At 25.9% G+C, this 57,671-nt stretch carries 62 protein-coding genes (2 of these 62 cut by a window edge); 25 read left to right on the top strand and 37 right to left on the bottom strand.

What is annotated here, in order from left to right; translation table 11 throughout:
- Together pdxR and argC are read left to right on the top strand one after the other, a co-directional pair.
- Positions 1-1,075 carry the 3' portion of a MocR-like pyridoxine biosynthesis transcription factor PdxR gene (gene pdxR / locus AELL_RS05630; RefSeq protein WP_118917007.1) on the top strand. The gene continues 332 nt to the left of window position 1, outside the view, so only the last 1,075 of its 1,407 coding nucleotides appear in the window; its start codon lies beyond the left edge, outside the window; it ends in the stop codon at positions 1,073-1,075.
- 7 nt (positions 1,076-1,082) lie between these two features.
- Positions 1,083-2,036, top strand: coding sequence for an N-acetyl-gamma-glutamyl-phosphate reductase (gene argC / locus AELL_RS05625; RefSeq protein ID WP_118917006.1), 954 nt, complete (start codon positions 1,083-1,085; stop codon positions 2,034-2,036).
- Positions 2,037-2,064: 28 nt separating this feature from the next.
- On the opposite strand, the gene AELL_RS05620 is transcribed toward argC, so the two are convergent.
- The 14 genes from AELL_RS05620 to AELL_RS05555 all read right to left on the bottom strand — a co-directional run bounded on the left by AELL_RS05620 (position 2,065) and on the right by AELL_RS05555 (position 11,677).
- The gene (locus AELL_RS05620; protein ID WP_118917005.1) at positions 2,065-2,526 is read right to left on the bottom strand and encodes an N-acetyltransferase; all 462 of its coding nucleotides are present in this window, start codon (positions 2,524-2,526) and stop codon (positions 2,065-2,067) included.
- Positions 2,516-3,118: a ribosome biogenesis GTP-binding protein YihA/YsxC gene (yihA, locus tag AELL_RS05615; RefSeq protein WP_118917004.1), complete on the bottom strand. Its 603-nt coding sequence runs from the start codon at positions 3,116-3,118 to the stop codon at positions 2,516-2,518. Before yihA ends, AELL_RS05620 begins: the two co-directional genes overlap by 11 nt.
- Positions 3,115-3,609 (bottom strand): lipopolysaccharide transport periplasmic protein LptA, encoded by a 495-nt coding sequence (lptA, locus tag AELL_RS05610; protein WP_118917003.1) that lies wholly within the window; start codon positions 3,607-3,609, stop codon positions 3,115-3,117. Before lptA ends, yihA begins: the two co-directional genes overlap by 4 nt.
- Positions 3,606-4,151, bottom strand: a complete 546-nt coding sequence (gene lptC / locus AELL_RS05605; protein WP_118917002.1) for an LPS export ABC transporter periplasmic protein LptC — start codon at positions 4,149-4,151, stop codon at positions 3,606-3,608. The genes lptA and lptC overlap by 4 nt, the downstream gene beginning before the upstream one ends.
- Positions 4,142-4,639: a KdsC family phosphatase gene (locus AELL_RS05600; RefSeq protein WP_118917001.1), complete on the bottom strand. Its 498-nt coding sequence runs from the start codon at positions 4,637-4,639 to the stop codon at positions 4,142-4,144. The genes lptC and AELL_RS05600 overlap by 10 nt, the downstream gene beginning before the upstream one ends.
- Complete coding sequence (gene hisB, locus AELL_RS05595; RefSeq protein WP_118917000.1) at positions 4,636-5,208, bottom strand: imidazoleglycerol-phosphate dehydratase HisB; 573 nt, start codon at positions 5,206-5,208, stop codon at positions 4,636-4,638. The genes AELL_RS05600 and hisB overlap by 4 nt, the downstream gene beginning before the upstream one ends.
- A 9-nt stretch (positions 5,209-5,217) precedes the next feature.
- Positions 5,218-6,204, bottom strand: coding sequence for a septal ring lytic transglycosylase RlpA family protein (locus AELL_RS05590; protein WP_118916999.1), 987 nt, complete (start codon positions 6,202-6,204; stop codon positions 5,218-5,220).
- Positions 6,188-7,459: a lytic transglycosylase domain-containing protein gene (locus tag AELL_RS05585; protein WP_118916998.1), complete on the bottom strand. Its 1,272-nt coding sequence runs from the start codon at positions 7,457-7,459 to the stop codon at positions 6,188-6,190. Before AELL_RS05585 ends, AELL_RS05590 begins: the two co-directional genes overlap by 17 nt.
- A gap of 35 nt (positions 7,460-7,494) precedes the next feature.
- Positions 7,495-8,283 carry a TatD family hydrolase gene (locus AELL_RS05580; RefSeq protein ID WP_118916997.1) on the bottom strand — a complete coding sequence of 263 codons (789 nt, stop codon included), beginning with the start codon at positions 8,281-8,283 and terminating at the stop codon, positions 7,495-7,497.
- Between the two features lie 13 nt (positions 8,284-8,296).
- Positions 8,297-8,602 carry a hypothetical protein gene (locus tag AELL_RS05575; protein ID WP_118916996.1) on the bottom strand — a complete coding sequence of 102 codons (306 nt, stop codon included), beginning with the start codon at positions 8,600-8,602 and terminating at the stop codon, positions 8,297-8,299.
- 50 nt (positions 8,603-8,652) lie between these two features.
- Complete coding sequence (gene hslU / locus AELL_RS05570; protein ID WP_118916995.1) at positions 8,653-9,981, bottom strand: ATP-dependent protease ATPase subunit HslU; 1,329 nt, start codon at positions 9,979-9,981, stop codon at positions 8,653-8,655.
- A 6-nt stretch (positions 9,982-9,987) separates the two neighbouring features.
- Complete coding sequence (gene hslV, locus AELL_RS05565; RefSeq protein WP_118916994.1) at positions 9,988-10,524, bottom strand: ATP-dependent protease subunit HslV; 537 nt, start codon at positions 10,522-10,524, stop codon at positions 9,988-9,990.
- Between the two features lie 3 nt (positions 10,525-10,527).
- Complete coding sequence (gene rplI, locus AELL_RS05560) at positions 10,528-10,974, bottom strand: 50S ribosomal protein L9 (protein WP_118916993.1); 447 nt, start codon at positions 10,972-10,974, stop codon at positions 10,528-10,530.
- Positions 10,975-11,044: 70 nt separating this feature from the next.
- Positions 11,045-11,677, bottom strand: a complete 633-nt coding sequence (locus tag AELL_RS05555) for a recombinase family protein (protein WP_118916992.1) — start codon at positions 11,675-11,677, stop codon at positions 11,045-11,047.
- 211 nt (positions 11,678-11,888) lie between these two features.
- On the opposite strand from AELL_RS05555, the gene AELL_RS05550 reads away from it, so the two are divergent.
- Genes AELL_RS05550 through AELL_RS05520 form a run of 7 tightly spaced genes read left to right on the top strand, consistent with a single transcriptional unit; the run spans position 11,889 to position 18,022 of the window.
- Positions 11,889-12,443 carry a UbiX family flavin prenyltransferase gene (locus tag AELL_RS05550; protein ID WP_118916991.1) on the top strand — a complete coding sequence of 185 codons (555 nt, stop codon included), beginning with the start codon at positions 11,889-11,891 and terminating at the stop codon, positions 12,441-12,443.
- A gap of 3 nt (positions 12,444-12,446) precedes the next feature.
- Complete coding sequence (gene coaD / locus AELL_RS05545; protein WP_118916990.1) at positions 12,447-12,947, top strand: pantetheine-phosphate adenylyltransferase; 501 nt, start codon at positions 12,447-12,449, stop codon at positions 12,945-12,947.
- Positions 12,932-13,501: a dTMP kinase gene (tmk, locus tag AELL_RS05540; protein ID WP_118916989.1), complete on the top strand. Its 570-nt coding sequence runs from the start codon at positions 12,932-12,934 to the stop codon at positions 13,499-13,501. Before coaD ends, tmk begins: the two co-directional genes overlap by 16 nt.
- Positions 13,491-14,732: a histidine--tRNA ligase gene (hisS, locus tag AELL_RS05535; RefSeq protein WP_118916988.1), complete on the top strand. Its 1,242-nt coding sequence runs from the start codon at positions 13,491-13,493 to the stop codon at positions 14,730-14,732. The genes tmk and hisS overlap by 11 nt, the downstream gene beginning before the upstream one ends.
- Positions 14,733-14,734: 2 nt before the next feature.
- Complete coding sequence (speA, locus tag AELL_RS05530; protein ID WP_118916987.1) at positions 14,735-16,546, top strand: biosynthetic arginine decarboxylase; 1,812 nt, start codon at positions 14,735-14,737, stop codon at positions 16,544-16,546.
- Positions 16,536-17,285, top strand: a complete 750-nt coding sequence (gene cysE / locus AELL_RS05525) for a serine O-acetyltransferase (RefSeq protein ID WP_118918621.1) — start codon at positions 16,536-16,538, stop codon at positions 17,283-17,285. The genes speA and cysE overlap by 11 nt, the downstream gene beginning before the upstream one ends.
- A 2-nt stretch (positions 17,286-17,287) precedes the next feature.
- Positions 17,288-18,022 carry a sulfite exporter TauE/SafE family protein gene (locus AELL_RS05520; RefSeq protein ID WP_118916986.1) on the top strand — a complete coding sequence of 245 codons (735 nt, stop codon included), beginning with the start codon at positions 17,288-17,290 and terminating at the stop codon, positions 18,020-18,022.
- 2 nt (positions 18,023-18,024) lie between these two features.
- Here AELL_RS05520 and AELL_RS05515 read toward each other — a convergent pair whose 3' ends face one another.
- The 3 genes from AELL_RS05515 to AELL_RS05500 all read right to left on the bottom strand — a co-directional run bounded on the left by AELL_RS05515 (position 18,025) and on the right by AELL_RS05500 (position 22,823).
- Complete coding sequence (locus AELL_RS05515; RefSeq protein ID WP_118918620.1) at positions 18,025-19,251, bottom strand: DEAD/DEAH box helicase; 1,227 nt, start codon at positions 19,249-19,251, stop codon at positions 18,025-18,027.
- Between the two features lie 624 nt (positions 19,252-19,875).
- Positions 19,876-20,439, bottom strand: coding sequence for a GNAT family acetyltransferase (locus AELL_RS05505; protein WP_118916985.1), 564 nt, complete (start codon positions 20,437-20,439; stop codon positions 19,876-19,878).
- The gene (locus tag AELL_RS05500) at positions 20,436-22,823 is read right to left on the bottom strand and encodes an aconitase family protein (RefSeq protein ID WP_118916984.1); all 2,388 of its coding nucleotides are present in this window, start codon (positions 22,821-22,823) and stop codon (positions 20,436-20,438) included. Before AELL_RS05500 ends, AELL_RS05505 begins: the two co-directional genes overlap by 4 nt.
- A 150-nt stretch (positions 22,824-22,973) precedes the next feature.
- Between AELL_RS05500 and AELL_RS05495 the strand changes: the two genes are divergently transcribed.
- The 3 genes from AELL_RS05495 to AELL_RS05485 all read left to right on the top strand — a co-directional run bounded on the left by AELL_RS05495 (position 22,974) and on the right by AELL_RS05485 (position 28,475).
- Positions 22,974-25,229: a bifunctional diguanylate cyclase/phosphodiesterase gene (locus AELL_RS05495; RefSeq protein WP_118916983.1), complete on the top strand. Its 2,256-nt coding sequence runs from the start codon at positions 22,974-22,976 to the stop codon at positions 25,227-25,229.
- Between the two features lie 91 nt (positions 25,230-25,320).
- Positions 25,321-28,137 carry an excinuclease ABC subunit UvrA gene (gene uvrA / locus AELL_RS05490; RefSeq protein WP_118916982.1) on the top strand — a complete coding sequence of 939 codons (2,817 nt, stop codon included), beginning with the start codon at positions 25,321-25,323 and terminating at the stop codon, positions 28,135-28,137.
- Positions 28,134-28,475: a DUF309 domain-containing protein gene (locus AELL_RS05485; RefSeq protein WP_118916981.1), complete on the top strand. Its 342-nt coding sequence runs from the start codon at positions 28,134-28,136 to the stop codon at positions 28,473-28,475. Before uvrA ends, AELL_RS05485 begins: the two co-directional genes overlap by 4 nt.
- A gap of 24 nt (positions 28,476-28,499) precedes the next feature.
- Here the strand turns inward: AELL_RS05485 and AELL_RS05480 are convergent, their stop codons facing one another.
- Positions 28,500-28,868, bottom strand: a complete 369-nt coding sequence (locus AELL_RS05480) for a hypothetical protein (protein ID WP_118916980.1) — start codon at positions 28,866-28,868, stop codon at positions 28,500-28,502.
- Between the two features lie 183 nt (positions 28,869-29,051).
- Here AELL_RS05480 and AELL_RS05475 point away from each other — a divergent pair, with 183 nt between their 5' ends.
- From AELL_RS05475 to AELL_RS05465, 3 genes are all read left to right on the top strand, one after another.
- A complete protein-coding gene (locus tag AELL_RS05475; RefSeq protein WP_118916979.1) occupies positions 29,052-30,107 on the top strand; it encodes a CNNM domain-containing protein in 1,056 nt (351 codons plus the stop codon).
- Between the two features lie 93 nt (positions 30,108-30,200).
- A complete protein-coding gene (locus AELL_RS05470) occupies positions 30,201-32,564 on the top strand; it encodes a helicase HerA domain-containing protein (protein WP_118916978.1) in 2,364 nt (787 codons plus the stop codon).
- Entirely contained in the window at positions 32,561-33,058 is a 498-nt protein-coding gene (locus AELL_RS05465; RefSeq protein WP_192941215.1) for a HugZ family pyridoxamine 5'-phosphate oxidase, read from the top strand. The genes AELL_RS05470 and AELL_RS05465 overlap by 4 nt, the downstream gene beginning before the upstream one ends.
- Before the next feature lie 16 nt (positions 33,059-33,074).
- On the opposite strand, the gene AELL_RS05460 is transcribed toward AELL_RS05465, so the two are convergent.
- The gene (locus AELL_RS05460) at positions 33,075-34,136 is read right to left on the bottom strand and encodes an AI-2E family transporter (protein ID WP_118916976.1); all 1,062 of its coding nucleotides are present in this window, start codon (positions 34,134-34,136) and stop codon (positions 33,075-33,077) included.
- A 71-nt stretch (positions 34,137-34,207) separates the two neighbouring features.
- On the opposite strand from AELL_RS05460, the gene AELL_RS05455 reads away from it, so the two are divergent.
- Together AELL_RS05455 and AELL_RS05450 are read left to right on the top strand one after the other, a co-directional pair.
- Complete coding sequence (locus AELL_RS05455; protein ID WP_118916975.1) at positions 34,208-34,873, top strand: tRNA-uridine aminocarboxypropyltransferase; 666 nt, start codon at positions 34,208-34,210, stop codon at positions 34,871-34,873.
- Positions 34,874-34,960: 87 nt separating this feature from the next.
- Entirely contained in the window at positions 34,961-36,736 is a 1,776-nt protein-coding gene (locus AELL_RS05450) for a L,D-transpeptidase family protein (RefSeq protein ID WP_118916974.1), read from the top strand.
- Between the two features lie 9 nt (positions 36,737-36,745).
- Here AELL_RS05450 and AELL_RS05445 read toward each other — a convergent pair whose 3' ends face one another.
- The 3 genes from AELL_RS05445 to AELL_RS05435 form a co-directional block, all read right to left on the bottom strand.
- Entirely contained in the window at positions 36,746-37,834 is a 1,089-nt protein-coding gene (locus tag AELL_RS05445) for a CNNM domain-containing protein (protein ID WP_118916973.1), read from the bottom strand.
- 107 nt (positions 37,835-37,941) lie between these two features.
- Positions 37,942-39,072: a hypothetical protein gene (locus AELL_RS05440; RefSeq protein WP_118916972.1), complete on the bottom strand. Its 1,131-nt coding sequence runs from the start codon at positions 39,070-39,072 to the stop codon at positions 37,942-37,944.
- Between the two features lie 57 nt (positions 39,073-39,129).
- Positions 39,130-39,609, bottom strand: a complete 480-nt coding sequence (locus AELL_RS05435) for an HD domain-containing protein (protein ID WP_118916971.1) — start codon at positions 39,607-39,609, stop codon at positions 39,130-39,132.
- A gap of 105 nt (positions 39,610-39,714) precedes the next feature.
- Here AELL_RS05435 and AELL_RS05430 point away from each other — a divergent pair, with 105 nt between their 5' ends.
- Positions 39,715-40,929: a hypothetical protein gene (locus AELL_RS05430; protein WP_118916970.1), complete on the top strand. Its 1,215-nt coding sequence runs from the start codon at positions 39,715-39,717 to the stop codon at positions 40,927-40,929.
- Positions 40,930-41,068: 139 nt separating this feature from the next.
- Positions 41,069-41,929 (top strand): virulence RhuM family protein, encoded by an 861-nt coding sequence (locus AELL_RS05425; protein ID WP_118916969.1) that lies wholly within the window; start codon positions 41,069-41,071, stop codon positions 41,927-41,929.
- 6 nt (positions 41,930-41,935) lie between these two features.
- Here AELL_RS05425 and AELL_RS14240 read toward each other — a convergent pair whose 3' ends face one another.
- A complete protein-coding gene (locus AELL_RS14240; protein ID WP_164967229.1) occupies positions 41,936-42,091 on the bottom strand; it encodes a hypothetical protein in 156 nt (51 codons plus the stop codon).
- A 68-nt stretch (positions 42,092-42,159) separates the two neighbouring features.
- Here AELL_RS14240 and AELL_RS05420 point away from each other — a divergent pair, with 68 nt between their 5' ends.
- Positions 42,160-42,981, top strand: a complete 822-nt coding sequence (locus AELL_RS05420) for a hypothetical protein (protein WP_118916968.1) — start codon at positions 42,160-42,162, stop codon at positions 42,979-42,981.
- Here AELL_RS05420 and AELL_RS05415 read toward each other — a convergent pair.
- Positions 42,976-43,677: a glutamine amidotransferase gene (locus tag AELL_RS05415; protein WP_118916967.1), complete on the bottom strand. Its 702-nt coding sequence runs from the start codon at positions 43,675-43,677 to the stop codon at positions 42,976-42,978. The genes AELL_RS05420 and AELL_RS05415 overlap by 6 nt on opposite strands.
- A 123-nt stretch (positions 43,678-43,800) precedes the next feature.
- Between AELL_RS05415 and AELL_RS05410 the strand changes: the two genes are divergently transcribed.
- Complete coding sequence (locus AELL_RS05410; RefSeq protein WP_118916966.1) at positions 43,801-44,490, top strand: SDR family NAD(P)-dependent oxidoreductase; 690 nt, start codon at positions 43,801-43,803, stop codon at positions 44,488-44,490.
- A gap of 25 nt (positions 44,491-44,515) precedes the next feature.
- Here the strand turns inward: AELL_RS05410 and AELL_RS05405 are convergent, their stop codons facing one another.
- From AELL_RS05405 to AELL_RS05370, 8 genes are read right to left on the bottom strand one after another with little or no spacing between them, the layout of a single operon-like run.
- Positions 44,516-45,766 carry an L-lactate MFS transporter gene (locus tag AELL_RS05405; RefSeq protein ID WP_118916965.1) on the bottom strand — a complete coding sequence of 417 codons (1,251 nt, stop codon included), beginning with the start codon at positions 45,764-45,766 and terminating at the stop codon, positions 44,516-44,518.
- Between the two features lie 59 nt (positions 45,767-45,825).
- The gene (locus AELL_RS05400) at positions 45,826-46,728 is read right to left on the bottom strand and encodes a class I SAM-dependent methyltransferase (protein ID WP_118918618.1); all 903 of its coding nucleotides are present in this window, start codon (positions 46,726-46,728) and stop codon (positions 45,826-45,828) included.
- A 1-nt stretch (position 46,729) separates the two neighbouring features.
- Entirely contained in the window at positions 46,730-47,209 is a 480-nt protein-coding gene (locus AELL_RS05395) for a GreA/GreB family elongation factor (RefSeq protein ID WP_118916964.1), read from the bottom strand.
- Between the two features lie 12 nt (positions 47,210-47,221).
- Positions 47,222-47,521, bottom strand: coding sequence for a hypothetical protein (locus AELL_RS05390; protein WP_118916963.1), 300 nt, complete (start codon positions 47,519-47,521; stop codon positions 47,222-47,224).
- Positions 47,506-47,931: an ArsC/Spx/MgsR family protein gene (locus AELL_RS05385; RefSeq protein WP_118916962.1), complete on the bottom strand. Its 426-nt coding sequence runs from the start codon at positions 47,929-47,931 to the stop codon at positions 47,506-47,508. Before AELL_RS05385 ends, AELL_RS05390 begins: the two co-directional genes overlap by 16 nt.
- A gap of 43 nt (positions 47,932-47,974) precedes the next feature.
- Entirely contained in the window at positions 47,975-48,676 is a 702-nt protein-coding gene (locus AELL_RS05380; protein ID WP_118916961.1) for a hypothetical protein, read from the bottom strand.
- A complete protein-coding gene (locus AELL_RS05375; RefSeq protein WP_118916960.1) occupies positions 48,648-49,853 on the bottom strand; it encodes a vWA domain-containing protein in 1,206 nt (401 codons plus the stop codon). The genes AELL_RS05380 and AELL_RS05375 overlap by 29 nt, the downstream gene beginning before the upstream one ends.
- Positions 49,816-50,823 (bottom strand): ATP-binding protein, encoded by a 1,008-nt coding sequence (locus AELL_RS05370; RefSeq protein WP_118916959.1) that lies wholly within the window; start codon positions 50,821-50,823, stop codon positions 49,816-49,818. The genes AELL_RS05375 and AELL_RS05370 overlap by 38 nt, the downstream gene beginning before the upstream one ends.
- 97 nt (positions 50,824-50,920) lie before the next feature.
- Between AELL_RS05370 and AELL_RS05365 the strand changes: the two genes are divergently transcribed.
- Complete coding sequence (locus AELL_RS05365) at positions 50,921-51,799, top strand: RluA family pseudouridine synthase (protein WP_118916958.1); 879 nt, start codon at positions 50,921-50,923, stop codon at positions 51,797-51,799.
- A 26-nt stretch (positions 51,800-51,825) separates the two neighbouring features.
- On the opposite strand, the gene AELL_RS05360 is transcribed toward AELL_RS05365, so the two are convergent.
- Together AELL_RS05360 and AELL_RS05355 are read right to left on the bottom strand one after the other, a co-directional pair.
- Entirely contained in the window at positions 51,826-52,983 is a 1,158-nt protein-coding gene (locus AELL_RS05360) for an acyltransferase family protein (RefSeq protein ID WP_226806020.1), read from the bottom strand.
- 162 nt (positions 52,984-53,145) lie between these two features.
- Positions 53,146-53,577 carry a bacteriohemerythrin gene (locus AELL_RS05355; RefSeq protein WP_118916957.1) on the bottom strand — a complete coding sequence of 144 codons (432 nt, stop codon included), beginning with the start codon at positions 53,575-53,577 and terminating at the stop codon, positions 53,146-53,148.
- 166 nt (positions 53,578-53,743) lie between these two features.
- Between AELL_RS05355 and sfsA the strand changes: the two genes are divergently transcribed.
- Together sfsA and AELL_RS05345 are read left to right on the top strand one after the other, a co-directional pair.
- Entirely contained in the window at positions 53,744-54,439 is a 696-nt protein-coding gene (gene sfsA / locus AELL_RS05350; RefSeq protein WP_118916956.1) for a DNA/RNA nuclease SfsA, read from the top strand.
- A gap of 31 nt (positions 54,440-54,470) precedes the next feature.
- Positions 54,471-55,154 carry a lysophospholipid acyltransferase family protein gene (locus AELL_RS05345; protein WP_118916955.1) on the top strand — a complete coding sequence of 228 codons (684 nt, stop codon included), beginning with the start codon at positions 54,471-54,473 and terminating at the stop codon, positions 55,152-55,154.
- A gap of 13 nt (positions 55,155-55,167) precedes the next feature.
- Here the strand turns inward: AELL_RS05345 and AELL_RS05340 are convergent, their stop codons facing one another.
- On the bottom strand, positions 55,168-55,869 hold the full coding sequence (locus AELL_RS05340; RefSeq protein WP_118916954.1) for an alpha/beta fold hydrolase: 702 nt from the start codon (positions 55,867-55,869) through the stop codon (positions 55,168-55,170).
- Positions 55,870-56,034: 165 nt separating this feature from the next.
- On the opposite strand from AELL_RS05340, the gene AELL_RS05335 reads away from it, so the two are divergent.
- Complete coding sequence (locus AELL_RS05335; RefSeq protein WP_118916953.1) at positions 56,035-56,229, top strand: YgaP family membrane protein; 195 nt, start codon at positions 56,035-56,037, stop codon at positions 56,227-56,229.
- A 50-nt stretch (positions 56,230-56,279) separates the two neighbouring features.
- On the opposite strand, the gene AELL_RS05330 is transcribed toward AELL_RS05335, so the two are convergent.
- Entirely contained in the window at positions 56,280-57,578 is a 1,299-nt protein-coding gene (locus AELL_RS05330) for a M99 family carboxypeptidase catalytic domain-containing protein (protein ID WP_118916952.1), read from the bottom strand.
- Between the two features lie 85 nt (positions 57,579-57,663).
- A protein-coding gene (locus AELL_RS05325) for a pentapeptide repeat-containing protein (RefSeq protein ID WP_118916951.1) crosses the window boundary here: on the bottom strand, positions 57,664-57,671 show its final stretch. The gene runs 559 nt beyond the window's last position; the window shows 8 of its 567 coding nt (coding positions 560-567); the start codon falls outside the window, past its right edge; the stop codon is at positions 57,664-57,666.

The raw sequence follows: 57,671 nt of genomic DNA, 5'->3' as shown, positions 1-57,671 counted from the left end.
CCCTAAAAAAATTTGGCTAAAACTTTATAATAAAGTGGTAAAAGAAGATATTAATTATGGAGTATATTTTGAAAAACAAGGGATTATTCAATTAAGAGAAGAGTTACAAAAATATCTATCTTCTTCAAGAGCTGTTTTATGTAACCAAGAACAAATCATTATTACAAGTGGATTTAGTGATAGTCTATTTTTAGTATCAACTATTTTAAAAAAACTTTCAAATAAAATAGCAATAGAAGCTCCTTGTTATAATGTTGCAAAAGAGATTTTTGAACTTTTTTCTTTTGAAATAGAAAGAATTCCAGTAAATACAAATGGTTTAGATTTATCCTTTTTAGAAAAAAGTTCTTCAAAAGCCATATATATAACACCTTCCCATCAATTTCCAACAGGTGTTACAATGCCTATTTCAAATAGATTAAAACTTTTAAATTGGGCAAAAAAGAGTAATGCTTTTATTATAGAAGATGATTATGATAGTGAACTAAGTTATTATAATCGCCCTATTCCATCTTTACAAGGATTGGAAAACAATAATGTAATTTATCTTGGTACTTTTTCAAAGGCTTTGTCTCCTGCTTTAAGAATATCATATATTGTTTTACCAAAACAATTATTAGAGATTTATCATCAAAACTTTAATTTCAGATTTTCACAAGTTCCTATTGATATTCAAAAAACTTTAACACTATTTTTAAAAGAGGGATATTGGGAAAAACACTTAAGAAAAATAAGAAATTCAAATAGAAAAAAACATAATCAAATGAAAGAGTATTTAAAAGAGTATTTAAAAGATGAAATAGAAATTTTAAGAGAAGGAAGTGGATTAAATCTTCTGATAAAACCACTTATAACTCTTGATTTAGAAATACTTGAAAAAATTGCCAAACAAAAAGGAGTAAAAATATATTTTAAAGAATTTTTTAATTTAGAAAAAGTAATAGCTTTAGGATTTGGTGGTTTTGAAGAGTTTGAGATAAAAAATGCAATAAAAACTTTTAGTGAAATTTGGTTTGAAACTAAAAAAAAGAACCTTTTAGATAAACTATCGAAAAATAATTCTAATAAATTTTGAGGGAAGAATGAAATATAAAATATTTGTAGATGGACAACACGGAACTACTGGATTAAAAATCCATGAGATGTTAGAAGGAAGAGAAGAAATAGAACTATTAAGTATAAAAGAGGAAGAAAAAAAAGATTTAAACAAAAGAAAAGAGCTTTTAAATAATGCTGATTTAGTTTTTTTATGTCTTCCTGATGCTGCTTCTATTGAATCAGTTAGTTTAATCACAAATGATAATGTAAAAGTAATAGATGCAAGTACAGCTTTTAGAACTAATCCTGCTTGGACTTATGGAATTCCTGAAATAACACCAACTCAAAGAGAAAAAATCAAAAATTCAAAAAGAGTTTGTGTTCCTGGATGTCATGCAAGTGGATTAATTATTGCTATGAAACCTCTAATCGTAAATGGTATTTTAGCAAACTCTCATAAACTAATTTGCCACTCAATTACAGGTTTTAGTGGTGGAGGGAAAGCTATGATTGATGATTATGAAAATGGAAAATTTGAAGATATTGGAGGTCAAAGACCTTATGGACTTGCTCTTAATCATAAACATCTTCCTGAAATGAAATATGTTTTAGAATTAGAAGAAGCTCCACTATTTACTCCAAGTGTTGGAAACTTCAAACAAGGTATGCTTGTAATGAGTTATTTAGTTAAAAAAGAGTTCAAAAAAGCTGTTTCAAAAAAAGAGATTTTAGATTTATATAAAGATTATTATAAAGATGAAACTTTTGTAAAGATAATTGAAGATAATGATTCATATCTTGATGCAGGACTTTTAAATCCAATGAAATGTAACAATACAAACAGTTTAGAGATTTCTGTTTATGAAAACGCTACTGATATGGTAGTTATTTCAAGACTTGATAATCTTGGTAAAGGTGCAAGTGGAGCTGCTGTTCAATGTATGAACATTATGTTAGGACTTGAAGAATCTAAAGGTTTAAACTCAAGAAAAAACTAGAAGTTAAAACTTCTAGTTTTTATCTAATTTATAAATCAATTACCATCGCGATTTCATCACAAATTGGGAAATGTTTACATCTAATACAATCTGCCCAGATTTTATGCTCAGGTATCTCTTCTTTTGAAATTTCTCTAAAACCACAACTTTCAAAAAAACCTTTTTCATAAGTTAAAGATAAAAGTTGTTTTATTCCATACTCTTTTGCTTCATTTATACAGGCTTCTACAAGTTTTTTCCCAAGTTTTAAACCTCGAAACTCTTTTCCAACAACTAAACTTCTTACTTCTGCTAGTCTTGGAGAATGAATATGAGTTGCTGTAAAACCTGCTAATTTTCCATCAACTTCAACAACCGTATAAGAACGAATTGTTGTTGCCATTTCATCTTCAGTTCTAAGTAAAATTTTTCCTTTTTCAACCTCTTCTTTTACTAATGCTTGCATTAGAGGTATATCAGCTACAGTTGGTTTATAAAATCTAATTTCCAAATAAATATCCTGTAATTTTATTTTGAAGGTCCATTATACCTCTTTTTTTAAGGTTTGATATAAAAATACCCTCTGGATAAACTCTTTTTAATTGAGCTAAATCATTTTGTTTTAATTTATCTGTTTTTGTAAAAGCATGAACAATTATTTGGTCACCTCTTTTAATCTCATTTAAAAATTCATCAACATTTTTATCAATCTCAAGTTCTGGATGTCTTGCATCTATTAAATGTACAAAAATCTGTAAATTTGGTCTTAACTGTAAATATTCAGTTAAATTTCTATTCCATTGAGCTTTTAAACTTTTTGCAACTTTTGCATAACCAAATCCTGGTAAATCTACAAATCTTGAATAAATATAAGGCATCTCTTCATTATCTGTTTTAAATTTAATCTCAAAATAGTTTATTAACTGTGTTTTTCCTGGTGTAGAAGAAGATTTAGCTAAACCACTTCTATTTGTTAATGTATTTAAAAGTGAAGATTTCCCCACATTTGAACGCCCTAAAAATGCAACTTCTGCTACATTTGGAGCTGGAGAATCATTTACACTTTGTGCAGATTGCAAAAACTTTGCATCAACTATTTTCATTGATTTGTTCCTTTATCTTCGCCACGGTCAACATTTATTATAAATCTAACTGGTTTGTTTTCACTACCTTTTACTTTAGCTTCACCACTTATTTGATTTACATAAATTGTATCACCGTAAACTTTTCTATCATCATTTTTTTCTTGTAAAAATCCATTTCCAATAATTGTATATTCTTGTTTTTGAGGAGAATAAATTATTTTGTCACCATTACCAATATAGTGTTTATCTTTAGTAACAATCTCAAAATCAGCTTTACCTGTAGCTTCATATTTTAATGGTACTTTTTTATTATCTTTATCTGTAGTAAAATATACATCAACTTTATTTGCATTTAATTTATCTTGTCCCATTTTTATTTTTACATTTCCTGTAAAAATTGAGATTCCTTTTTTATCATCTGCTTGAAAATCTTGCGCATCAATTACTAAAGTTTCAGTTTGTGCAAATAAAAGTGTAGAACATAATAGAGTTCCAATTAAATATTTCATTTTTTTCCTTTTAAATTTTTATCAACATCTATTTCAAAATGTGCATTTTTTGCAGTAATATAATCATTATTTATATCTAAATATAAATTTGTACCTTTAAAAAAATGTGTATTATATATACTTTCAAAAGGTTTACTATTTTTTGCAATTTTCTTTATATCGTCATAAATTAACTCATTTGTATCAACTTTTATAAAATTATCTCTTTTATATTTTACATTGTTTGTTAAAGTATAAACATCGCCTTTTTTTACAATTAAATCAGCTTTTAAATTTTCACTGTTAAAATCTTTTGTAGGGTCTTGATTTTTTAAAGTAATATTAGCATTAAACATTTCATCTCTTTTTTCATATTTAACTGCTTGGTCTGCAATAATAATTCTATGTACACTTTTATCATCTAATGTATACATTATTGGTTTTTCAAAAACAACTAAAGGTAAATCCTTTTCAGCTGTATTCTTTTTTAAATTATTAACTGGAATAAAATATGAAACCGTTGCTATAAATAAAAGAGCAATTACAAAAGATTTTATACCCATGCGTTTAAAAAGTCCTCTTCTAATCCATCTTCTTTAAAAATGTATTCAAGCATTTCTCTTACTGCTCCATTTCCACCACTATTTTTACAAACTACATGTACAAAATCTTTTAAATAGTGTGTTCCATTTGCAGGCGTAAATGAAAGTCCCACTTTTTTTAGCATATTATAATCATTTAAGTCATCACCAATAGCAGCAACTTGATTCCAAGTTAAGCCCTCTTTTTCAAGGATTTTTTCTAAAACTTCTTGTTTATTTTTAACACCTTGATGTAAATGAGTTATATTTAACTCTTTTGCTCTTTTTTCTACAATAGAAGAGTTTCTTCCTGTGATTATTGCAGCCTTTTTACCAAAGTTTTTTGTCCAAACAGCTATTGCTAAACCATCAGCAACATCAAATGATTTTGTCTCTTCACCTGTTGAAGTATAAGAGATTTTACCATCTGTTAAAGTTCCATCAACATCTAAAACAATTAATTCAATCATAAAACACCTTTTGTACTTGGAATTCCTAGTTTTTCATTTTTTACTAATGCTCGTCGTAATGCAACAGCAAAAGCTTTAAAAGAAGCTTCTAAAATATGGTGTTTATTTCTTCCTCTATCTTGTATAATATGTGCTGTAATTCCTGCATTTCCTACAAGTGCATGAAAAAATTCTTCAACAAGTTCAACATCAAACTCCCCTACTTTTCCACTTACATTTACTTCATAAACTAAATATGGTCTATTTGATAAATCTAAAGCACAAGTTGTAGCTGCTTCATCCATAACAACTGTTGCATTTCCATATCTTTCAACGGCAGTAATTGGAAAAATTGCTTTTTTTAAAGCTTGACCTAAAACTATTCCACAATCTTCAACAGTGTGGTGAGCATCTATGTGTAAATCACCTTCACAGCTTAGTTCAATATCAATTCCACTATGTTTTGATAAAGCTTCTAACATATGATCAAAAAATCCAACACCTGTTTTGATATTAGATTTACCACAACCGTCTATTTGTATTTTACATTTAATATCTGTTTCTTTTGTTTTTCTATTAATTTCTACCATTTTAATTTCCTATTTAATAACCATTGCATTAGTTAAACCATTAGAATTTTTAAATCTTTGAGCTTCATCATAACTTTTGAAACCTTTTATAAATACTTTATATAAAGTTTTCCCATTTACAAATACTTTTTCACTCTCAACTTTGTTTGAACTAAACTTCCTTTGGTAATCACTTACTGTTTTTTGAGCACCTTCTATTTTACTAAATGCTCCAACTTGAAGACTGTAAATTCCAGTTGAAAGAGGAGTGGTTTTAGGTTTATTGTTTACAACAGGTGCTTTATTTACAATTGGTGTTTTTACTGTTGTTTTTGCAACAACAGGTGTTCCTACTGTTGGAATTGTAACATTTGTTGTTGTAATTTTATCCTCTTTTATATCTAAAGGTTCAAGTACATCTATTTTTTCTACTTGGTTTGAAGGTTTTACTTCATTTTGGGCAAGTTCTGTATAAGGTGCATTTTTATTTTCAATTTCACCATTATATCCAAGAACTGTGATTCTTACATTTGCAGTTCCCTTTCTTACCATATCAATTTCATTTGCTGCTTTATTTGATAAATCAATAATTCTTCCTTTAACAAAAGGTCCTCTATCATTTACTCTTACAATAATTGATTTTCCATTATCTAAGTTTTCAACTCTTAAAACTGTATTCATAGGTAAAGTTTTATGAGCTGCTGTCATATCATACATATTATAAACTTCTCCATTTGAAGTTTTTTTAGAATGAAAATCAGGTCCATACCAAGATGCAATCCCTTCAAATCTATCTCCAATATTTGCAATAAATGGATAATATTTTATACCAAATACACTATATGGTCTCATTGTATATTTATGCATCTCTTTTGAATTATTTATTTTTGAATTTTTCGTATCTTTATAAAATTTCATATAATCATCACTATAATTTTTTTGCGAACAACCCGTAAACAAAAATAGAGTTGAGAATCCAAAAAACAAACTATATTTCACACTACTTATAAATTTCAATTTTCTCTCCTACTTTTATCAAATTACTCTTTTTATTATTGTCAGCTTTTAACTTTTTAGCATCAATATTATATTTTTTTGCTATTGATAAAAAAGAGTCTCCTTTTTTAACAGAATAAATTATTGGTTCTTTTTTTGTTGTAACTTTTTTTGTTTGTTGCTCTTTTTTTTGCTTCTCTTTTGTAGTTACATTTGTTTTAACTTCTTTTTTTACTTCATTTACAACTGGTGCTTTAACCATCATTATTTTTTGATTATAAATTTCTACTTTATCATGTGGTATATAAATATTATAAAGTTTTGAATCAGTTGGCAAAGCCTCTTTTTTTATATGTTTATTAATACTTCTAAATTCATTATAATTCATTCCAATGATATTTGCCAATGATTTTAATTGTAAACCTTTATGAGCTTTTACTTTTTCTAATTGATATTTACTTTTTTTATCTATACTTTTAAATAAATCTCTATTTGCTATCATTGAAAATGCAATTATTTTTTGAATATATACTAAACTAGAATCAGGAATATAATCGTTAGCTTTATTATTTTTAACTATATAAGAGAAACCCAAATTACCATTTCTTTTTCCTAATTGATTATATATTTCATATAAATCACTTAAACCACTTTTATTTTTTTTATATTCTGCTAGATAATTTTTATAGATTCTTATTGTTGAATCTTCCGATTTGCTTGGATTTTCTTCTAAATATTTATCTAAAGATGCTTTTGCCATTCCATAGATAACTCTTCCTTCTCCACAGTTATATGCCAAAAGTGCTAAATACCATTTATCTAATTTTTTATAATATCTTTTTAAATAACTACTTGCAGCAGTTGTTGATTTTACTAAATCTAATCTTTCATCAATAAACTCATCATTTCTTAGTTTAAGATTAGTTGCTGTTTGTGGCATTATTTGCCAAATTCCAGCAGGATTTTTTTTACCATTGATTTGATTTGAAAAACTTGATTCAAGCATTGGTATAAAAAAAACTGATTGAGGTAAGTTTTCATTTTCAATCTCTTCACGTACAATTTGAGCATTTAAAGATGATTTTTTTAAGATATTATTGTAATAAGTTATATTTTGGTTTGATGAATACTCTTTTAATATTGATTGAAAAGATGGTTCATTTATAAAAGAAGTTTCTATATCTAAATCTTTTAAAACTTTTAAATCTGTTTCTTCTGTAAAATTTGCTAAGAGATTATTTATTAAAATAAGTATTATAAAAAAAATTTTATTCAAAAAGTCCTCTTTTCTTAATATAAGCTAGATTATATCTAAGAAAGACTAGAAAACTCTTTAAATAATTTTTTAGCATTATTTGTAGTTAAATTTTGAATCTCTTCATCACTAATTTCTAATAATTCAGAGATCTTTTTTGATACAAAAACTGTATAAAAAGGCTCATTTCTTTCACCTCTGTGAGGATGTGGAGTAAGATATGGAGCATCAGTTTCAATCAATAATTTATCTTTTGGAATTTTAGGCAAAATTTCTACTAATTTTTTTGCATTTTTAAAAGTAAGAACTCCACCTATTCCAAAATAAAAGTTATGTTCAGCTAAAGGTAATAAATGTTCACTTGCATTAAAACAGTGTAAAACACCACCTACTTCTTTTGCATTATAATCCATCAAAATTTGTCTTGAATCATTTGAAGCATCACGAATATGAATAATTAAAGGTTTTTTTACTTTTTTTGCAAACTCTATTTGAGCTATAAAAACCTCTTTTTGTTTTTTTATGTTTGCAAGTTTTTTTTCTTCGTCTTCAGGCAGTCTAAAATAATCTAATCCACATTCACCAATAGCGATACATTTTGGATGAGTTACATATTTTTCCATCATCTCTTCATTGTACATATCTATATCATAAGGATGAATTCCAACAGCAAAAAAAACTTCATCATATTTTTCAGCTAATTCAACTGCTTTTGGTAAGTCATTAAAATCAGCTCCAGGGATTAAAAATCCCTTTACACCGTGGTTTAATGCATTTAAAATTACACTATCTATATCTTCATAATATTGTTTGTTGTCTAAATGACAATGAGTATCTATAATTATTTTTAATCCTTAATTACGATAAAAATCTTTTATTTACTAAGTTAATAATATTATTTATTTGTGAAATATCACTTGATTTAATCCAAGCATCAATTCCAAAATTTTTAAATGCATCATAATCACTCTCATCTTCAATAACAGCAATTGATACAAATTTTTCTTTACAAATTTTTGACTTATTCTCTTCAAATTCAAATATTGAGTCTATATTTAAAATTACAATATCAGCTTCACCACTTGTACCTGTATGAAAATACTCAACAGTAAATTCAGGATTAAACAAAGATTCATCAACTTCACAGAATGTCACAATTTTCATATTACCACCTTCGTATTTTAATTAATTATTCTATCTAAAAGATTATTAAATTATAAGATATACCTTGCTGTATCAACATTATCAACTATATCATCTAATTTATTTGAAACTAACTCTTTAGTAACAATTACTTTTGTACCTTTTTTTTCATCAGCTTCAAAAGAGATATCTTCAATAACTTTTTCAATAACTGTATGTAATCTTCTAGCACCTATATCTTCAGTTTTTTCATTTGCTGTAACTGAATATTTAGCAAATGCTCTTATTGCTTCATCATCAAATTCTAACTCTACACCTTCAACTTCTAAAAGAGCTTGATACTGTCTTAGAAGTGAATTTTTAGTATTTGTTAATATTTTATATAAAGCATCTTCATCTAAAGATTCTAATTCCACTCTTAAAGGAAATCTTCCTTGAAGTTCAGGAATTAAATCACTTGGTTTTGAAACATGAAAAGCCCCAGCAGCAATAAATAAAATATGGTCTGTTTTTATTTGTCCAAATTTTGTTTGAACGCTACTTCCTTCAACTATTGGAAGTAAATCTCTTTGAACTCCCTCTTTTGATGGATCTTGACCATTATTTTTTTTACCTGAAGCAATTTTATCTATTTCATCTAAGAAAATAATTCCACCATTTTCACATCTTTTTAAAGCTTCAACTTTTATAGCTTCTGTATCAAGTAAACTTTCACTTGCTACGCTTCTTAATAAAACTTTTGCATCTTTAATTAAAACTTCTTTTTTAACTGTATCTTTATTTAATCCACCAAGCATTTTATTAAGGCTTTCTTGCATAGAACTCATATCAAAAGGCATTGATGAATCTAAAATTTCAATATGTGCTTTTTTAGGAATTTCAATTTCAATTTTTTTATCATCTAAAGAACCATCAAGAAGTTTCTTTTCCATTGTGTTATAAGTTTTAATAAATGACTCTTTTGCACTTTCACTTGCAGTTTCAGGAAGTGGAGGAACTAATTTTTCAATTATTTTTCTATTTACTTCCTCATCAATTTTATCTTTGATTTTTTCTTCAAATTCTCTTGTAACTAAATTGATTCCTTCATATACTAAATCTCTAATCATAGATTCAACATCTCGACCTACAAACCCAACTTCAGTATATTTACTAGCTTCCACTTTAACAAAAGGTAATCCCATCATTTTTGCAAGTCTTCTTGCTATTTCAGTTTTACCAACTCCAGTACTTCCAATCATTAAAATATTTTTAGGCATTATCTCTTCTTGAAGTTTTGGTTCAACCATCATTCTTCTATATCTATTTCTAAGAGCCAATGCTATTGTTTTTTTTGCATTTTTTTGCCCAATGATATAATCATCTAAATAAGCAACTATCTGCTTTGGTGTCATATCCATATTTTATTAATCCTCTAATTTCAATATTTTTATATTTTGATTTGTATAAATACAAAGTTCACCAGCAATCATTAAAGACTCTCTTACAAGTTCTTCTTCATCTAAAGTAGAATGTTTTGCTAAAGCACGAGCTGCACTAATTGCAAAATTTCCACCACTTCCAATTGAAGCTATGCTACCATCTTCTGGTTCAACAACATCACCATTTCCACTTAAGATAAATATTTTTTCTTTATTTAAAACTATCATCATAGCTTCAAGACGTCTAAGAACTTTGTCTTTTCTCCACTCTTTTGAAAAAGCAATTACAGATTTTAGTAAATCTCCTTTGCAAGCTTCTAAATGTCCTTCAAACATATCAAAAAGATTAAAAGCATCAGCTGTACTTCCTGCAAATCCTGCAAGAATTTGGTCTTTATATAAAGTTCTAATTTTTGTGGCATTACCTTTTAAAACTGTATTTCCAAAAGTAACTTGACCATCTCCACCAATTACTGCTTTATTTTTACCTTTGTATGCAAGTATCGTTGTAGCATCAAACATTAATTATTCTCCAATTATGTCAACTTTTAAAGTTGCATGAATTGCGTGTCCTAATTTACAATCTATTTCATAAATTCCAATAGTTTTAATTTTTTTATCTAAAGAGATATTTTTTTTATCTAATATGATAGAAAATTGTTTTTCTAACTCTTCACTAACTTCTTTGTTTGTAACTGAACCAATTAAATTTCCATTTGCTCCAAGTTTATGTTTAATAGTTAATTTAGTTGCATTTAATTTTTCAGCTAACTCTTTTGCGTTTGCTATTTCTTGTTCTTCTTTTAAAGCTAATTTTTTTTGTTCTGATTTCCATCTATTTAGTACTTCTGTAGTTGCATGTAAAGCTAAGCCTTTTCCAATTAAAAAATTTTTTCCATATCCATCAGCTACTTCTTTAATCTCTCCAGCTTTTCCTAAACTTTTTACATCTTTTGTTAATAATACTTTCACAATAACTCCATTCTATTTTAATTAATTTTATTTTACTATATTTTTTTTAAATGCTTCTAAAGAACAATTTTTACAGCTCTTTAGCTTTTAAATTTGTTTTTATTTTTCTTTTTTTAACATAATTATTCAATCCTATATGATTGTTATAACCTAATAATTTTGAAATTTTACGTACACTTAATCCAACACTTAAAAGCTCTTCAATTTTATCTCTTTGTAAATCAAATTTAGATTTTTGGATTGTTCCTTTTGGTTTTCCTAAAGCCATTCCATCAAGTTTTTTTGCAGTTAATGCTTCTTTGGTTCTTAAACTCATCAACTCTTTTTCTAAACTTACTGTCATTGAAATAACTCCTAAAATCATTTGAGTTAACATATCTTTATCATCTAATAAATCAAGATTCTGTTCAACTATAATAATTCTGATTTTATTTGTTAATAAAAATTTTACAATTTCTAATATTGTTTCAATTGTTCTTCCAAAAACATTTAGATTTGAAACAATTATTGTTGAATTTTTTTCACAATTTTTAAGAAGTTCTAAAATATTTTTTTCTTCACTTGGAGTACTGATAGTTATTTCAATATTCTTAAAAACTTGTAGATTTTGTTTAGTTACATATTTTTCTATCAACTCAATTTGTTCTTGAGTATATTTTTCATTATTTTCATTTTTTCTTACATAAGTAAAAATTTTTGACATAAAAAATCCTTTTACATAAAGTAAATTAAAAATATTTTATATTAAACAATCTGTTTAATTTTTATATATTATATTTATACAAAATGTTATCACTTGTAAGATTAATTTCAACTTATAAATAACTATAAAAATCAACTATTAAAAGTACGATTGAATTAAAAGTTTTTTTTTGCTATTATCAATCCTCATATATTAAAATTAAAGGTTTTTCTTGAGAATAACTGTAGCTATTTCTGGGGCTAGTGGTACTAATCTTGGTTTAAATTTCATCAAATATTTACCCAAAGAGATTGAGGTGTTTGTTGTATTCTCAAAAAGTGCAAAAAGAGCTTTAAAACTTGAAAATAATATCTCAATAAATGAATTATTTAAAGAGAATGAAAATATTACAGTCTTTAAAGATTCAAATATTGGTGCAAGTATTGCATCAGGCTCATTCAGAGTTGATAAAATGATCATTCTTCCTTGTTCTATGAATACATTAGCAAAATGTGCTGTAGGAATTTCTGATTCACTAATTACAAGAGCTTTTACAGTTATGTTAAAAGAAAAAAGAGATATTGTCATTGCACCAAGAGAGATGCCATTAAGCACTATTGCATTAAAAAATATGTTAACACTTTCTAAACTAGGAGTTACTATTGCACCTCCAATTTTGGGTTACTATAGTAGTCAACAAAGTTTAGAAGATATGGAAAAATTTTTAATTGGAAAATGGTTTGATTTATTAAAAATTGAAAATAATTTATATAAAAGATGGAAATAAGAAATGTCAAAAGAGGTTAATACTACTATGAATTCATATAAAAAAGCCATATACAGTGGTACTTTCGATCCTATTACAAATGGGCATTTAGACATCATAAAAAGGGCAGCAAATATCTTTGATGAAGTGATTATTGCTGTTGCAAAAAGTGAGCTAAAAAAACCTATGTTTTCCCATGAACAAAGAGTTCAATTTGTAAAAGCTGCAACTGAAAATATTCAAGGTGTTAGTGTTTTAGGTTTTGATACTTTACTTGTAGATTTAGCGATAGATTTAAAAGTAAATACTATTATTAGAGGATTAAGAGCTGTTTCAGATTTTGAATTTGAATTACAAATGGGTTATGCAAATTCATCAATAAATAAAAAAATTGAAACTTTATATCTTATGCCAACTTTAGAAAATGCTTTTGTTAGTTCAACAATTGTAAGAGAAATTATAAGATTTAATGGAAAATTTGAACATTTAGTTCCACCAAGAGTTGTAGAATGTATGTCGTTATAGAAGGTATTGATACAGCTGGAAAATCTACACAACTTGAATTATTAAAAAAGAAATTTCCAAAAGCAACATTTACAAAAGAACCAGGTGGAACTCCAATTGGAATAAAACTAAGAGAAATGGCACTTGGTGGTGAAGCAAAATCAAAAATTGCAGAGATGTTTTTATTTTTAGCAGATCGTGCAGAGCATATTGAAGAAGTTATAAAAAATAATGAAAATAAAATAGTAATTTCTGATAGATCAATGATTTCAGGAATTGCTTATGCAAATCAACTTGATATTGATAAATTAGTAGAATTAAATTTAATAGCAACAGATAATACACTACCTACTCATGTTATTTTACTTGAATTAACTCCAAAAGAACTAAAATATAGATTATCTTTAAAAGATAATGATTCAATAGAATTAAGAGGAATTGATTATTTGATAAACATTCAAAATAGAATGAAAGAAACAATAAAAAAACTAAATATAAATCATATTTTTATAGATGCAAGTTTAAAAATTGAAGAAATAGAGAAAAAGATAGAGGATTTTATAAATGCCAACTAATGAAACAAAAAATATAAAAACTATTCAAAGTCTAAGAGGTATGAAAGATATAGTAAATGAAGAGAGTTCTTTATTTACATATTTTGTAGAAAATGCTTCAAGAATTGCAAAAAATTATGGATTTTCGTATATCGAAACTCCCCTTTTAGAGGAAACAGCTTTATTTAAAAGAAGTGTTGGAGAAAGCTCTGATATTGTAAATAAAGAGATGTATCAATTCATCGATAAAGGTGAAAATGACGTTTGTTTAAGACCAGAAGGAACAGCAGGAGTTGTAAGACACTTTGTTGAGAAAAAACTTGACCGTGCAGGTGGAAACTATAAATGGTATTATTATGGTCCAATGTTTAGATATGAAAGACCTCAAAAAGGAAGACTTAGAGAATTTCACCAATTTGGTTGTGAAGTATTTGGTATAGATTCAGTTTATGAAGATGCAAATATTATTATTATGATAAAAGAAATCCTTGAATTTTTCGGAATTGGATTTACTTTAAAACTTAATTCTCTTGGTTGTAAAGAGTGTATGCCTCCGTATAAAGAAAATCTAGTTAAACATTTAACAACTTTTAAAGATGAACTTTGTGAAGACTGTAATAGAAGGATTTTAACTAATCCAATTAGAGTTTTAGATTGTAAAAATGAAAAATGCCAATTATTATTACACAATGCTCCAAAAATTACAACTAGCTTATGTAACTCTTGTGACAGTGATTTTGAAAAATTAAAAGAGATTTTAGATTTTAACAATATCTCTTATGAAGTTGATTCAAATCTAGTTAGAGGATTAGATTATTATAACAAAACTGCATTTGAATTTGTAAGTAATGAAATCGGAGCTCAAAGTGCAATAGCTGGTGGTGGAAGATACGATAGATTAGTTGAGTTTTTAGGTGGAAAATCAACTGCTGGAATTGGATTTGCTATAGGAATTGAAAGATTATTAGAACTTGTAAAAATGCCAGAATGTAACCAAGATGTGATATACATTGGTGCGCTAGATGAAAATTCTTTAAATACTGTGCTAAAAGTTGCAAATCAAAAGAGAAAAACAACAAAAACTTTAGTAGAATACGCGCCACGAAGTTTTGGAAAACATTTTGGAATAGCTGAAAAATTAGGAGCAAATATTGTTGCTTTAATTGGTGAAAATGAGCTAAAAAATGGAACAATTTATATAAAAAACTTAAAAACAAAAGAAGAATCAAATTTAAAATTAGAGGAATTTTAACAGTGAAAAACAATTATGGTATAGATATTTGGAGTGATGGTAATTTTATTATTGAAAATGGTGTAGCAAAAGTTAATTTTGATTGTAAACCTTCATTAATCTCTATTGTAAAAGATATAAGAAAACAAGATTTTAAAGGACCTTTACTATTAAGATTTCCTCATATCACAAAAAAACAAATTAAAACACTATTTAATACATTTAATGCGAGTATTAAAGAGTACGACTATAAAGGAAAATTCAATGCAGTTTTTCCTTTAAAAGTTAATCAATTACCAAACTTTATTCATCCCTTAGTAAGTGCAGGAAAAAAATATAATTATGGATTAGAAGCTGGAAGTAAAGCTGAACTTATTATTGCTATGACATATAATAATATGGGAAGTCCTATTACAATTAATGGATTTAAAGATAAAGAGATGATTCATTTATGTTTCATTGCAAAAAGCATGGGACATAATATTACGATTATTATTGAAGGTTTAAATGAACTTGAAATGATTATTGAAGTTGCAAAAGAGACAAAATTAGAATCACCAAATATTGGATTAAGAGTAAGACTTCATAGTGGTGGAAGTGGATTATGGGCAAAAAGTGGAGGAATTAACTCTAAGTTTGGTCTAACATCTACTGAAATTTTAGAAGCTTATGAATTAATGGAAGAACATGATTTAGTAAAATATTTAACAATGATTCACTTCCATATTGGTTCAGCTATGAATTCAATCAAACCTCTAAAAAAAGCTTTAAGAGAATCTGGACATATTTATGCAGAGTTAAAAAATCTTGGAGCAATGAATTTAACATCAATTAATATTGGTGGAGGATTAGCTGTTGAATATAGTGCTTATGAAAGAACAAGATTCTACTCACTTTCAGAGTTTGCAAATGATGTTGTGTTTACATTAAAAGAGATTGCAAAACAAAAAGGTGTTGATGAACCAAATATTTTCACTGAATCAGGAAGATTTATTAGTGCTGCTTCAACTGTTTTAATTACTCCTGTTCTTGAGTTATTCTCTGCTGAATATGAACTTGACCATTTAAAATTAAAAGAGAAAAATCCACCTTTAATTCAAGAGTTATTTGATTTATTTAGAGATATGACTAAAAAAACAGCTTATGAGTTCATGCATGATAGTATTGACCATATGGAATCTCTTTTAACTCTATTTGATTTAGGTTATATTGATTTACAAGATAGATCAAATGCTGAGATTTTAACACATCAGATTATCAAAAAAGCAATTTCATTACTTCAAATTGATGATTATGAAGAGTTAAAAAAACTTGATGAAAATATTCAAGAAAAATATCTATTAAACTTCTCTTTATTCCAATCACTTCCTGATTATTGGGGAATTGACCAAGAGTTTCCAATAATGCCAATAACTCATCTTGATAGAAATCCTACAAGAAGTGCTTCTTTATGGGATATTACTTGTGATAGTGATGGTGAATTACCATTTGATATCAAAAAACCTTTATATTTGCATGATGTAAATCTAAATAAAGAAGATTATTTTATTGGATTCTTTAATGTTGGAGCTTATCAAGACACTTTAGGAATGAAACATAACCTTTTCTCTCATCCAACAGAAGTAAATGTTGTATTTAAAGATGATGAAGTAATTTTAGAAAAAGTACTTGAGTCTCAAAAAATCATAGATATATTAGAAGATATAGATTATGATACAGATGAAATAAGAAAAATTTTAAGTAAAAACTTATCAAAAGATATTTATCAAGTATTAGAAAAATATCTAAATGAAAATAGTTATCTTAAAACTATATGGAGTTATTATGACGAATGATGAAACAAATAATAAAGAAATTATCTCTTTATGGCAACAGATAAAAGAGGATTTTTCTGTTCCAAAATTAAATGACCCTGCACTAGATTCAAATGTAGAATTATTTTTTAATTATCCTGGTGTTTGGGCTATTGTAAATCATAGAATTGCAAATAGATTATATAATAGTGGTTGGAAAAGATTAGCAAGAGCTCTTGTAGGAATTGGTTCAATTTTTACAAAAACAGATATTCATCCAGCTGCAACTATTGGAAGAAGAGTATTTATAGACCATGCAATTGGAGTTGTTATTGGAGCAACTGCTATTGTTGAAGATGATGTTTTAATTTATCAAGGAGTAACTCTTGGTGGAGTTAGTTTAAATAAAGGTAAACGTCATCCAACTATTAAATCAAATGTTGTAATTGGAAGTGGAGCAAAAGTTTTAGGAAATATTACTATTGGTCAAAACTCAAAAATTGGAGCAAATTCAGTTGTAGTTTGTGATGTTCCTGAAAATTCAACTGCTGTTGGAGTTCCTGCAAAAATTATAAAAAGAGATAATAAAAATTGTAAATTAGCCCATGGAGATTTACCTGATATCAATAAAGAGATGTTCAAATATCTACTTGAAAGAATCCATGTTCTTGAAGTTGCTTTAAAAGAAGAAGATGGAATTGATGTTAGTGAAAAAGATGAAAAATTAGAATCAGATTATAACAATTTTATTGAAGCTATGAATTCAATTAAAAAGAACTAATTTTGACTTTAGAATTATTTGCTTTTGGTGTTATTACTGGATTTTCTTCTGGTTTTTTTGGAATTGGTGGTGGAACAATATTAGTTCCAATGCTTTTAATGGTTGGTTTTGTTATGAAAGAAGCTGTTGCTATTTCAATTATGCAAATGGTTTTCTCTTCTATTTATGGCTCTTTTTTAAATATAAAAAAAGCTGCATATGTTATAAAAGATGGGGCTATTTTAGGAATTGGTGGTTCAATTGGAGGAATGATAAGTGGATATATTGTTCCTAATTTATCAAATGAATCACTTCAATACCTTTTTATTGCGATTTTAATATTTTCGATTATTAGAATTTTTTATTCACCAGCTACTCAAATAAACCAAAAACAAGAAGCTAATAAATTTGTATTATTATTAATTGGTGCAGGTATAGGTATTCTTGCTATGAGTATTGGAGTTGGTGGTTCTATTTTATTAACACCTATTTTAGTTGGTTTTTTAAAATATGATTTAAAAGCAGCAACTGCTCTTGGCTTATTTTTTGTAATTTTTTCTTCAGTTGCAGGATTTATTTCTACTTCATTAAATGGAGAGATGTTATTTTTTGAAGGTGCAATTATTGGTATTGGTTCACTAATTGGAGTATATTTTGGAATAAAAGTTAAAGATATGACAAAAGCTACTTCTTACAAAAAATATGTACTACTTTTAAATATTTTTGTTTTAATAATTATGATTTATAAGACTTTTTAGTCTTATAAATTTTTTTGTTCTCTTAATTTATCTTTTTTACTTTTTCTTTTACCCTTTATAGGAGCATTTCCTTTTTCTTTTTTTATTGGTTTTCCAATTAATTCAAAACCTTCAATTTGTTCTTTTTCTAGTTTTATATTACATCTTTTTTCTATCAAAGCAAAATGTTCAAAATCTTCTAATCCTATAAATGATATAGCACTTCCACTTTTTCCTGCTCGCCCTGTTCTTCCAATTCGGTGTATATAATCAGCTGTTGCTCTTGGTAAATCATAATTTACAACACAACTTATATCATCCACATGAAGTCCACGAGCTGCAATATCTGTGGCAAATAAAATCTTTATTTTTTTATTTTTAAAATCTTCAATTGTTTTATTTCTTTCATCTTGAGTTAAATCAGCATGAAATGAAGAGGCATTAAATCCATATTTTCTAAATTTTGAAGCTATATTGTCACAAGCTCGTTTATTTGCCATAAAAACTAAAATCTGCTCCCAATCATTTGTAGATACAAGCTGTCTTAAAAGTGGACTTCTATTTTCTATATTTACAGTTATTACCCTTTGTTCAATTTTTTGAACAGTTGGTGTTTCATCAATAGATATTTCAATAGCTTTTTTTGTAATCTTTGAAATGATATTTTTTACTTTTAAAGGATAAGTTGCAGAAAAAAGAAGATTTTGTCTAGTTTTTGGAACCATTTCTAAAAGAGTATCTAACTCTTGTTCAAATCCTAAATCAAGCATTTTATCTGCTTCATCTAAAACCAAAAACTCTAATTTTGATAAATCTAACTGTTTTTTATCTAATATATCAACTAATCTTCCAGTAGTTGCAACAACTATATCACAACCTTTTTGAATCTCTAAAAGTTGAGTTGAAATACTCTCTCCTCCAATAACACTTACAATTTTTGGCTTTTTATTTAAGTATTTAGAAAACAGAGAAAAAGTTTGAGAAATCTGCAAAGCTAGTTCTCTTGTTGGAGTTAAAACTAAAACTTTTACTTTAGCTTTTCCTTCATAATTTTGTTTTGAAAAAAGTTCTAAAATAGGTAAAACAAAACTAGCAGTTTTTCCACTACCTGTTTGAGCTTTAGCCATAACATCTTTTTTTTGTAAAACAAGAGGTATAACTTTTTCTTGAATTGGTGTTGGATTTCTATAATCACACTCTTTTAAACTTTTGTTTAATTCTTCTAAAGTGATTAGTTCTGAAAATGGCATATAAAAAATCCTTTTTTTTAATTTTGTAATTTTATGATTATTTACCTTTGTTTGAAGATAGATTATCAAATCTCTATTTTTACTTTTAGTTTCTATACTATATAATTCCAAAAAAATTTTACAAAAGGCTTACAAATCGAAAACTCCATTTTACAAATAAAACTTAGTTTATTTTCTGTTTATGAATTTTTATTATCTTCTTATGATGTTCCTGTTTGGCTATTACTGATTATCTCAATTTTAGCTTTAATTTCAATTTTTAAATTTTTTATCTATCTTCAAAATCGTTCAAAAATAGAATATTTAAAATATATTGAAGATAATATTTACAATGCAAAATGGAAATGGAAATGGTCAAAAGGTAAAATTGTAGATTTACAATGTTACTGTCCAACTTGTGATGCAGTTTTAGTTTATGATGATACGTCACACACAAAACCAACTGAATTACTAAAAACTGAATTTATATGTGAAAATTGTAATTCTCAAATCGTTTCAACAATACATGGTGGAAATAAAAACTATGCAATTAACGCAGTAAAAAGAGAGATTGAAAGACGCGTTAGAACTCAAGAGTATAAAACAAGTATTAAAGATAATTAATACTTGTTTCTTTTTTAAATTTTAATCTAAAAGTTTTTTAGAAGTATCATAAACCAATTCATAATAGTTATTGTTGTTATAAGAAAACTCTTTTATAACTTCAAGTCCTATTTTTTTAGTATGAGCTATATAAGACCTTTGATTTATTTTATTTATGAAAGTTACTAAAATAGGAAATCTTTTTGCCATATTAATTCTTGCAAAATCAAAAAGTTTTTCTAAAACTTTTTTTCCTCTGTACTCTTTATCCACACAAACTGGTCCATATTGGTATGAATTTTTTGTAGTTAATTTTTGTCCTATATATTCTAAATTTTCTAAATCTTCTATCATATAAACAAACATTGGCCATCTTGACCAGAAATCCCAACATGCACTCATCACATATGCAATTACTCTTTCATTTTCAACTGCAATAAATAAACCTTGCTCTTTTGTTATCAAATCAATCATTTGCTCTTTTGTAAAAGCAGTTGTTATAAATCCATCTTTTTTATCTTCTTCATTTATTGTATCTATTTGATATTTTGCATGTAACTCTAAAACTTTTTCTATATCATCTATTGTTGCTATTTTAAAATTCATATTTTTCCTAATTGTTTTTTTATTAGATAATTTAATATACCACCATATTTAAAATATAAAAGCTCTAGTTTATTATCAAGTCTTGATAAAACTTTTAGATATTTTACCTCATCAGCTTTTTTTATTTCTATTTCAAATTTTGAATTTATTTTTAAATCTGTTGTTTTAATAGTTATTAATTCATCACCTTTTAGCTCTTTTAAATCATCTTCGATTAATTCAAGAGGTAAAATCCCTACTTTTATCAAATCTTCTTTAAAATTCTTCTCAAATGATTTTGCTACTATTACTTTTATACCTAAAAGTTTTAAACCTTTAATTGCTTGAATATTATTATATGAAGTTGCAAATTTTTTGTTTGATAAGATAACCAATGGTTTATTTTGATTTTTCATTTTTTGTGCATATTCATAAATAGTAACTATCTCTTTATTTTCAAAATCTTTTGTGTATCCACCCTCTTTTGGAAATACTATTTTATTTTTTATTTTACTTGTTGAAAATAGACCTCTTTTTAAAACCTCAACATCATCATATCTTTTTTCATAAGTTCCAAATTGGTCTGGTTTTAATCCTATTGATTCAAGATAAAATCCAACTTGAGTATATGGCGTTATCTCTCCATAAGGTACTATATCTTTTGTAGTTATCTCTTCATCAAAAATTGCCAATATTTTTGCTTCATTTATATTTATGTACTCTTCTTCTTTTTCTTCAAACATATCTAATATTTTTTTATCAAAAGAGATATCTTTTAGATTTTCAATAGTCTCTTTTTTCATATAGATATCTTTATATTTATTTTGATAACAAGAAGAATCTATACTTAGTAACTTATTATTTACTTCATTTGTACTAGGCCATATATCACTTAAACAAATATCTTGATATATAGTATCTTTAGTTATATCAAAATTTATATTTCCTTTTAAACTATACGCTAATACTAAAGCTGGTGACATAATCCAAGAAGATTTTATTTTACTATTAATGTTATTCTCATCTAAAGAAGATATAGATACAACATTTAGGTTAAACTCTTCTATGTCCAAGATTAGTTCTTCATTTAACTCTTTTGAACTCTCTATTACTATTTTTATACCTAAATACTCAAAATATTTTAACAAGTCTAGTTTTTCTAAATACTCTTTTATTTGTAAAGAGTTTAATTCAAAAAATATTTTTATGTTTTTATTTATCTTTACATCTAATTCATAAGCTTTTTTTGCAACTAAACAAGCTTCTATCAAAAGTGTTAAGCTTGAATTTGATGATATAGTTGCTATTAAGATATCATTGTCTTTTACTACTCTTCCTTTTTTAAAAGAATCAAGTTTTAAAGGTACATCTTTTACTTCAATTCTTTCAAATCCTTTTTTATAAACTATTGAGGGTTTAATTGTTGAAAGATTAAATCTTATGTATTCATCGTAAGTTAAATCTTGATTATCATACATACCTTGTTTGATAAAATACTCTTTTATCAATGTTGCATCAACTCCTCTTGTTTTTTCCACATAAGAAAGAGTATTTTCATCCATTCCAAAATATCCACAAACTGCACCAAACTCTATAATTGCATTTGATAGAGTAACTCTATCTTCTATACTGATATTTTTTAAACCTATTCCATAAAATTCAACTATCTTGTTTTTTATATCACTTATTTTTAATGTCTCTATTAAGGCATTTACAATATCACTTATACTTACACCCAAAGTTATATTTCCAAATAACTCTATTCCTACAACACTTGGAAACTCTAAAATTATTGGTGAACCTAATATTGCAGATTTTATATCTATCTCATTTAGTTTTATTCCTAATATTCCTATAGAGTTTGTCATACTAACTTGAGTATCAGTTCCAACTAAAGTTTCTGGAAATAAAAATATATTATTATCTTTTTGTCTTGAATATAACATTGTTGATAAATATTCTAAATTTATAAGTGTAAAATCTTGATTATTTGAAGAGATTACAGAAAAATTTTCAAATCTTGCTAATGCTGATTTTAAGATATTAGACTTTTCTTTTTCATCTTTATTATCAACTACAATTAAATCTGTTGTAATAGTTGGATTTATATTTTGATATTTTTCTTTCAAAGGAAGAAACTCTTTTAAAATTGATATTCCAAAGTTATCATTTATAACAACTCTATTTGGGAAAAATCCAATTTTTCTAAGATTATCTCTTTTTAAAAAAGTTTCTAATATGTAATTGTATTCGCTCTCATTTACATTTCTTATATTTGTTTCTAATAAAATTTTTAAAGAGTTTGGTAATTTTCTTAAAATAGGATATTTTTCAAAAACTCTTTTTAAATCATAGTAATGATAGCTTTTTTCATTAAATACAAAACTATTTACAAACTTACTCAAAACTATTCCTTTTTAAAATTTCAAAATATAAAAATATCTAAATTATCTTTAATAATTTAATAAAGTATTGTAAAAAATATATACATTTAAAAAAATAACGATATAATAACAAAATATTTTTTTAAATAATTCTCACAAAAGAGTTTAATCATGGAATCTTCTCAGAAAAACATATGGACATTATTTTATATAATAATTTTTTTAATTGTATCAACTTTTATCTTTTTGATTGTAAATACACATATATCAACCAAAAAAGATTTTATTGTCGAAGAAGAGAATCTTACGAAAATAAAAGCAAATTCTTTAAGTGCAATTTTTTCTCAATATGAAACTATACTAAATATAATAGAAAATCAGTTAATAATTGAAAAAAATTATCAATCCATTAATCTTTCTGAAAAGGTTTTAAATTCAGTTCTTATAAATGATAACAATATTTTAGGATTTGCTTTATTTAAACCAAATGGTGATTTATATCTAACAAATAATAAAAATAATGAAAATTTTCCTAATCTACTTGAAAAAGAAGAGACAAAAAAATCCTTTGAATATACAATGCAAAAAGATAGTATTGTTTTAGGAAGAACTTATTATTCAGACATTAGAAAAAAATTTATATTACCAATTAGAAAAACTATAAGAGATAAAAAAGGAGAGATATTATTTGTACTTTCTATAATCATTGATGCAAATAAAATCCAATATTCTTCAAAAAATGAAAAATATAAACACCATGTTTTTAGAGGATTTGACTATTTTTATCAAATTTATAATGAAAATGAAAATGTTAATGAAAAAAATAATCCTTATGAAAAACCTGTTCCAAAAGAACTTTTAGAAAATATAAAAGAAAGTGTTGAAAAAAAATATAATAAATCAGTTGAAGAGATAAAAAATAGTGAAGAAGTTATAACTTTTGAATCTAAAAATTATAATTCATATGATATAGAATTAGTATCTTCAAAATATTTAAAAGCCTATGAATTATGGGTAATAACACAAATACCTATAAATGAAGTTAATAAAGTGTTTTTTAAAAAATTAGTTTATCTATTTATTTTGTTAGTTATTATCTACTTTATTTTATATTATTTATTTAGTGTAATTAATCATAGTGAAGAGAAAAAACAAAAAGCTTTAGAATTTCAAGCTTATCACGACTACTTAACAAACTTATATAATCGTTTATTTATTATTCAAAAATTTAAAATTGAAAAAAACAAACCTTTTTCTCTTTTTTTTATAAATGTTGATAATTTTAAAAGTGTAAATAATAGTCATGGACATAATTATGGAGATGATGTTTTAAAAGAGATAAGTTTACGTTTAATAGAACTTAAAAATAGTAATGATTATCTAATTAGATATAGTGGAGATGAATTTATTTTTATTGTATATGACACAAATTTAGAAAATATAAAAGAGTTAGCTTCAAAAATTTTAAAATCATTACGCCAACCTTATAATATAAACTCTGTTACTTTTACGTTAAGTTGTAGTATTGGAATAGCAAGATATCCAGATAATGCAGAAAATTTTAATGAAATAAAACGTTATGCAGATATTGCAATGTATGAATCAAAAAAAGAAAAAAACAAATATACTATTTTTGAAGATTCTGTAAAAGATATATATATTAAAAAACTATTGATGGAATATGAATTAAAAAGTTCTTTAAAAAATAATGAAATGTATATGATGTATCAACCACAAATAGATATAAATGGTAATTTGTATGGAGTTGAAGCATTAGTTAGATGGGAAAATAAAAATTTAGGTTTTGTTTCTCCTGATAAATTTATAGAAATTGCAGAAGCAACAGGATTTATGAAAAAATTGGGTGATTTTATTATAAATACCTCTTTAAAAGAGATTTGTGAAATACAAAAACTTTGTAATAAAAAATTTCAATTATCAATAAATATCTCTGTAAAACAGTTTATTGAAAAAGATTTTAATACTGAACTTTTAAATATGATTAAAAAAAGTGGTTTTGATATAAAAAATGTGACTTTAGAAATCACTGAAAATGTTTGTATTGAGGATATTGATTATATTATTAATCTTTTAAAAGAGTTCAAACAACACTCAATAAAAATCTCTTTAGATGATTTTGGAACTGGTTATTCATCTTTGAGTTTATTAAAAAAACTTCCTATTGATGAATTAAAAATTGATAAATCATTTGTTGATGATATCTTAGTAAACTCAAGTTCAAAAAAAATGATTGAAAATATTATCTCAATAGGTAAAAATTTAGATTTAGTAATTCTTGCAGAAGGAATTGAAGAATTAGAACAAAAGAATTTATTAGAATCTTATGGAACAACTTTGTTTCAAGGTTATTATTATTCAAAACCATTAAAGAAAGATGAGTTATTAAAATTTATAAATAAAAAATGATTTTAATAAATCCCTTTTTTACATAATGACTTAATCAATAATTATCGAATCTTATCCTATAATAGTTGTTTTAAATTTTAAAGGCAAACCTATGACAGATACTATAAAAATATTTAATGCTAAAGAAAACAATCTAAAAAATATCAATTTAGAAATCCCTAAAAATAAGCTAATTGTATTTACAGGACTTAGTGGAAGTGGTAAATCAACACTTGCTTTTGATACATTATATGCAGAAGGTCAAAGAAGATATATAGAGTCTTTGTCTTCATACGCAAGACAATTCTTGGATAAAGTTGGAAAACCTGATGTTGAAAGAATTGAAGGTTTAACTCCTGCAATTGCAATTGACCAAAAAACAACTTCAAAAAATCCAAGGTCAACAGTTGGAACAATAACAGAAGTTTATGACTATTTTAGACTTTTATATGCAAGAGTTGGGAAACAACATTGTCATCAATGTGGACAACCAATTTCTCAAATGAGTGCTAGTGATGTTATAAATCAAGTTTTATCTTTACCAAATGAATCAAAAATTGTGATTTTAGCACCACTTATAAATAGAAAAAAAGGTTCTTTTGCAGATTTACTTGAAAGCCTTAAAAATAAAGGTTATGTAAGAGCAATGATTGATGGTGTTATGGTAAGACTTGATGAAGATATTGAATTAGCTAAAACTCAAATGCATACTATCAAAGTTGTAATAGATAGACTTACAGTAAAAGAAGAAAATAAAGAAAGAATTGCACAAGATGTTGAAAAAGGTTTAAAAGAGAGCTTTGGAGAGTTAGAAATAGAAGTTATAAATCATGAAGAAGTAGGAACTGAAAAACATATTCACTATTCAGAACATATGGCTTGTTTTGATTGTAAAATCTCTTTTGAACCACTTGAACCTCTATCTTTTTCTTTTAATTCACCAAAAGGTGCTTGTTCATCTTGTGATGGTTTAGGAATTCGTTATGCTTTAGATATGAAAAAAGTAATAGATGAAGATTTAGATATTGAAAATGGAGCTATAAAAATCATCTATGGTTTTAACAAAGGTTTCTATTTTAAAATGCTTTTAGCTTTTTGTGAAGAGACAGGTATTAATACAAAAATACCTTTTAGAGATTTGGAAGAACATCAAAAGAAAGCAATTTTACACGGAACAGTTGATGAAGTTAAATTTTTCTGGAAAAAACATAAGTTAGTAAGAAAATGGGATGGTATTGTAAAACTTGCCTATGACATGATAAAAGATGAAAAAGAGATGAGCGAATATATGACTGAAAAGAAGTGTGATGCTTGTAATGGTAATAGATTAAAACCCTCTTCTCAAAGTGTTTTTGTAGCAAATAGAACTATTCCTGATATTTTAAATATTCCAATAGAAGATGCACATACTTTTTTCCAAGATGATAAAAACTTTGAATATTTAAGTGAACAAAACAGAATGATTGCAACTCCTATTTTAAAAGAAATTCGTGAAAGAATTTACTTTTTATATGATGTTGGACTTGGATATATAACTTTAGGAAGAGATGCAAGAACAATCTCAGGTGGAGAAGCTCAAAGAATAAGAGTAGCTTCACAAATTGGTTCAGGTCTAACAGGAGTTATGTATGTACTTGATGAACCATCTATTGGACTTCATGAAAGAGATACAAATAAACTTATCAAAACTTTAAGAGCCTTACAAGAAAAAGGAAATACAGTAATAGTTGTTGAACATGATAAGGAGACTATTCAAGCAGCTGATTATATAGTTGATATTGGACCAAATGCAGGTAAATTTGGTGGAGAGATTGTTTTTGCAGGAACTTTAAAAGAGATGAACAAAGCAAAAACTCTAACTGCAAAATATGTAACTGGTGCAAAAAAGATTGATTATGTTCACAACAGACCTCAAGAAGAGTTTATAGAGATAAAAAATGTAAATATAAATAACATCAAAGACCTTGATGTACAAATTCCACTAAAAAATCTTGTTTCAATAACGGGAGTTAGTGGAAGTGGTAAATCTTCACTTATTTTACAAACTCTACTTCCAGTTGCAAAAGAGCTTTTAAATAGAGCAAGAAAAGTAAAAAAAGTAGATGGTGTAGAAATTGAAGGTTTAGAAAAACTTGATAAAGTAATCTATCTTGACCAAAGTCCAATAGGAAGAACTCCTAGATCAAATCCAGCAACTTATACTGGTCTTATGGATGATATTAGAGATTTATTTGCAAAAACTAAAGAAGCAATGCTTAGAGGTTATAAAATAGGAAGATTCTCTTTTAATGTAAAAGGTGGAAGATGTGAGAAATGTCAAGGTGAAGGTGAAATAAAAATCGAAATGCACTTCTTACCTGATATTATGGTGAAATGTGATGCTTGTCATGGTCATAGATATAACGCTCAAACTTTAGAGATAATGTACAAAGGTAAAAATATCTCTGATGTTTTAAATATGAGTGTTGATGAAGCTTTAGAATTTTTTGCAAAAGTTCCAAAACTAAAAGCAAAACTTCAAACATTAAGTGATGTAGGTCTAGGTTATATTACTTTAGGACAAAATGCAATTACACTTTCTGGTGGGGAAGCTCAAAGAATTAAATTAAGTAAAGAGTTAAGTAAAAAAGATACAGGAAATACTCTATATGTTTTAGATGAGCCAACAACTGGTTTACATTTTGCTGATGTTGATAGATTAACAAAAGTATTACATCACTTAGTAGAACTTGGAAACTCTGTTCTTGTAATTGAACATAACCTTGATGTTATCAAAAACTCTGATTGGGTTATTGATATTGGACCTGAAGGTGGAAGTAAAGGTGGGAAAATTGTAGATGAAGGTACTCCTGAGTTTTTAGCTTTAAACCACAAAAATTCAGGTTCATATACTGGATACTATTTAGATAAAGAGATAAATGGAAAATGAAAATAGATTATAATATTTTCAATCAAAAAACAGCAATTGATAGATTTATCTTCGCAATTGAAAATGGTTATTTTGTTGAAGCACATGAACTATTAGAAGATGATTGGAATATGTATAAAAAACAAGGTGATATAAATAAAGCTCTTGTTTTAAAAGGTTTAATAAATGGAGCAACTGCACTTGCACTTTATCATATTAAAAAACGCCCAGAGAGTCACAAAAAAGTTTGGCTTGCTTTTGAAAAATATGTTCCTCTTTTAGATACAGTAGATGTTGAAGAAAAAGAAAAATATTTCAAAGCAAAAAAAATATTGATTGAATTAAATAAAAGAATCTAGTAGTTTATAACTACTTGATTCTTTTTATGAAGCAGTTGCTGCTTTCTCACTTAAACTTAACATATAAGCTTTCATTTTCATCATCTCTTCTGTTGGATATTGATTTTCAACATTTCCTCTTTCTACTTTTACATAAAAATCTTTAGATGAATCATTATAACCAAAGTTCATATTTGATAAAACAACTTCGTATTTACTAGAAGAGTTTTGTTCATTTTTTATCTCTTTGATATCAGAAGCTTCTTTTGCTTTTGATATAGCTTGTTGTTGAACTTTTTCTAAACTCTCTTTTGTTTTAACTTCAGAAGAATTTGAAGAAGCTTGAACTTTTTGTATTTCTAAAGCTTTATTATCACTATATTGGTCTATTTTTGGCATTAATCCATATTCCATAATAAGCTCCTTTACGAGAATTCTTTTCTATAGATAATTATACAACAAAAAAAACATTTTTTTCAAAAAATTTATTTATTAAAGTTTATTTTGATATTATTAGCCATAAATTATATAAAATAAAAAGGAGTCCTGCTTGGAAGATAATTCCCCGAGGCAAAGTTTAGTTAAAAGTGAGAATAAATGGAAATTTTAATCTTACTATTTGTTGCTGTTATTGGTACGTCATTTTTATGTTCTGTTTTAGAATCTGTTCTTTTATCTACAAATATTTCTTATATTTCTGTTTTAGAAAAAAACAACCCGATTGCTGGTAAACTGTTAAAAAAACTAAAAACAGATATTGATAAATCTATTGCATCAATTCTTATTTTAAATACTATTGCAAATACATTAGGTGCAACTCTTATTGGAGTTCAAGCTCAAAATGTTTTTGGAGAAAATGGCACATTTGTAATGGCTGTTTCTATTATACTTACGTTTATGATTCTATTTTTCGCAGAAATTATTCCAAAAACAATTGGAGCAGTTTATTGGAAACAATTAGCTCCTTATGCACCAAGAATTATAAACTTTTTTATTTTTATAACTTATCCAATAATCATAATAACTCAGTTTGTTACAAAAAAAATTGGAAAAGAAACAACAGATGCTATATCAAGAGAAGAGTTAATTCAATCTACACTTTTAAGTGAAGAAGAAGGAATTATTGGAGATTTAGAATCTCAAATTATTGGAAATACTTTAAAATTAAATAGTATTAAAATAAAAGATATTTTAACTCCAAGGTCAGTTGTTTATGCAATTGAAAAAAATACATTAATAAAAGATATTGTTGAAGATAAAAGAACTTTTAAATTCTCAAGAGTTCCTGTATATGAAGGAAATATTGATAATATTGTTGGAATTGTTTTAACTAAAAAAATATTCAAACAAGCAATAACAGAAGGTGAAAAAAATCTTGAAGATATTATGAAACCTGTATTTTCACTTCATCATAATATTCATGTGGCAAAAGCTTTAAATATGTTCATTCAAAAAAAAGAGCATATGTTTATAGTTCATGATTCATATAATCAAACAGAAGGTATTGTAACTTTAGAAGATTGTCTTGAAACTTTACTTGGTCTTGAAATTATGGATGAATTAGATACAACAGCAGATATGAGAAAATTGGCTTTAAATAAAATGAAAGCTAAAAGAAAAGAGAAAGAAAAAGCGGAAGAGAATAATAAATAAAAAATTTTCTACCTCTTTTTCAAAGTGAATGTCAAATTGGCATTCACTTTTTTTTTGCTATAATTAAACAAACTTAAATTCAAAAGGTCTATGATGAATAGTACAATTGATTATGAAAAATTAAAACTATTTTATATCGGTAAAGAAAAAATTGAAGGAAATTCTACTCCTTTAGTTTATAAAAATAAAGATTTATTAACTCACGCTGCAATTATTGGAATGACAGGAAGTGGTAAAACTGGACTTGGAATTTCCTTACTTGAAGAAGCTGCTATTGATAATATTCCATCAATAATAATTGACCCAAAAGGTGATATGACAAATCTACTTCTTACTTTTCCAAATCTAAATGGAAGTGATTTTGAACCTTGGATTGAAGAACAAGATGCAATAAACAATGGACAAACTTTAAAAGAGTTTGCAAATAATACAGCAAATTTATGGAAAAATGGACTTGAAAAAGATTTTCAAAGTACTTCAAGAATTGAAAAATTAAAAAATTCTGCTGATTTTACTATTTATACTCCAGGAAGTGATTCTGGTGTTCAAATCTCTATTTTATCTTCATTTAAAGCTCCAACAAAAGAGGTTTTAGAAGATAATGATTTATTAGTTTCACTTGTAAATTCTACTGTTTCATCAATTTTATCTTTGATTGGTGAACAAAACGATTCCTCTTCAAAAGAGTCAATTTTAATCTCTTCAATATTTATGAACTATTTTACCCAAGGAAAAGATTTAACTTTAGAAGAGTTGATTACTTTGATAGTTACTCCACCTTTTGCAAAAATTGGAATTTTTGATTTAGAAACATTTTTTGCCCAAAGTGAAAGACTAAAATTAGCACTTAAACTAAATAATATCATTGCAAATCCATCTTTTAAAACTTGGATAGAAGGTGAAACTTTAGATATTTCAAATCTACTTTATGATGAAACTGGAAAAGCAAAAGTTTCTATTTTCTCAATCGCTCATCTAAATGATTCTCAACGAATGTTTTTTGTTTCACTATTATTAAATCAAATGGTTTCTTGGATGAGAAGACAAGAGGGAACAACTTCACTAAAAGCCCTACTTTATATGGATGAGATTTTTGGATATTTTCCACCAAATTCAAATCCACCATCAAAACAACCCATGTTAACACTTCTAAAACAAGCAAGAAGTTTTGGAATTGGAATTATTTTATCTACTCAAAATCCAGTTGATATAGACTATAAAGGTTTAGCAAATATTGGAACTTGGTTTATTGGAAGATTACAAACAAAACAAGATATTGAAAAAGTAATTGATGGATTAAGTAGTGCAAATGAAGGAAATCTAAATAAAAATGAAGTTACAAATCTAATCTCAAATCTTGAAAAAAGAAATTTTATACTTAAAAATATAAATGAAGATAAAATAAAAGTTTTTGAAACTAGATGGGCTTTATCATACCTAAAAGGTCCTATTCCAAAAGAGGGAATAAAAAAATTGATGAGTTCAAAAAAAGTTACTAAAACTCTAAAAAATGAAGAGACAAATGATGACATAATTCCAAAAATCAATATAGAAAAAGGAATTACTAAACCAATAATTACTACAAATTTAAGTGAAAAATATCTTTATGGTTCACAAAATAGTGCTTATTATTTACAACCTTATTTGATTTGTTCTTGTGAAATTCATTATATAAATAGTTCAAAAAGTATAGATTTACAAACAACTGAAAGTTGTAAAATCTATTTAGATGAAGAGATGAAAACTATAAATTTTGATGAAAAAGAGGATTTGGGAAACTCTAATTTTGAAACAAAAGAGAGACCAAACTCAAACTTTTATGAACTTCCAAGTTTTATTCAAAGTGAAAAAGAGTTAAAAAATATTGAAAAAGAGTTTGCCGATTATATTTATAGAAACTCAAAATTGACTCTATACAAAAATGATGAATTAAAACTTGTTTCAAAACAAAATGAGAGTTTAAGTGATTTTAAAATCAGATTACAAGATAGATTAAATGAAAAAATTGATTTAGAAGTTGAAAAATTAAAAGCCAAATTTGAAAAAGAGAATGATTCAATAGAAAATAAACTATCAAAACTTTATGAAAAACTTGAACGAGAACAACAACAAGCAACTTCAACCACAACAGATACCTTAATTTCTATTGGAACTTCTATTTTAGGAGCTTTTTTTGGTAAAAGTTCAACTACAACAACGTTAGGAAAAGTAGCAACTGGTGCAAGGGGAGCAACAAAAATATTAAAAGAAAAAGGTGATGTAAAACAGGTTGAAAATGAGATAAATCAACTTGAAAATGAAAAAAATTCACTTCAAACTCTTCTTGAAAATGAGATTGAAAAAATCAACTCTTCAAATCTAAGTTCAAATTTTCCAATTGAAGAGTTATTTATAAAACCAAAAAGAAGTGATATTTATAATGTAAAACTAGAACTTTTATGGAAAGAGCAATTATGATAAATAGTTTAGATGAATTTTTAGAGCCTTTAAAAAGCCTTACAATCTCTTCAATTGACGAAAATGGAAATCCTTTTTCATCTTATGCTCCATTTGTAAAATTTAATCATAAATATTATGTTTATCTTTCGCTTATGGCAAAACACTCAAATAATCTTACACAAAATCCAAAAGCTTCTATCTTTTTTTGTGAAGATGAAAAGGATTGTAAAAATATTTTTGCAAAAAAAAGAGCAACTTTACAATGTGAAGTAAAAAGATTAGAACAAAACTCAAATGAAGAAAAAGAGATACTTGAACAATTTGGTTTAAAATTTGGAAATGAGATGATAACAATGCTTAAAAATCTTGGAGATTTTTATCTTTTTGAATTTAAACCTTTTTATGGTGAAGCTGTTTTTGGTTTTGGAAAAGCTTACAATCTTGGTGGAGAGTTTTTTGAAGAGTTTTTACAAAGAGGAAACTCTTCAAATAGCGGACATGGTAAAAAGTAGAGATTAACTCTACTTTTTATTTTTTATCTAAAATTTTTCCATCTCCTGAAATTAGAATAGCTAAATTTCTAGTGCTATCAAATTGAGATAAAGAAATCAATAAAATCATCATCAAAGGAACTGATAAAAACATCCCAATAGTTCCCCACATCGCACCCCAAATAACCAAAGATAAAATAACAACAAATTGAGAAATATTTAATTTATCACCCATAAGTTTTGGATAAATTATATTTCCTATTACAAATTGAATAAGAACTAAACATAAAGTTAAAAATAAAACATCTGAGATTAAAGGAAATTGTATTAAAGCAAAAATTGCAGGAATTAAAACAGCAATGATACTTCCAATTGTTGGTATAAAATTTAATACAAATGCAATAAATCCCCATAAAACTGCACCTTGAAGTGAAAATATTTCACAAACAACAAAAGTTAGGAATCCTGTTAATAAACTAATTAGTGTAGTTATAAAAATATATGTTTTTACACCTTTTGAAATAGAAGTTAAAATATGTGTTGCTTTCTCTTTTGCCTCTTTTTTAGGGAAAAGTGCATTTATTTTTGCTTTGAAAAATTGTTGGTCAATTAATAAAAAAAGTACATACAAAAATATTTGTATTAGATTTGAAAAGATTGCACTAAAAGCGCTAATTACTTTATTTATAACACTTGAAAGACTAAACTCTTGGAAAAACTTTTGTAAAGGTGTTGTGAAATCAATAGATGTCATAAGTGTTAATTTTTCAATCAAAGCATTTACTTTTCCATCAAGTTGAGAAATAGTAGAACTTAAACTCATCATACTTGAAGTTATAAAACTTCCTATTTCAATCATAAAATAAACAATAAATATCAAAGATAAAGGAATAGCTACAATATCTGCAACTTTAGGACTTAAAAAAGGTAATCTTTTAATTTGTGAAGCTAAAGCATTTATTAAAAACCAAATAAGTATAGCAATTGCAATAGGAGTTAAAATTGCACTTAAACTATTTAAAGCATAAACAACTAAAAACATAAAAGCGAAAAAATAAAATGCTTTTGCAAAGTTTGTATCTTTTTGTATATTTTCCAAAATCAGCCTTTAAAAATTTTAATAATATAATATCAAATTAATAGAAAAAAGCCCATTAGAAAGTATATATATTGCAAATTGAAAGCCAAAGAGAAATCTGCTACAAATGTTATAGACCAAAAAGTTCTTGCATTTGTGAACACCTAATAAATCCAATAAAAACAAATACAAAATTTGTGATTTTGATGCATCCAAAAGAGTTTAGAAAAACAAAAAATGGTACAGGTCATATGACAAATAACTCTTTAGAAAATTGTGAATTACACGTTGGAATTGACTTTTCAAATCATAAAAGAGTAAATGAACTTTTAAATGATAAAAATTATGAAGCTTATGTTTTATATCCAGATACAAATAGTATAAAATTAAATACTCAAAAATTACCAAGTGAAAAAAAAGCTTTGATTTTTATCATTGATTCAACTTGGCCTTGTTCAAAAAAGATGTTAAGACTTAGCAAAAATTTACAAAATCTAAAAAAAGTTAGTTTTGAACATGATAAATCATCTCAATTTAAAATAAAAACTCAACCAAATCAATACTGTTTATCTACGATTGAATCAACTTTATGTATTTTAGAACAACTAAATAATCAAAATATTGAAGATATATCTAAAAGCTCTTTAGAACTATTTTTAAAACCTTTTGAAGAGATGGTTGAGTATCAAGTGAAGTGTGCAATTGATGAAAATAATATAAGATTTAAAGTTCCCTATAAAAAATTTGTAAATTTATAATAAAAAACATTTTTATTACATCTTTTTAATGATTTTTTAGGTATTTTACAAACTTTGAAAATTACTTATTATCTTGGAGATTGTTTTATGAATAGACTAAAAGTTGTTGCTGTTTCTATGTTTTTGATGAATAGTTATCTATTTTCAAATACTATTGAAGAACAAAACAAAATTAAAAAAGAGATCTCTATTGAACAAAATATACAAGATGAAATTAAAAACTTTTTAAATAAAAACTACTCTCCCCTTTTTATAAACAAAAAAACTTTGAAAGAATATTATTCGCTAAATCAATTTAAAACTTTTTGGACTGATGAAAATGGACTTAAAGATATTTCATTAACTCTTTTAGAGACAATCAAAAATGACCCTGTTTTAAAACCAATTGCCAATAATATTTTTAGAATTGATGAAATCGAAAAAAAGATAAATAATTCAGAAAATTCAAAAAAAGATATTTTAGAAATAGAGTTTTTGATGACAGAACTTTATGACAAATACTCTTATTATTTATTAAATGGTTCAATAAATTGGAAAGCATTCCAAGAAAAACTTACTGAACTTGAAAAAGATGATGAAATAAATGCCCAATGGGATAGATATGAAATCAAAATTAATCATAAAGAGTTATTAAAAACTGCCATTGAAAACAATGATTTATCAGTTGCTTTTAAAGAATTAGACTTTAATTATCCTAATGCAAATAAATTAATAGATGCTATTTCAAATCTTGAAAAAGTTGTACAAAATGGGGATTATATAAAATTACCTCCATTTAAAACTCTTAGAATTGGTGACCAATCAGAAGTTGTAAAAGTTTTAAGACAAAGATTAATGCAAAGTCAAGAGTTAACAAAAACTTGTGAAAATAGTATAAACGCACAAAATATAGTAACAAATAGTTTAACAACAAATGAAAATGCTCAAGAAATGATTGAAGAAAAAGTAATCACCTCTTGTGAAGAGATTTTTGATGAAGATTTGAAAAATGCAGTTATATCTTTCCAAAAAAGTCATGGTTTATATGCAGATGGAATTGTTGGTCTTCAAACACAAAAATTTTTAAATAAAAGTGCTAAAGAAAAAATAGAACAAATAAGAGTAAATTTAGAGAGAATGAGATGGCTTCCAAGAGATTTTGGAGAAAAATATCTACTAATCAATATTCCTGATTATAGACTAAAAATGGTTGAAAACAATGACATAAAACTAAATATGGCTGTTGTTGTTGGAGAGAAAAAACATCCAACACCTATTTTCTCAGATAATATGTCTTATATTGTTTTAAATCCAAATTGGAATATTCCTGAAAGTATTGCAAAAAAAGAGATTCTTCCAAAACTTTTAAAAGACCCAAATTATTTAGCTTCTAAAGGTATAGATATTTATCAAGGTTGGCATAAAGATTCTGAAAAAGTTGAAACAACAGAAGTTTTAGATACTTTAATTTTACAAGATGTTGAAGCTGTTCCTAATTTTAGATTCACTCAAGGTCCAAGTGATGAAAATCCTCTTGGAAAAATGAAATTTATGTTTCCTAATAAACATGCAGTTTATTTACATGATACACCTGCAAAAAGTCTATTTAACAATGCTAGACGTGCTTATTCTCATGGTTGTATTAGACTTTCAAGACCTGATGAATTACTTATGACAATTGCAAATGATGATAAAAATCTAAATATTGAAAAAGTAACTCAGATTTTAGAAACAGAAACTGAAAAAGAAAAAGCGATAGGATTAAGTAAAAAAATCCCCGTTCATATCATCTATTTAACTTCTTGGGTTGATGATAACGGGGAATTACAATTTAGAGAAGATATTTACGACTACGATAAAATTCAAGAAGAACTTATATATTAAATCAAAAAATTAGGCTTGTTTATGCAAGTCTAATTTTTTTTCTATTCTTTTTTTATCAATAAACATTTTATTTTGGATTTTACATCTATTTTTTGCAAGAACTTGCATATCTTCAACTTCATCCATTTCATCAACAATTTCAACTCCTAAAAGAGTTTCTATTGCATCTTCTAAAGTTACAACACCACTTGTTTGTCCATAATTGTCTTCAACTATAAAAAGGTGTGTTTTTCTATTAACAAATTGGTCAATTAAAGAAGAAACAGGTACATTTTCTGATATTTTATGAACAGGAACCATAATATCTCTTATGATTGTGTCATCTCTTTCTTCAACACTCTCTTCTAAAATAGTTTGATTAAATACAACACCTATTACATCATCTATTGTTTCATCATAAACTGGTATTCTTGAGTGAATATACATTTTATCATCTTCAATAGCTTCTTCAACTGTAACACTTGATTTTAAAGCAAATACAACACTTCTTGGAGTCATAATATCATGAGTTTTGATATTTTTCAATTTGAAAAGATTTTCAATTAAAGCACTCTCTTTAGAAAGAATTGAACCCTCTTTTTCTCCCATAGTAACAGCAGCCATAATTTCATCTCTTGAGAAGTTTGACTCATTTTTTTTACCTTTTGATATTAAATTAGTAATAAACATAGATAACCAAACTAATGGATATGTAATTTTTATAAAAAATTTAATCAAATAAGCAGAAGGAATTAAAAGTTTTTTCCAATATACTGCACCAATTGTTTTTGGAATGATTTCAGAAAAATATAAAATTGCCAATGTTAATAAAACAGCAATTAAAGTTTCCATTTCTTGACCAAAAAGTATTTGAGCTTGTGCTCCAACACCAGCAGCACCCATTGTATGTGCAAATGTATTTAATATCAAAATAGAAGATATTGGTTTATCAATATTTGATTTTAAATCTTTTAACATTTCAACAGCATTTGATGGATTTTCTTTTTTAGATAATGATTCAATATATGAAGATGTACTTGAAAGTAAAACAGCTTCTAACACTGAACATAAAAAAGAGACTAATAAAGCAACGAAAAGATAAGTAAACAAAAGGGTCATTTTTCACCCTCTAAGTAAGAAATAAATAAGCCACACCTACGATAGGAGTCGTTTAAGTTCATAAAGTTAATCCTTTTAAAATTTTTGAATAGGATTATACCATACTTTTATTTTATTAGAGAGATATTATTTTGTATATGTTTTATATCATTTAGTGTTAAGTGATGTTTTTCTTCTAAAATTTTCATAAAAAATCTTACTTCTGCATTTGTAAAACCATCAAGTTCTTTATCTTTTATGGAAATATTATTTTCTTCAAGTCTTACTCTTTTTAGTTTTCCATTCAACTCTTTTACGTAATAAACAATATCAAGTTCTGTTTGATTTACTTTTTCAATAGTTGTAATAATTCTGTCTGTTTTAACTTTTAGGTCAAAATCACTATATAACTCTAAAAACTCTTTTGTAGTCAAATATCCAATATAAAGTTTTGTATATATATCAAAATAAAGACCCAATTTTGCAGATGAAAAGAATTTTAAATCAACACTAAATTTTGGATTTTGTCTTGAAGTATTTAATATCCATTCTAAAGTTGGAAAGTATTGGAATTTTTTGTATTTTATTTTACAAGCTTCAATATATTTTTTATTTTTTGGTACTTCTAAAGTTTGAACATCATTTTTTACTTTTTTTGCAAAAATTATTTTTTCTATCAACTCTTCATCATCTAAATCTTTTGTTACCCAAATTGTTGCGTAGGAAGGAAAGTTTTTAAGTCCTACTGAACCTTCTGTTACAACTATCAAAGCTTTGATATTTAGACTTGGGAAAATCATCTTTAATAAAGCATATTTTTTTACTAATCTTTTGTTTAAACTTGCTGTTTTTTTAGATGTACTCATCTCTACAAAATAAACACTATCTTTTGTAAAAAATAGAGCATCAAACTCACTTATATCTTTGTAAGCTGATTTGTAAACGATTTGAGAACTACTATCTATTAAAAGTCCACTTTTTATAAAAATATTCTCTTTATCTTGATATGGACCTTTTAAAACAAATCTAGTGATTTCATCTTCTTGTAAAACATATTGAAGTAATAATTCATATATGATGTTTTCATAAATTTCACCTTTGAAACTACTATAAGCTGAAATGTATGAAATATCTTCTTTTGAAGTGTTGCTTTTAACTAAGGCTTTTAAGCTTTTATTGTCGTATGAATAATGAAAAAGATTCTCTTTTATATCTTCTATTTCTAGTTGTTTTATTTTATCTGTAATTGTAAATTGCAAGGCTTCTCTTCTATTTCTATAATAGTTTTGATTATATCTAAAAAAATTTTAAATAGCTTAAATATTATCTTTAGTTTTTAAAAAACTTATTTTTCCCATATCATCAAACTTCATAAAAAGTTTTAAATCTTCTATAAAATTATCATCAAGTTTATCAAAGCTTCTTTTCATACGTTTATAAACTCCTAAAAGATTTCTCTCTTTTGCTTTTTGCATACCTCTTATTATGTAGTGATATCTTACAAGTTTTTTAGTGTACTCTGAAACTTTCCACTTTTTTATGATGTGATAACTTATCTCTTCGTGATTATGAAATGAAAACTCTTTTGTTATTTTATCTTTTTCATTTTGGTAAGCAACATATGGTTTTCCAATATCATGTAAAAATGCAGCAGCTAACATCTTGTATTCTTTAGCTTTTAAAATATGAAAAGCAACAGCAAATGTATGTAATAAAACTCCGTATCTGTGCCATTTGTTTTGCTTGATAAATAGTGTTATATAAAACTCTTTTTTTAATACTCTTTTTAATTTCATAAAAGAATTTTATCATCAAGTTACTTTTTATCTCATTTTGATAGAATGATTATTTAAAAATCACTAAAGGTTTTATTTTTATAATTTACTAACATAAGGAAAATAATGAAATATTATCAAGATACAATAACTGGACAAATCTATGCTTTTGAAAATCATGTTAATGTAGAAAAACTTATGCAAACAAATAGAAATATTCCAAAAACTTTGATAGACAAAGTAAAAGAAAAACCTAGTAATAATCATATTTGGTATAATGGAGATTGGATTCATGAAAAAAACAAACCGATTGCTTATAAAGAGCCTATTTCTAAAATACCTAGCTATGACCCTGCTTGGATAACTTTTCTTTTTGAACCACTTATAATTATCTCTAAAAGCAAAGACGATTTTGTAGTTAGCTTAAATGATATTAATACCAATTTATATGATACAAGAATACTATCAAAGTTTATTGCAAAACTTAAAAATTATGATGAAAATTCTCAATTGGATATTTTAGTCACTTTTGATGGTTCAATTATGTTGCCGATAGATGAAAATTATAATACACCTGAAAAAGCTGTAAATAAATTCAATGAAATAATAGGAGCTTTATTTTTAGGTGGAATTCTAGTTAAACCTATTGATTTAATTAAACTACAGCAAGGATGTATAATTGAGAATGGTGGCTCAAATTTTTCTTATACACCGTCACCAAATAATGATTTTAGAAATAAATCTGCAAGTATAACAGAAAGAATAAAAGCACATCATCCAAACCATATTCAAGTAGAAGAATTTGTAGAAGCTTACAATTTTGGTATAACGATAATCTATAAAATCAATTTTTCACCTATATTTTTAGCACTAGGTTACCATTATCTAAATCAAGGTAAGATAGCTGAATCTCTAAGTAATTTATGGATAGTTATAGAGCAATTAACAGATTTTTTATATACAGCTAAAATAGATAGTTCAATATTAAAGATTTTGAAAAGAGCTTTACCAAAAAATATTAATATAAAAACAAAACATGATATTTTACATGAAACAAAAATTATAAATGAACAAATATTCCAAGTTTTAAAATGCAATAGAGAGGATAGAAATAATCTTTTACATAATGGGATAATACCTAATAGAAAAAATGTACTACAACTTTGGACAACTTTATTAGAACTACTTGAGGTAGCAACAAGTACAAAGATTGAAAAACTACAAAAAAATTCTAAAATAATATTAAATAGAAATTTAGAAAATCATATAAAAAATGTAACTCCCAAAAAAACTAATTTTGAACAATGGAAAAAAGATGAAGAAAGTCTTCCATATCTTTAAAGAACAAATCCCTAAAAAAACATAATATAAAACTTCTTTGATACTAAATTAATCTATCAAAAATAACAAATTGCAATTTTTTTAGTTATTAATCAAAAAAGTTTATATAATTTCTTATATAAATTTCAAAGGCTAAAAAATGCAAGAAAATAAATCAAATATTATAATTTACAATGATGGCGAATTAGAATTAAAAGTTTCGGTTGAGCAAGAGAGTGTTTGGTTAAATAGAAATCAAATAGCTGAACTTTTTGGAAGAGATGTAAAAACTATTGGTAAACATATTAACAATATTTTCGAAGAAGGTGAACTTGTTAGATTTTCAGTTGTCGCAAATTTTGCGACAACTGCTTCTGATGGGAAAATATATAATATAGAATACTATAATTTGGATGTTATTATTTCTGTTGGTTATCGTGTAAAATCACAAAAAGGTGTAAGATTTCGTCAATGGGCAACAAATATTCTTAAAAACTATATTCAAAATAACTATGTTATAAATGGTGAAAAAATTACAAATCAAAGATTTAAAGAGCTTGAAAATGAAGTAATGAGGCTAAAATCAAAAGTAAAAAATATTTCAAATTCACTTGATGATAAAACTCTAAAACCAAAACAAGGGATATTTTACAATGGACAAATATTTGATGCTTATGTTTTTATAAATGATTTACTAAAAAGTGTAGTTGATGAAATAATTTTGATTGATAATTATATAGATGAAACTATTTTTACACTATTTTCAAAATATCCAAATATTAAAGTTAAAATCTATACTCACACTATTACAAAACAGCTAAAACTTGATTTAAAAAAATATCAAACTCAATACCAAAATATAGAACTTATACAGTTCAAAAGTTCTCATGATAGATTTTTAATTATTGATAAAAATGAAGTTTATCATTTAGGAGCAAGTATTAAAGATTTAGGTAAAAGATGGTTTGCATTTTCAAAGTTTGACCTAGAAAGTTTAGAGATTTTAAAAAGGTTAAATTAGTAAAAATCAATCAAACCTTTTAAAATCATCATCTTCACTTCCATCTTTTTTTCTATTTTTAAATTTCCACATAGTTATAAAATACTTTACACTAGCAAAACATAAAACAAAAGCTATTAAAAACATCACTATATAAATTATTATAACCATACTTGTTTCCATAATAAACCCTTTTTGTTTAGTATAACTCTTTTTAACTCTATATACAAGAATCTGCTATAATAACTCCCATGAAAACATTTATTTTAAATAACCTAACAAAACTAATTCTTGTAGCTTTTATGCTTACTGCTTTATTTTTTGCAAATTCTTTGACTATTGATGACAATGCCAAAAGCCTTATTAATGACTCATTTAAACAAGCTGTTATTGTATTTGGAAGTGCAAAAGCTTTAAATGGTGTTATTTCACTTGCGCAAGGAACTGAGATTGATTTACCTTTAGTTGTTATTGCTATTGGTGAAATACTAGACCCAATAAATGATTTAGTTGAACAATTTTCACTTGTAATGCTAGCAAGTTTGGTATCTCTTGGTATTCAAAAAATTTTACTAAACTTTGTAACAAATGATTTATTTAACTACATTTTATTTACTTTTATTATCATCTTTAATATTTGGCTATTCAAAAGATTTTCAAATGATGAAAATATTAGAAGTATCTTCTTTAGAACTACTTTTATACTTCTATTTTTGAGATTTTCTATTCCCATGATAGGATATGTAAACAACATCAGTTATAACTATATTGTAAAACCTCAATACAACATAGAAACTCTAAATGAAAATATTTTAAAAGTAAAAGAAGATGTAAGTAAGATAAACCAAGAAACTGTACAACAAAAACAAGATGAAAACTCTTTTATAGATAAAATTACTGAAAAATTTGATATGAAATTTTATGAGAAAAAAGTAAATGAATACAAAAATGCAGTTGATAATTCTAGTGAATATATGATTGATTTAATTATCGTTTTTATATTTCAAACTATACTTTTACCAATCATTTTTTTATATGTTTTATATGTATTGATTAGAAAGATTGTTTTATAAAAACAATCTTTCAAACTCTTTTAATATAGAAGTTGCAACAAAAGTATCATCAATTTTATTTAAAAGTTCTTCTTTATTTAACTCTTTCTTTTTAGATACTTCACTGATATAATAATTCATAACTTTTTTATCAAATTCAGGATGAAACTGAACTCCCCAAGCACAATTTCCAACTCTAAAAGCATGATTTGAATCATGATTATTTGAAGCTAATTTTATAGCGTTTTTTGGAAGTTCTAAAACTGTTTGAGAGTGAATTGTATGAGCTTTGAAACTATTTTCTAATTTTGAAAAAATAGTATCACTTTTAGCATTTTCATCTAAATTTATCTCAACTGTTCCTATTTCCATACCTTTTTTATGATAACCAGAAACTCCACCTAAACTCTTTGCTAAAAGTTGATGTCCATAACAAATTGCTAAAAGAGGAACTTCATCATTTACTACGTTTTTTAACCATTTTTCAAGTTCTAAACTCCACGCCTCTTCATCTGTAACCATACTGTGAGAACCAGTTAATATAATCGCATCTGTTTTTCTAGGCATTGGTAAAATAGAATTTTGTTGAGCATCTATAATTAATACATCTATATCTTTATTTTCAAACTTATTTATAATCCAATGTTCAAAATCATCAAGTTCTTTTCTCATAGATTCAAAAGTTGAACCACATTTTATAATATATAATTTTTTCATAATTTCCTCATATCAAAAGAAAAATTATATATGATTTATAAAGAAAATGATTTTTACATTGTTTAAAATTTAACCTTTGTAAGCAAAGCTTCACTAAAATAAAAAAAATTATTAAGGTTTAAATTGCAAAAAAATATTTTAATCACAGGTTGTAGTTCAGGACTTGGACTTGCTCTTACAAACTATTATTTAAAAAAGAACTTTAAAGTTTTTGGGATTAGTCGAACTAAACCAAATATAGATAATCAAAACTTTTTTCATATCAATTTTGATTTATCACAAGTAGATAAAATAAAAGAAAATCTAACCGATATTTTAAAAGAAACAAATGAGTTTGAAACAGTTTTTTTAAATGCTGGAATGTTGGGGAAAATCAAAGTTTTAAAAGATTTATCAATTGAAGAACTAAATGAAGTTTATAGTTTAAATGTCTATGCAAATAAAGAACTTCTTGATATTTTGATGAATAAAAAAGTTAAAAATATCATCATAATTTCATCAGGTGCTTCAAAAAATGGCTATAAAGGATGGGCAAGTTATAGTTTATCAAAAGCTGGTGTTAATATACTTGCAAACTTATACTCAAATGAGATGATAAATACAAAGATATTAGCAGTTGCACCTGGAGTTATAAAAACACCTATGACTGATTATATAAGATTTGAACTAGATGTTAATATCTTTCCATCAGTAAAAAAACTTAATGATGGAGTTGTTCAAACTCCAGAAGAAACAGCTATAAAATTAGATAATTTGATAAATAAAATAGATAAATTTGAGTCAGGAAGTTATGTTGATGTGAGATTGATTTAAAAAGAGTATTACTACTCTTTTTAAATTAGTGATGATGTTTTACTTTTTTCTTTTTAATAGATTTAATATTTATAATCATTGCAATAGAAACAACTAAAGCAACTACAAAGAAACCAGCAAAAACATATAATGTTTCAGAGTATGAACCTGTTTTATCTTTTACCATTGAAATAATAAGTGGTCCTACAAGTCCTGCTGCTGCCCATGCTGTTAAAATATAACCATGAATTGCACCAAGTTCTTTCGTTCCAAAGATATCTCCAATATACGCAGGTATTGAAGCAAATCCTCCACCATAACAAGTCATAATAAAATATAAAACAACTTGGAAAACAACTATCTCTTTGATTGAAGGCAACATATAAAATGCTAAAATTTGAGTTGCAAAAAAAACTACATAAACAACCGGTCTAGTTAAATAATCACTTATAGATGCCCACATAAGTCTTCCTGCTCCATTAAAAATTCCCATTAAACCAACAGCTGCAGCTGCTGCGATTGCAGAAATTCCTAAAACTTCTTGAAGTAAAGGAGAAGCAACACCAATAATTGCAATTCCACAAGTTACATTTATAAATAACATTATCCAAAGACCATAAAATCTTGGAGTTTTTATAGCTTCATTAAGAGTTAAATTAGCAAGGTCTTCTTTGATTTTCTTTTTGCCCTCTTTGATTTTTTGTTCAAATTTTTTAGGTAAATACTCATCGTGTGGTTTTTCTAAATAAAGTGCAGAAGCAAACATAATTACAAAATAACTTGCACCTAAAATAAAGAATGTTCCAGCAATACCAACTGCTTCAATTAAGATTTTAATTGCAGGTCCCCAAATAGCTGATGCAAATCCAAATCCCATAATAGCAAGTCCTGTTGCCATACCTCTTTTATCTGGAAACCATTTTACAAGTGTTGATACAGGAGAGATATACCCTATTCCTAAACCACAACCACCAAGAACTCCATAAAAAAAGTAAAGTAACATTTTTGATTCCATCATTATTGCAAGTCCAGAACCCATTGTTCCTAAACCAAAAAGTGAAGCTGCAATAATAGCTGAAACTCTAGGACCATTTTTTTCAACAAATTTTCCCATAAGAGCAGCAGATAATCCCAAAAAGAATATCGCAATACTAAAGGCAATAGTTACATCTGTTAAATCCCATTGCATTTGTGCTTGAATTGGTTTTACATAAACACTCCAAGCATAAACTGAACCAATACAGATATGAACACCAACAGCACTAAGTGCCATCAGCCAACGATTTTTTTCTATCATTTATGTCTCCTAAAATAAAAACGTGGATTTTAGCAAATTAAGATAAAATCACTCTTATTTTAGTTACAAAATACTAAATTTTTTAAGCTTTTTTCTTCATTGTCAGTTATAAATTCACTTAGATTTTCTAATCTTTTTTCAAATCTAAATGTAGGAGCAAACTCTTTAAATTTTTCTTTTATAAAATTACTATCAAGTTCTGGAGCATTTAAACAAGATAAAATAATACAATTATCACTTGCTAATTCATCTATTCTTTTTATGATTTTTTCATAATCTTTAGTTGCTGCAAAACTTCCTTTTTGAAAAGATGGTGGGTCAATAATAATAATATCATAAGGAGCTTCTTTTTTGATTCTACTCCATGATTTTAGAATATCATAAGGCATAAATTTTACTTTTTTTGTATCAAGATTATTTAGATGATGATTTTCTCTTCCCGTTGTTAAAGCACCTTTTGCCATATCTACATTCACAACTTGTTTTGCTTCACTGTTTATTGCAACCACAGAAAAAGCACAAGTATAAGAAAAAAGATTTAAAACATTTTTATCTTTACAAATAGAACTTATATATTCACGTCCTTTTTTCATATCTAAAAAAATTCCAATATTTTTATTATAAAAGTTAATTTTATATTTTAAACCATTTTCTAAAACTATATAAAATGGTGGAATTTCTCCTTTTATTGCTTCATTTAGATTTTCATTTTTGTATCTTCTTTGAACTATAAAAGTTTCAAAATCTTTTATTGTTGCTACTTCATCAAGAAGTTTGATAATCTCTTCTTCTTTTTCATTTTCTTCAAAAAATGTTGCAAATAAAATCTCATCTAAACTATCAACTGTTAGATAATTAAAATCATCATAAAAGTTCCCTCGTCCGTGGAAAACTCTTTTTATCTCTTTTGTTTTATCTTCTAGATTTTTTAAAATAATCTCTTTTAGTTTTTCTAAATCTATTTTATTCAAAGTTATACTCTTTTATTGAAATTATTTTATATTCGTTAAATTTACCATTGATTTCAAATTCAAACTCTTGATTTAAACTTTTACCCAATAATGCCTTTCCAAAAGGTGATTTATTTGAGATTTTATTTTCATTTATATTAACTTCAAAAGTTCCAACGATTATAAAAGTTTTTAATTCATCTGTATCTAAATCTTCTATAACTACATGTGAGCCAAAATTTACTTTTGTGTGAGGAATTTGTGAAATATCAATTACTTCACTATTATTTATGATTTTATCAAGAAATCTAAGTCTTTTATCGCAGTTTCTAATTTGTTCTTTTGCAGCAATATACTCAGCATTTTCACTTCTATCGCCAAGTTGAGCTGCTATTTCTTTCTCTTTTACCCAAAAAGATTTCTCTTTTAGTAAACCTTTAAACTCTTCAACTATTTTTTCATAACCATTTTTTGTAATTAAATCTTTATTCATAAAGAAATTATATTAAGTTTTTTTATATTTTTTCGTTAATCTCGCATAATCATAAAAATCACTTAACATCAAATATCTCATTTGAATATCTTGGAACTTTCTAACAACCATAAAGTTACCTTCGTTAAAAAGTCTTACATCATCAATAAACTCTTTTGGATACTCCAATTTTTCTGCTTTTATAGAAGAAAAACACTCCATAAAATCTAAAAACAAAGACTCTATCAATTCTTCTTTTTCTTTTGTAGGAAGAGTTAAAAAATCATGAATTGTCTCAAACTCTTTACAAATTTCTATTAAACACTTGTGCATGAGTCACTACTTGAACAGCTATTTATTTTTTTATCTGTATCTATTTTTAGATTTAAAATTTTATTGATTTTTTCAACATCAAAACCACAGATTTTATTCCCATTTATTTCCATCAATGGTCTTTTTATCAAAATTGGTGTTTTTATCATAAGATTTATAGCTTCATCTTTTGAGAGATTTTTTATATCTATTTCATTATTTTTTATTTGAGGAGCAAAAGGATTTACTATATCTTTAACTTCTAAATTTTCAAAAAATTTACTTAACTCATCATAAGTCCATTTTGTATCAAGTAAACTTTTTACATCAAAAGATATATCATAACTTTTTAATAACTCTTTTTGTCTAGCATTACCACTACATCCTGTTTTTTCGTAGAATGTGAATTTATAAAAAGCAAAATTTCCCATAAAATCCCTTTTTATAAGAGTATATGCAATTTTTATACCACTTTTAAATTAGTTTTTCTGATAACTTTTTTATTGTCATTTTTTGAAGAAGATGTAAATTTGATTTTTCAATCCATTTATCCACCTCATTTTTATAATGTTTTAATATCAAAGTATGGATTTTTTCTTTTTTTTCTATAATCTCTTCTAAATGTTTTTTTAGTTCTTCTTGGTCAAGTTCTCTCAAATCTTTTAGTTTGAAAAAAAGTGATTCTTTAAAAGTTTCATCAATAAACTTTTCAGCTTTTTGCATAAAAATAGTTGCTTCTATTTCATCTGCAAATATGTCATTCCATTTTCTTCCATTTTTAAGCTGGTCAACTGCAACTTCTAAAAAAACTGGAACAATATCCAAAACCTTATTTAACTCTTTGAAATCATCATCAACTAGCGAACGAAATAACATTCTAGTTCTATTTTTTATTTTTACTCGTAAATTTGGATTTTCAATTACTTCTTTATGTAAAAGAGTAAATCTTTTTAAAGCATTTAATTTAGAGTGATTAAAAGCCATTATTGAAACAAGAGGGTCAATATCTTTTATTTGAGCTTCACAAGAACCATTTGGTCGACAAAATGCCCAATAAAGTCTAGCTTCCATATCTGGATGATTTAGATATTTTTCATCACCTAAGGCTTCAAAATCATCTTCATCTTTTAGTATTTCAACCTCATCTTTATATGTTAAATTGAATAACTCTTCCATCTTTTTCAAACTTTCTTAAATTTTTTTTATTACTGATTATAAAAAGTGTGTTACATAAAAGAGATTCTGTTAATTCAAACTCTCCATCACTTAAAACAATCAATAAACTATCATTTCTTACTTCACTTGATTTTTTTAAATATCTTAAACACTCATCAAAATTTGTACCACCATTTGATTTTGGGATTAATAATTCATCACTTGAAAGTGGATTAAAACTATCAAACTTTATGATAAATTCACTTCGCACTTTTAAATCAAAAGGTAAAATCTCTACATTATATTCATAAAAACTATCTGCAATTTCGCCTATAATTCCCAAAAACTTTTTATACTCATCAAGGGTTACACTAGAAGAACTATCAAGAGCTATATAGATATTTAGATTGTCATTTAGTTTTTTTGTTCCAGGCATATAAATACCATTACTTATAAACCTTTTATTTGGTCTTTCATAAGAGAGTTGTTTTTCAAAAAAAGAGTTTATTAAATACTCTTTTAACTCATCACTTAGATTTATCTCTGGTTTTATCAAAGTATCTATTTCAATACTCATTCCCTCATATAAATTTGAAGCTTTTTTAGCAATACTCAAAGCTTGAATAATAATCCCATCAAGTTTTTCTTGATCTATTTTTTCATTTTTCACATACACCTCATCTAAATCTAGTTTTGATTTGTCATATTCATTTGAATCTAAAGTTCCATCTTTATCTGGATTAGTTTTTCCTATCTCTTCTTTTTTCTTTTTATAAAGTATTTCATAAACCTCTTCAACACACTTATCTTTTAATGTTAAATCAAAAATTTCATCAGCAGGTCTTGAACCTACATTTGTAAAAGTCGAAAGAATATTGTTTATTACAATATCACAAGCTTTATTCCAAATATAACTATCTCTTGTTTTTTGTCTATATGGATGTTTTAAAACTATATGAAGTAAAGTGTGTGCGTAAAGATAAGTTATCTCTTCTTTTGTATATTTTTCTAACTTTTTTGTATCAATAGTGATTTTAAAACCATTTGTTAAAAAAGCACTATTTTTATTTTCATCATAAGATGTTTCTATACTCAAAGCTAAAACAGATAAAAAAGGATGATTAAATAAGAAATTAACTCTTATTTTTTCAAATACATCTTTATATGATGTAGTCTGCATATTTTTCAATCCACTCATCAAATTCACCTAATGTTGTAATCTCTTCATCTTTTACAATTAAATCTTTAATAAGCATTACTGCAAACTCAACTGGAAGTTTTTTACTATAAGCAAATATATTTACAGCTTGATTACAATCTTTATATTTTTCAATAACTGCTGAACATAAAGCATATAAAGCACTAGGTTCGTTTGGAACGACTTCACAAGTTCCTTCTAATATCTCATCTATATTTGGTAAAGTCTCATAAACTTTAATAAATGAAATAAACTCAATAGCAGCTGCATATCCAACTGTTCCATAAATAATTGGTGAGATAACTGATACATCACTCTCATTTTTTAAAATAGTTGATAACATACTCCAAGCCCTTGGTGTACAAAATGCTGGATTTATTTCAGTAGAATTTGGAACTTCACTACTTAATAAATCAGGTCTAAATCCTAAAAAACCTAAAATATATGAATGAATACCATTTAAAATTGCCCAATTTTTAAAATCATCATATTTTGCTTCAAGTAATAGATGAACCATTCTATTTACAAGTGGACTAGGAAGTTTAAATACAATTCCTTTATCATTTATTTTATTTCCAGCACAAACTATTTTCCAATTCTTTGGAAGAGAATACTCCCCTATTTTTCTATCAAGAACTAACTGATAAATAGCAGCTTGAACAGAAAGTGAAGCTGAGTTTAACTCATCTAAAAATAAAATTCCACTAGAGTTTTCATCTTTTGGTAAGAAAATTGGACTCATCCAAACTGTTTGATTATCCAATATTGCAGGAATTCCTCGTAAATCAACTGCATCTAGTTGAGAAAGCCTAACATCAATCAACTCCAAATCATTCTTTTTTGCAATATCATTTACTATATATGATTTTCCAATTCCTGGACTTCCATGTATAAATACAGGAATATCACTTTTTAGTAATATTTGTAATTGTTTGTATAATTCTTGTGTTCCAATTGCAGGAGTTACCATATTTCAACCTATTTTTTCTTTACAAATATGCAATTTTTATACCCTTTCTTTCAAAGTTCAGTTGAGATATACTTTGATTTTAAAACGAGGAGTTATCTTGCCATATATAAAAAAAGAGTTTGAAACAATAAAAGGTAAAAAGATTGAAGATTTTTTAAAAACTTTAAATCTTGATTTAAAACTAACTCTATCTTTACTTGAAAAAGGCAAAATAAGTGACGAAAATAACAATCGTTTACAAAAAAATCAAATCTTAAAATCAAACTATATTTATATAACTATTTTTGAATCTCAATCAAAAGGTTTAAAACCAATATTTGAAACTTTTCATTTTGCAATTTTTGATAAACCAAGTGGGGTTACTGTTCATCCTTTAACTCATCAACTAAATCTTTATACTCTTTTAGATGAAATTAGATTTTATTTAGGAGAAAATGCTTCTTTAGTTCATAGAATTGATACAGAAACTTCTGGATTAGTATTAGTTGCTAAAAATGCCTTTAGTGATATGTTTTTAAAAGCTATGTTTGAAGAAAAAGAGTACATAAAAAAATATAAAGCTATTGTTTGCGGAAAAATAGATAAACCTATAAAAATAGACACACCAATCACAAATGATGATGGAATTATAAAACTTAAAATGAAAACCCATCAAAACGGTAAAAACTCAACAACTTTGATAACTCCTATATCTTATGATAAGAATAAAAATCAAACATTAGTTGAAGCTATTCCACTAACAGGACGTCAACATCAAATAAGAGTTCATTTAGACTCAATTGGTCACTCTATAATTGGTGATACACTTTATGGAGTTGATGTTAATTTTGCAAATGATTTTTTAAATAAAAAGATTTCAAATGAAAAAAGAGAAGAAGTTACAAAAGCCCATAGATTGATGTTACAAGCTGATTATTTAGAGTTTAAATTTTTAGATACGATTTATAAATTTTCTTCAAAACAAAAGTTTGAGTAGCCCAATCAAAAGATTGGAACTACTAACTATTTTGCGATTTTATCAACCCAAGCACTTATAGGTTTTACAATTTTTTGTAATAGGATACTTAAAATTATAAATGAAATCATCCAAACTATTACTGCTGCCCAAGATGGTAAGAAGTCAAAAAATACATCATATCTTCCAATTAATGGCCAGTGAATTAAATAAACTTCAAATGAATAAATTCCATAAATTGCTAAAAACTTATTATCAAATTTTTTCAATGAGAAGATAATCATCAATGCAAGCATAATAACTATTGAGGTAAATTGGTCAACATAGAAACCTTGTCCTAAAATCGAAGTTAATGTTGGCCAATGATTTGCTGTTGTATGTAAAGACATATATCCAACAACTGCAATCATAGCAACTACAATAATGCATCTTAATAAATTTGAATTGTTTCTAAACTCTTTAATAGCAGTTACAAGCTTATTCTCTTTATCTTTACTCTCTTGTAAAAGCCAAGCTAAAACAATACCTATTGAAAATGCAACTGTGTGAAGTCTGTGAAGCCAATTATCCCCTAAATTTAAAGGATTGTAAGTTCCAATAAGTGTTGCAATTACTGCTAAAACTATAGCTGTTAACCAAGGTCTTTTTGCACTAAAAAAGATTGGATATAAAATATAAAACATTAACATCCAAGTAATATACCAAAAAGGTGAGTTTACATCACCAAATCCAACAGCAGTTGGGAACCAACCAAACAGCGATTGAACCATATATGGAAGGGGATAAGTTATACCTAAAAAGATTGCATCAGCTGCAAAAATAATGATTAATGCAACCCAGAATGGAATAAAAATCTTAATTACTCTTCTTTTGTAAAAATCCAAAGTACTCATTGGTTTTTTTAACATACTAACCGTTAAACCATAACCAGACATAACCAAGAATAAATCTACACCAACTCCTGCAATTATAGATAAAGGGAAAAGAAAATCAGGATTTGTAACTTTCATATATGCAAAGTGAGCAAATACTACTGTTAAAATACCAAAACCTTTTAACTCTTCAGTAACTGGAATTGGAAATATATCTGTTCTTTGAGATTTTCTAAATGTTAATAATAAAACTACTAACAAAACAGCAATAACGATATTTGTTGATAATTCTACATTATCAGTCAAAGTAATAGGTGACAGCGTGTTTGGCATTCAAGCTCCAAAATTTAAGATATCATTAAAACAATCCTCTATTTCCTTGTGAAATAAAGAATTAATTCTTCCGTGGGCAATATAATATCTTAAAATCTTTTATTAACTACTTATATAAAAATCATTTATTTAATTATAAAATACCTAAAAATCGACGTTATTCTAATTCACTTCTAATTTTTTTTTGTGTTGTGTAAGTTTTGATGTTTTTAAATGTCCAGTTAAATCGCTATCCATATTTAATAGATGGTAATGAAACCAATAAGGTAATTTTTCTAAATAAAATGATTTTAAAATATTCATTCCAAATACACTAACAGATTTATCAATAAAAAATTCTAATTCTGCTATTAATTTATTATGCTCATTTTTGTGTTCCCTAACTCTTGGATATTTTGCACTATCCATAAGTTTTTCCTCTTTCATAAAATGATTTTTTGAATGTACAAGTAAAGCCATAGCTTTTGATTTTATACTCTCATTTGAATTTATATCCACACTATTATAAATATCAATAAACTCCATATGTAAATTGTCCATAACTTCGTAATTTAAAAGATGATTTTCTTTTTTTATTAACTTTAACTCCTTCATTGTAATCCCCCTCCTATTTTGAAATTACAATGCAATTGGTATTCCTTCAAGTTATTTTTTTCTCAAATATACTATAAAAAATTAGTAATTTTTCCATATAGAAACATCTATTTATAGTTTTTAATAAAAATTTGTTACCATTTAAAAAGAATAAAAGGCAAATATAATGAAATTTGAAACACTAATCCATGGAAAATTAATAAAAAGATATAAAAGATTTTTAGCTGATATTATTTTAGATGATGGAGAAACAATAACTGCTCATGTTCCAAATAGTGGAGCAATGACAAGTTGTATAGAAGAAAACTGTGATGTTTGGGTAACTTTTCATGATGACCCAAAAAGAAAACTAAAATATACCCTAGAACTTACAAAAATAAATGAAAATCTAATTTGTACAAATACAGGTGTTGCAAATAAAATAGCAATTGAAGCTATAACAAATGGAACAATAAAAGAACTTCAAGGATATAGTTCTTTAAAACCTGAACAAAAATATGGACAAAATAGTAGAATTGATATTTTACTTGAAAATGAAAACCAAAAATGTTATGTAGAAATCAAAAGTGTTAGCCTAAGAATAGATAACTCTTTAGCTTTTCCTGATGCAGTTACTTCAAGGGGAACAAAACATTTAAAAGAGCTTGAAGAGATGGTAAAACTGGGTCATAGAGCTGTTATGTTATATATCATTCAAAGAGATGATGATTTACCTTTTAGATTAGCTTGTGAAATTGATAAAAAATATTGTGAAACCTTTAAAGAAGTGGCTAAAAATGGAGTTGAAGTTTTAGTCTATCAATCAGCTATAAATCTTGATGAAATTTTTGTAAAAAAAGCTTCAAATCTCTCTTCATTTTGATACAATTGCAAAAAATTTTATTAGGATTATATTGAACTTAAAACAGATAAGCATTGCCGTATATGCTACATACTTAACAAATAAATATGGCTTTAAATTAAAAAAAGCAAAAACATTTCAAGAAAAAAGAGAGTTAAGGGTTGATTACTCTGAAACTCTATTGTCAAAACTAAATATAAATATCAAAGTTCTAAATGAAGAAAAACTTCCAAAAGAGGGAAAATATCTTCTAATTGCAAATCATAGAAGTATAATTGACCCACTTATTATTGAGATTGCTTTAAAAAATTCACCAATTCATGGATTTTGGGTATCAAAAAAAGAGCTTTACAACTCTTTTTTCTTTGGTTCTTTCACTAAAAATGCTGATTCTATTTTATTAGATAGAGAAGCTTCAAATATGTCATCATTTTTTAGTGATACAAAAAAAGTTGTTCAAAAAGGTCATTCGATTTTTATTTTTCCAGAAGGAACAAGAAATAAAACAGATAAACAAATTAGTAGTTTTAAAGAAGGTGCAAAGTTAATCGCTTTAAAAAATAGAATTGATATTTTGCCTGTATTTATAAAAACAAATGCAAATGAGATTTTAAAAGAAGCTATTGAAAAACGAACAAAAAATCTAGAAATCGAAATAGAAATTGGAGATTTGATAGATTATAAAGATAAAACTTCACTTGAAGCTTTATACAAAAAACAATTCAACATCAAGTAGAAAATTCTATTTTCTACTTCTTATAATTCATCCATTTTTTTATATTTGTTGCAAATTCAAAAGGAGCTTCTAAAGGTATATTATGGCTTGTACCTTCTCTTGAAATCATAACTATTTCATGTTTTGTAGATGAAAGTTTTTCTAAAGCCTTTTTATTTAAAAGCCTGTCATTTTTACTATAAAAGATAAAAATTGGAATATCCAAATGTATTAAATCTTCAAATAAATCTTTTCTATAAAATGTTGAAGTTAGTTGAGATATAAAAGTCTCTTTCCCTAAATCATGGAACATATCCATAATAGTTTGAATTAAATCTTCATCTTGTTGATTTTTTTCTTCAACCAAGGATAAAGCTTTTTCATAAGTTATTCCAAAACCCTCTTTTTCGATAATTGCAAATTTCTCTTTTCTTCTTTCAATTTCAGCTTCATTTGTAGCCCCTGGAGTTGCTGCAACCATAAAAAGTCTATTTACTCTATTTGGATATGTTATTGCAAAATATGAAGCAATATATCCACCCAATGAAAAACCTAAAATATTTACTTTATCTTCTTTGAAAGTATTAAATAAAATATCAATTATCTCATCAAAATCAAAACTTTTTGGAATAGGAATATGTACGATTTCATACTCTTTTTCTAAAAAAGGAATAACTCTTTTCCATAATCTTTCATCGGTCATAAGCCCTGGAATAAAATATATTTTTTCTTTCATTTTTAGCCAATACAAGGAAATTTATGAAGATTGTACAAAAAAATTACTTAATCAGATTTTCTTAATAAATTTATATTATATAAATATAATAAGTTTTTCTTATTTATAATAAATTAAGTTTACTTATATAATAATCCACAAAAAGAATAAAATAGGAAATAAAAAATGAACACTTTTGATAAAATAAGAGCTTTTTGTAGACCATTTAGAATTGTTATAGGGATTGTATTAATTGCAATTGGATATTTTACAGATATTGTTTGGTTCTATTTAGGAATTATTCCATTAATTGTAGGAATTGCAGATTTTTGTCCTTTATGTATAATTAGTAAAAAATGTACACCAAAAACAAAATCATAAAAAAAGGGAAAGATATTTAATCTTTCCCTTTTTTTAATTCTAAAATATTTTTATTGGGCTAAAAAATTTAAAATCAACATTCCATAAAATTTACCATCTTTATAAAATTCTGCTCTATATTTTGTTTTATTAGTATCAACAGAATAATTATCTAAAATATCTGCTTTTTTAATCAAAATATCATCTTCACTATCAGCACCATCTTTACTGAATCCTATAATATTTACCCTAAAATCACTTTTTAAGATTCTAAAACTCTCTTTAATATCTATTTGTTGAGCAAATTTGCTATCTATTTCTTTTCCATCAACTTCAATTTTTATACTCTTTTTATACTCTTCAATTGGAAAAGTTTGAGGATATAACTCAACTACTTTTTCATTACCAATATAAAGTTCGTATCTATTATCAAGAGTTTTTACTTCTCCTAAAGTATGTTCAAAAACAAAATCATTTTTTTCATTTTTCAAAGGAACAAATCTAGTTACTTTTTTTATATCATTTAAACTAAAAACTATATTATTATTGATTGTAACCTTCCCAAAATCAAACAATTTTGTACATACTTCATCATAATTATTTAGGTCAAAATCCTTTTCAAATTCAATATCCATTACTTTCATAAACTCTTCTATTGATTTTAATTGATAGATAACTTTATGTGCTAAATCTGTAATATTTTTACTTGTTTCTATGGCAAATGCTGGTTTATTGTGAGTTACAGCAAAAAAAGTAAGAGATAATTGCATTTGTTCATCTTTGAACTTTGTTTCTGTATTTTTAACTCCAAAAGAGTGGAAATCTTGAAATAATTTATCATTATTTAAAGCATCATTTACTTTTGTTGCTATTTCATCAAGATTTCCAAACTTATCAAGACCATTTATTTTTTCTTGGTCAATAATTGTTGCTTGTCCCCAAGCATTTGGATTAAAAATTGCATTTTCATAATTTTTTCTAAAAAAACCATGACCATCATGTAAATTTAAAACTAAATCCACTTTTTTATCTAAAATGATTTTTTTTATTTTAGTTACATTAGGATAATCTGGGTCGTTTTTATCAATATTACTAAACTTTCTATTCATATCATTATAAATACCTCTATTGTTTGCAATGATACTATCTTTATTTATATTAGGTACAATCCAAACACTACCTTTTTTTATCTTATAATGCTTTTCCAAAAATGCAGGAGCAAAATAACCTCCTGGCTCATCACCATGAATTCCACCTATTACTAAAAGTGTATTCCCTTTTTTTTCTCCATCTTTTTTATATAATGTAAAATCTTTATTAGCTCCAAAAAGTGAAAGAAAAGAAACAAAAAAAACAACTAAAAACTTCATACTTCTCCTAAAATTGGATTGTTTTTTCAAAAAACAATCCTGCGAATAGTATCATAGAGCTATTTAGAGAGGGGTTAAATCTCTATTACTTTA

This window comes from Arcobacter ellisii (assembly GCF_003544915.1).
Classification (GTDB): domain Bacteria; phylum Campylobacterota; class Campylobacteria; order Campylobacterales; family Arcobacteraceae; genus Aliarcobacter; species Aliarcobacter ellisii.
The sequence above is the reverse complement of the archived record's forward strand: the minus strand, read 5'-3'. Positions and strand labels throughout refer to the sequence as shown.

Coding starts and splice junctions, on each gene's coding strand:
- argC (WP_118917006.1), top strand. CDS start 1,083: ATGAAATATAAAATATTTGTAGATGGACAACACGGAACTACTGGATTA.
- yihA (WP_118917004.1), bottom strand. CDS start 3,118: ATGAAAATAGTTGATGCAAAGTTTTTGCAATCTGCACAAAGTGTAAAT.
- lptA (WP_118917003.1), bottom strand. CDS start 3,609: ATGAAATATTTAATTGGAACTCTATTATGTTCTACACTTTTATTTGCA.
- lptC (WP_118917002.1), bottom strand. CDS start 4,151: ATGGGTATAAAATCTTTTGTAATTGCTCTTTTATTTATAGCAACGGTT.
- AELL_RS05600 (WP_118917001.1), bottom strand. CDS start 4,639: ATGATTGAATTAATTGTTTTAGATGTTGATGGAACTTTAACAGATGGT.
- hisB (WP_118917000.1), bottom strand. CDS start 5,208: ATGGTAGAAATTAATAGAAAAACAAAAGAAACAGATATTAAATGTAAA.
- AELL_RS05575 (WP_118916996.1), bottom strand. CDS start 8,602: ATGAAAATTGTGACATTCTGTGAAGTTGATGAATCTTTGTTTAATCCT.
- hslU (WP_118916995.1), bottom strand. CDS start 9,981: ATGGATATGACACCAAAGCAGATAGTTGCTTATTTAGATGATTATATC.
- hslV (WP_118916994.1), bottom strand. CDS start 10,524: ATGTTTGATGCTACAACGATACTTGCATACAAAGGTAAAAATAAAGCA.
- AELL_RS05555 (WP_118916992.1), bottom strand. CDS start 11,677: ATGTCAAAAATTTTTACTTATGTAAGAAAAAATGAAAATAATGAAAAA.
- coaD (WP_118916990.1), top strand. CDS start 12,447: ATGTCAAAAGAGGTTAATACTACTATGAATTCATATAAAAAAGCCATA.
- tmk (WP_118916989.1), top strand. CDS start 12,932: ATGTATGTCGTTATAGAAGGTATTGATACAGCTGGAAAATCTACACAA.
- hisS (WP_118916988.1), top strand. CDS start 13,491: ATGCCAACTAATGAAACAAAAAATATAAAAACTATTCAAAGTCTAAGA.
- cysE (WP_118918621.1), top strand. CDS start 16,536: ATGACGAATGATGAAACAAATAATAAAGAAATTATCTCTTTATGGCAA.
- AELL_RS05515 (WP_118918620.1), bottom strand. CDS start 19,251: ATGCCATTTTCAGAACTAATCACTTTAGAAGAATTAAACAAAAGTTTA.
- AELL_RS05505 (WP_118916985.1), bottom strand. CDS start 20,439: ATGAATTTTAAAATAGCAACAATAGATGATATAGAAAAAGTTTTAGAG.
- AELL_RS05495 (WP_118916983.1), top strand. CDS start 22,974: ATGGAATCTTCTCAGAAAAACATATGGACATTATTTTATATAATAATT.
- uvrA (WP_118916982.1), top strand. CDS start 25,321: ATGACAGATACTATAAAAATATTTAATGCTAAAGAAAACAATCTAAAA.
- AELL_RS05485 (WP_118916981.1), top strand. CDS start 28,134: ATGAAAATAGATTATAATATTTTCAATCAAAAAACAGCAATTGATAGA.
- AELL_RS05480 (WP_118916980.1), bottom strand. CDS start 28,868: ATGGAATATGGATTAATGCCAAAAATAGACCAATATAGTGATAATAAA.
- AELL_RS05475 (WP_118916979.1), top strand. CDS start 29,052: ATGGAAATTTTAATCTTACTATTTGTTGCTGTTATTGGTACGTCATTT.
- AELL_RS05470 (WP_118916978.1), top strand. CDS start 30,201: ATGAATAGTACAATTGATTATGAAAAATTAAAACTATTTTATATCGGT.
- AELL_RS05465 (WP_192941215.1), top strand. CDS start 32,561: ATGATAAATAGTTTAGATGAATTTTTAGAGCCTTTAAAAAGCCTTACA.
- AELL_RS05450 (WP_118916974.1), top strand. CDS start 34,961: ATGAATAGACTAAAAGTTGTTGCTGTTTCTATGTTTTTGATGAATAGT.
- AELL_RS05445 (WP_118916973.1), bottom strand. CDS start 37,834: ATGACCCTTTTGTTTACTTATCTTTTCGTTGCTTTATTAGTCTCTTTT.
- AELL_RS05435 (WP_118916971.1), bottom strand. CDS start 39,609: ATGAAATTAAAAAGAGTATTAAAAAAAGAGTTTTATATAACACTATTT.
- AELL_RS05430 (WP_118916970.1), top strand. CDS start 39,715: ATGAAATATTATCAAGATACAATAACTGGACAAATCTATGCTTTTGAA.
- AELL_RS05425 (WP_118916969.1), top strand. CDS start 41,069: ATGCAAGAAAATAAATCAAATATTATAATTTACAATGATGGCGAATTA.
- AELL_RS14240 (WP_164967229.1), bottom strand. CDS start 42,091: ATGGAAACAAGTATGGTTATAATAATTTATATAGTGATGTTTTTAATA.
- AELL_RS05420 (WP_118916968.1), top strand. CDS start 42,160: ATGAAAACATTTATTTTAAATAACCTAACAAAACTAATTCTTGTAGCT.
- AELL_RS05415 (WP_118916967.1), bottom strand. CDS start 43,677: ATGAAAAAATTATATATTATAAAATGTGGTTCAACTTTTGAATCTATG.
- AELL_RS05405 (WP_118916965.1), bottom strand. CDS start 45,766: ATGATAGAAAAAAATCGTTGGCTGATGGCACTTAGTGCTGTTGGTGTT.
- AELL_RS05395 (WP_118916964.1), bottom strand. CDS start 47,209: ATGAATAAAGATTTAATTACAAAAAATGGTTATGAAAAAATAGTTGAA.
- AELL_RS05390 (WP_118916963.1), bottom strand. CDS start 47,521: ATGCACAAGTGTTTAATAGAAATTTGTAAAGAGTTTGAGACAATTCAT.
- AELL_RS05385 (WP_118916962.1), bottom strand. CDS start 47,931: ATGGGAAATTTTGCTTTTTATAAATTCACATTCTACGAAAAAACAGGA.
- AELL_RS05380 (WP_118916961.1), bottom strand. CDS start 48,676: ATGGAAGAGTTATTCAATTTAACATATAAAGATGAGGTTGAAATACTA.
- AELL_RS05375 (WP_118916960.1), bottom strand. CDS start 49,853: ATGAGTGGATTGAAAAATATGCAGACTACATCATATAAAGATGTATTT.
- AELL_RS05370 (WP_118916959.1), bottom strand. CDS start 50,823: ATGGTAACTCCTGCAATTGGAACACAAGAATTATACAAACAATTACAA.
- AELL_RS05360 (WP_226806020.1), bottom strand. CDS start 52,983: ATGCCAAACACGCTGTCACCTATTACTTTGACTGATAATGTAGAATTA.
- AELL_RS05355 (WP_118916957.1), bottom strand. CDS start 53,577: ATGAAGGAGTTAAAGTTAATAAAAAAAGAAAATCATCTTTTAAATTAC.
- sfsA (WP_118916956.1), top strand. CDS start 53,744: ATGAAATTTGAAACACTAATCCATGGAAAATTAATAAAAAGATATAAA.
- AELL_RS05340 (WP_118916954.1), bottom strand. CDS start 55,869: ATGAAAGAAAAAATATATTTTATTCCAGGGCTTATGACCGATGAAAGA.
- AELL_RS05335 (WP_118916953.1), top strand. CDS start 56,035: ATGAACACTTTTGATAAAATAAGAGCTTTTTGTAGACCATTTAGAATT.
- AELL_RS05330 (WP_118916952.1), bottom strand. CDS start 57,578: ATGAAGTTTTTAGTTGTTTTTTTTGTTTCTTTTCTTTCACTTTTTGGA.